Source organism: Diplocloster hominis, assembly GCF_032380655.1.
Lineage (GTDB): Bacteria > Bacillota > Clostridia > Lachnospirales > Lachnospiraceae > Diplocloster > Diplocloster hominis.
The window spans coordinates 1-43,730 of record NZ_JAWDIY010000039.1; the positions used below are offsets into that span (position 1 = coordinate 1).

The 43,730-nt window shown below is 49.5% G+C and carries 31 protein-coding genes and 8 tRNA genes; 30 read left to right on the forward strand and 9 right to left on the reverse strand.

All coding sequences use genetic code 11. The annotated features are described in order from the left end of the window. The first annotated feature begins 181 nt into the window (after positions 1-181). Positions 182-253: transfer RNA gene (locus tag ABC831_RS22645), tRNA-Asn, on the forward strand. A gap of 439 nt (positions 254-692) precedes the next feature. On the opposite strand, the gene ABC831_RS22650 is transcribed toward ABC831_RS22645, so the two are convergent. Beyond that, positions 693-1,853 (reverse strand): DUF3048 domain-containing protein, encoded by a 1,161-nt coding sequence (locus ABC831_RS22650; RefSeq protein ID WP_343250347.1) that lies wholly within the window; start codon positions 1,851-1,853, stop codon positions 693-695. A gap of 286 nt (positions 1,854-2,139) precedes the next feature. On the opposite strand from ABC831_RS22650, the gene ABC831_RS22655 reads away from it, so the two are divergent. The 11 genes from ABC831_RS22655 (at position 2,140) to ABC831_RS22705 (ending at position 10,601) form a co-directional block, all read left to right on the forward strand. Beyond that, a tRNA-Glu gene (locus ABC831_RS22655) sits at positions 2,140-2,211 on the forward strand. Between the two features lie 12 nt (positions 2,212-2,223). Beyond that, positions 2,224-2,296 (forward strand) — tRNA-Thr (locus ABC831_RS22660). Positions 2,297-2,305: 9 nt separating this feature from the next. Further along, positions 2,306-2,379, forward strand: a tRNA-Ile gene (locus tag ABC831_RS22665). Between the two features lie 19 nt (positions 2,380-2,398). Next, a tRNA-Asp gene (locus ABC831_RS22670) sits at positions 2,399-2,472 on the forward strand. 23 nt (positions 2,473-2,495) lie between these two features. Continuing rightward, positions 2,496-2,568: transfer RNA gene (locus ABC831_RS22675), tRNA-Val, on the forward strand. 21 nt (positions 2,569-2,589) lie between these two features. Further along, positions 2,590-2,675 (forward strand) — tRNA-Leu (locus ABC831_RS22680). A gap of 226 nt (positions 2,676-2,901) precedes the next feature. Further along, on the forward strand, positions 2,902-4,614 hold the full coding sequence (locus tag ABC831_RS22685) for a bifunctional diguanylate cyclase/phosphodiesterase (protein WP_343250348.1): 1,713 nt from the start codon (positions 2,902-2,904) through the stop codon (positions 4,612-4,614). 34 nt (positions 4,615-4,648) lie between these two features. Continuing rightward, on the forward strand, positions 4,649-6,157 hold the full coding sequence (locus ABC831_RS22690; RefSeq protein ID WP_343250349.1) for a methyltransferase: 1,509 nt from the start codon (positions 4,649-4,651) through the stop codon (positions 6,155-6,157). 3 nt (positions 6,158-6,160) lie between these two features. Continuing rightward, entirely contained in the window at positions 6,161-7,810 is a 1,650-nt protein-coding gene (locus tag ABC831_RS22695) for a PucR family transcriptional regulator (RefSeq protein WP_343250350.1), read from the forward strand. Positions 7,811-7,957: 147 nt separating this feature from the next. After that, a complete protein-coding gene (locus tag ABC831_RS22700; RefSeq protein WP_343250351.1) occupies positions 7,958-9,058 on the forward strand; it encodes an S-methyl thiohydantoin desulfurase family protein in 1,101 nt (366 codons plus the stop codon). Beyond that, positions 9,051-10,601, forward strand: coding sequence for a hydantoinase/oxoprolinase N-terminal domain-containing protein (locus ABC831_RS22705; RefSeq protein WP_343250352.1), 1,551 nt, complete (start codon positions 9,051-9,053; stop codon positions 10,599-10,601). The genes ABC831_RS22700 and ABC831_RS22705 overlap by 8 nt, the downstream gene beginning before the upstream one ends. A 443-nt stretch (positions 10,602-11,044) precedes the next feature. Here ABC831_RS22705 and ABC831_RS22710 read toward each other — a convergent pair whose 3' ends face one another. The 5 genes from ABC831_RS22710 to ABC831_RS22730 form a co-directional block, all read right to left on the reverse strand. Then, the gene (locus ABC831_RS22710) at positions 11,045-12,199 is read right to left on the reverse strand and encodes a DUF4317 domain-containing protein (protein ID WP_343250353.1); all 1,155 of its coding nucleotides are present in this window, start codon (positions 12,197-12,199) and stop codon (positions 11,045-11,047) included. A gap of 274 nt (positions 12,200-12,473) precedes the next feature. Next, positions 12,474-12,929 carry an 8-oxo-dGTP diphosphatase gene (locus tag ABC831_RS22715; RefSeq protein ID WP_343250354.1) on the reverse strand — a complete coding sequence of 152 codons (456 nt, stop codon included), beginning with the start codon at positions 12,927-12,929 and terminating at the stop codon, positions 12,474-12,476. A gap of 231 nt (positions 12,930-13,160) precedes the next feature. Continuing rightward, a complete protein-coding gene (locus tag ABC831_RS22720; protein WP_343250355.1) occupies positions 13,161-14,948 on the reverse strand; it encodes a sulfatase in 1,788 nt (595 codons plus the stop codon). 17 nt (positions 14,949-14,965) lie between these two features. Beyond that, the gene (locus ABC831_RS22725; RefSeq protein ID WP_343250356.1) at positions 14,966-17,230 is read right to left on the reverse strand and encodes a glycoside hydrolase family 3 protein; all 2,265 of its coding nucleotides are present in this window, start codon (positions 17,228-17,230) and stop codon (positions 14,966-14,968) included. A gap of 50 nt (positions 17,231-17,280) precedes the next feature. Continuing rightward, the gene (locus tag ABC831_RS22730; RefSeq protein ID WP_343250357.1) at positions 17,281-18,648 is read right to left on the reverse strand and encodes an MFS transporter; all 1,368 of its coding nucleotides are present in this window, start codon (positions 18,646-18,648) and stop codon (positions 17,281-17,283) included. Positions 18,649-18,830: 182 nt separating this feature from the next. Between ABC831_RS22730 and ABC831_RS22735 the strand changes: the two genes are divergently transcribed. The 10 genes from ABC831_RS22735 (at position 18,831) to ABC831_RS22780 (ending at position 31,906) form a co-directional block, all read left to right on the forward strand. Further along, the gene (locus tag ABC831_RS22735; protein ID WP_343250358.1) at positions 18,831-19,892 is read left to right on the forward strand and encodes a helix-turn-helix domain-containing protein; all 1,062 of its coding nucleotides are present in this window, start codon (positions 18,831-18,833) and stop codon (positions 19,890-19,892) included. A gap of 105 nt (positions 19,893-19,997) precedes the next feature. Then, positions 19,998-20,071 (forward strand) — tRNA-Arg (locus tag ABC831_RS22740). A gap of 216 nt (positions 20,072-20,287) precedes the next feature. Continuing rightward, entirely contained in the window at positions 20,288-22,054 is a 1,767-nt protein-coding gene (locus ABC831_RS22745; protein WP_343250359.1) for a sensor histidine kinase, read from the forward strand. Next, positions 22,032-23,597 carry a response regulator gene (locus ABC831_RS22750; protein WP_343250360.1) on the forward strand — a complete coding sequence of 522 codons (1,566 nt, stop codon included), beginning with the start codon at positions 22,032-22,034 and terminating at the stop codon, positions 23,595-23,597. Before ABC831_RS22745 ends, ABC831_RS22750 begins: the two co-directional genes overlap by 23 nt. 218 nt (positions 23,598-23,815) lie before the next feature. After that, positions 23,816-25,162, forward strand: coding sequence for an ABC transporter substrate-binding protein (locus ABC831_RS22755; protein ID WP_343250361.1), 1,347 nt, complete (start codon positions 23,816-23,818; stop codon positions 25,160-25,162). A gap of 20 nt (positions 25,163-25,182) precedes the next feature. Then, positions 25,183-26,103 (forward strand): carbohydrate ABC transporter permease, encoded by a 921-nt coding sequence (locus tag ABC831_RS22760; RefSeq protein WP_343250362.1) that lies wholly within the window; start codon positions 25,183-25,185, stop codon positions 26,101-26,103. After that, positions 26,093-26,938 carry a carbohydrate ABC transporter permease gene (locus ABC831_RS22765; RefSeq protein ID WP_343250363.1) on the forward strand — a complete coding sequence of 282 codons (846 nt, stop codon included), beginning with the start codon at positions 26,093-26,095 and terminating at the stop codon, positions 26,936-26,938. The genes ABC831_RS22760 and ABC831_RS22765 overlap by 11 nt, the downstream gene beginning before the upstream one ends. Positions 26,939-26,975: 37 nt before the next feature. Next, complete coding sequence (locus tag ABC831_RS22770; RefSeq protein WP_343250364.1) at positions 26,976-29,501, forward strand: DUF6259 domain-containing protein; 2,526 nt, start codon at positions 26,976-26,978, stop codon at positions 29,499-29,501. 8 nt (positions 29,502-29,509) lie between these two features. Continuing rightward, entirely contained in the window at positions 29,510-30,655 is a 1,146-nt protein-coding gene (locus ABC831_RS22775; protein WP_343250365.1) for a glycoside hydrolase family 172 protein, read from the forward strand. Between the two features lie 261 nt (positions 30,656-30,916). Further along, a complete protein-coding gene (locus ABC831_RS22780) occupies positions 30,917-31,906 on the forward strand; it encodes an MBL fold metallo-hydrolase (protein WP_343250366.1) in 990 nt (329 codons plus the stop codon). On the opposite strand, the gene ABC831_RS22785 is transcribed toward ABC831_RS22780, so the two are convergent. Continuing rightward, the gene (locus ABC831_RS22785) at positions 31,891-32,070 is read right to left on the reverse strand and encodes a hypothetical protein (RefSeq protein ID WP_343250367.1); all 180 of its coding nucleotides are present in this window, start codon (positions 32,068-32,070) and stop codon (positions 31,891-31,893) included. The two genes, ABC831_RS22780 and ABC831_RS22785, sit on opposite strands and share 16 nt — an antisense overlap. 170 nt (positions 32,071-32,240) lie before the next feature. Here ABC831_RS22785 and ABC831_RS22790 point away from each other — a divergent pair, with 170 nt between their 5' ends. The 6 genes from ABC831_RS22790 (at position 32,241) to ABC831_RS22815 (ending at position 39,055) form a co-directional block, all read left to right on the forward strand. After that, the gene (locus ABC831_RS22790) at positions 32,241-33,347 is read left to right on the forward strand and encodes a sugar ABC transporter substrate-binding protein (protein ID WP_343250368.1); all 1,107 of its coding nucleotides are present in this window, start codon (positions 32,241-32,243) and stop codon (positions 33,345-33,347) included. 54 nt (positions 33,348-33,401) lie between these two features. Continuing rightward, positions 33,402-34,880, forward strand: coding sequence for a sugar ABC transporter ATP-binding protein (locus tag ABC831_RS22795; RefSeq protein ID WP_343250369.1), 1,479 nt, complete (start codon positions 33,402-33,404; stop codon positions 34,878-34,880). A gap of 25 nt (positions 34,881-34,905) precedes the next feature. Continuing rightward, a complete protein-coding gene (locus ABC831_RS22800; protein WP_343250370.1) occupies positions 34,906-35,892 on the forward strand; it encodes an ABC transporter permease in 987 nt (328 codons plus the stop codon). A gap of 62 nt (positions 35,893-35,954) precedes the next feature. Beyond that, positions 35,955-36,791 (forward strand): alpha/beta hydrolase, encoded by an 837-nt coding sequence (locus ABC831_RS22805; RefSeq protein ID WP_343250371.1) that lies wholly within the window; start codon positions 35,955-35,957, stop codon positions 36,789-36,791. A 54-nt stretch (positions 36,792-36,845) separates the two neighbouring features. Continuing rightward, the gene (locus tag ABC831_RS22810) at positions 36,846-38,105 is read left to right on the forward strand and encodes an ROK family transcriptional regulator (RefSeq protein ID WP_343250372.1); all 1,260 of its coding nucleotides are present in this window, start codon (positions 36,846-36,848) and stop codon (positions 38,103-38,105) included. A gap of 92 nt (positions 38,106-38,197) precedes the next feature. Then, the gene (locus tag ABC831_RS22815) at positions 38,198-39,055 is read left to right on the forward strand and encodes an MBL fold metallo-hydrolase (protein WP_343250373.1); all 858 of its coding nucleotides are present in this window, start codon (positions 38,198-38,200) and stop codon (positions 39,053-39,055) included. 137 nt (positions 39,056-39,192) lie between these two features. Here ABC831_RS22815 and ABC831_RS22820 read toward each other — a convergent pair whose 3' ends face one another. Then, positions 39,193-41,064, reverse strand: coding sequence for a Na/Pi cotransporter family protein (locus ABC831_RS22820; protein WP_343250374.1), 1,872 nt, complete (start codon positions 41,062-41,064; stop codon positions 39,193-39,195). A gap of 201 nt (positions 41,065-41,265) precedes the next feature. Here ABC831_RS22820 and ABC831_RS22825 point away from each other — a divergent pair, with 201 nt between their 5' ends. After that, positions 41,266-42,108 carry a tyrosine-type recombinase/integrase gene (locus tag ABC831_RS22825; RefSeq protein WP_343250375.1) on the forward strand — a complete coding sequence of 281 codons (843 nt, stop codon included), beginning with the start codon at positions 41,266-41,268 and terminating at the stop codon, positions 42,106-42,108. 351 nt (positions 42,109-42,459) lie between these two features. After that, positions 42,460-42,915: a hypothetical protein gene (locus ABC831_RS22830; protein WP_343250376.1), complete on the forward strand. Its 456-nt coding sequence runs from the start codon at positions 42,460-42,462 to the stop codon at positions 42,913-42,915. 31 nt (positions 42,916-42,946) lie between these two features. Here the strand turns inward: ABC831_RS22830 and ABC831_RS22835 are convergent, their stop codons facing one another. Continuing rightward, positions 42,947-43,519, reverse strand: coding sequence for an HD domain-containing protein (locus tag ABC831_RS22835; protein WP_343250377.1), 573 nt, complete (start codon positions 43,517-43,519; stop codon positions 42,947-42,949). Positions 43,520-43,730 lie beyond the last annotated feature (211 nt).

Consider the following 43,730-nt stretch of genomic DNA (forward strand, 5'->3'; position numbering starts at 1 on the left):
GACAAGGTGGATAGGGCAGAGGTGGAAGTGCAGCAATGTACGGAGCTGACTGCTACTAATAGGTCGAGGGCTTGACCAGAATGGTCTGAAGGTTCAAGATAAGAGGCTTTGAAAAGAGCTGAACGGATGGTAATGATTTTTACAGTGTGTAGTTTTGAAGGTACATGTCAATTGTATATAATCCTCGATAGCTCAATGGTAGAGCATTCGGCTGTTAACCGAAGGGTTGTTGGTTCGAGCCCAACTCGGGGAGTTTATGAAAACCGTAAATATTATTATTTACGGTTTTTTCTGTACATTGTAGAAATATGCAATGGAACCTTCACCAATTTTGACATTAATTTAGACAGAGGAAGGCAAGAAGGCACCCAAAGTGCGAATAACGGCTTACTAAGGGCGATGTGTTATTACAGGGCGTAACGCTTATTAGCTGCCGAATACGCGTCTGGTACTGCCTCTTGGTTGTTCTTTGGGAAGTAACATGCAGTACGGCTGTATGGGACATTTACAGGCTCAGGGAATCACTTATATGGAAAGAATCTGGCAAAGAAAGTCCTACATAGGAAACAAAAAAGGAAGGCTAACTCATTCATGAGCAGCCTTCCTTTCACATATAACGGATCTTATAATCTGCAAACGTATAATCTGAATAATAAATTAGGAATTCGTCTTTTACGATTTAGCCGTTCATCTTATTCGTAAATGATCTGTCTGCCATTCTGCGCTATACCGATAAACGTCTTACCTGTGTTCAGGACAATTTCATTTCCATTATCATCGTAATATTTGGTAGGTTCATTATCGGATGATTTTTTCCAGGTGATGTGAATGCCTTTTCCTTTTGTAAAGTAATATCCATCGCTGGTGGTGTCTTTTACATTGAATCTCAAATACTTATTATCCTGGCGGTAATCCCAATAAGTGCTCTGTACAATTACATTATCGAAGGAGAGCTGTTTGTCGGTGAGCTTATCGATCTGAGGCTGACCATACAGGGATTTGTAGTAAACACCCTCCTCTTCGTTGTATTCCAGTGATGTCTTGGTGGTAGTGAAAATCTTGGAAAAATCAATCTTCTTCGCATCAAAGACACCGGGCGCATCTTCCAGGGTATTGGGCTCGGAGACGGTGGCGAAGGTAAAGTGATCAGGATGATAATATTTTTCCCTGTGTTCAGTCTCATAACCCAGGGCGGATATGGCAGCTGTAAGTTTTTCACCGTTGGTGTAGCCGTTATGAATCGTGGGATTCTTTGGATCGGAACGGTAGAAGGCCTCGCTGCCCAGAGCCGGTGAGCTGTTACCGGGTACCCCGACAGAGGCTGCGCTTAAATTATCCACATCGGAACGGTCAACCATTTCTCTGAGATAAAACGGTCCGCCCCAGTGGATGTAGAAAGCATCCCATTCCTGAGACCAATAGACATAATAATCACGGCCGCTTCGTATATTTCCGATCTGTTTCAGATCCTGCCACTGTTCGATTACACCCATCTGACGGGACATTTCGCCCTCTTCCATACATTCATACAGGACTCCGGCGGAACCAATACCATACTGTGGCTGGGAACCTTTGTCTGTAGGAAACATAACGGCTATGGGCCGGGCAGAAGCAGTTTCCGGGGATATCCATTCGTTGGTCATGACACTGCGCACCATACCTTCTTCCGGAGGTTCGTCAGATTTGACCTGCTCAGTATCTTGCGTGTCGTTCTCTTCCGGTGCAGGAGCCGTGCTTTCCACAGGCGCCGGTGTTTCTTTGCTTTCAGCATCTTTTTCTTTGTCCTTACCGCATCCGGTCAGCGCCAGGGTGACAGTCAGGGACACCAGTAGAAGAATACTATATTTCTTCATCTTTTTACCCTCTCTTTTTAAAATTTCAGTTTTCTATTTGTCCGGCCGAAAAAGATATCGTTCGGAAAATGAACAGAAAACATATATATCTTTTATCTTAACACACTGGTACTGGTGAATACAATGACAAATTGTGATGAAAAAATTTAAAAACCCCCTTGCCAAATTAAAAAAGATATGCTATTATAGTCAAGCGTCAGGTTAGCAGCCAGACAGAAAACTGATAAAAAGACAATGCGAATCTCTCCTTGAGTCTGGTACAGGTACCAACTCAGGAATTAGATCTGGCTCCATGGTCAAGCGGTTAAGACACCGCCCTTTCACGGCGGTAACAGGGGTTCAAATCCCCTTGGAGTCATTTTGAGGTTACGCCGATGTGGCTCAATTGGCAGAGCAGCTGATTTGTAATCAGCAGGTTATCGGTTCGAGTCCGATCATCGGCTTTTGCTTGCGGACCTTTAGCTCAGTTGGTTAGAGCAACCGGCTCATAACCGGTCGGTCCTGGGTTCGAGTCCCCGAAGGTCCATTTTTAACAAAAAGATTTTGGCCCAATGGCTCAGTTGGTTAGAGCGCCGCCCTGTCACGGCGGAGGTCGCGGGTTCGAGTCCCGCTTGGGTCGTTTCTATTCGAATATTCGTGTGTGGGATCTTAGCTCAGCTGGGAGAGCATCTGCCTTACAAGCAGAGGGTCACAGGTTCGAGCCCTGTAGGTCCCATTCGGGGTTTATACTCTGAATGCCGGCGTGGCGGAACTGGCAGACGCACAGGACTTAAAATCCTGCGGGACTAATCTCCCGTACCGGTTCGATTCCGGTCGCCGGCAGTAACGAAAAGCTTCAAGTGTTGATACTACAGCATTTGGAGCTTTTCCTTTTTATTCAGCAGGGATATCCCGTTTAATGGACAGAGCGGTTACGGGAGCGCGTTACCAGAGGACTGCATCGAATTGATATTATGTTACATATTTGCTATAATTATATCAGTTTGTAATTACACAGGATAATACTGTATTTCCCGAACACAGGGAGCTGTGAAATCGGAGGACATTTATGAAAAATCCAGATAATATTATGGAAGGATTTCAACTGGACTCGAAACTGTTTTATGAGGCAATCATCAACAGCACCGACGACTACATTTATATTATTAATATGAAGACGGATGTGGCGCTGGTCACCCCAAACATGCAGCGGGACTTCGAACTGCCGGGGAGGGTAGTGAACGGTTTGGTAGACGTGTGGGCAAAGCTGATTCATGAGAGGGATAAAGAGCGCTATTTTAATTCCATTGACCTTATGCTGCGAGGAGAGACCAACGAGCACAATGTAGAATACCAGGTGAAGAACCGGAAGGGTGAGTACATATGGATTCTGTGCCGGGGAATCCTGCAGCGGGATGAGAATGGGGAACCTTTGATGTTCGCAGGCGTGGTCAGTGAGCTGGGAAAGCAGGGCAAGATTGATTATATCAGCGGGCTGTTCACACACAGGGAATGTGAGAAGAAGATCGGCGGATTATTTGAAAAAGGTCTGGCGGATTCCTGCGGTATTATGCTGTTGGGACTGGACGATTTCATACGGATCAACGATCTGAACAGCCATGCCTTCGGGGACGCGGTTCTGCGGCAGTTTGCCCAGGGGGTTCAGCAGCTTCTGCCGACGGAGGCCAGCATATACCGGTTTGACGGGGATGAATTCGCGATTGTATATCCAGACGCCGCCTCAGAAAAACTGGAATCCCTCTATGACAAAATATATGCGTACTGCAATCATCCGCAGCGGTTGGATGAAGTTACGTATTTTTGTACAGTGTCGGCAGGTGCCGCATTATTGGGGAGGGACAGCGATAATTACCCGGGGATTATCCGATGTGCATCCAGTGCATTGGAAGCTTCCAAAAAACGGGGAAAGAATGTTCTGACACTGTATTCGCCGGAATTGATGCAGGGGAAGATCCGGGCACTGGAAATGACCAATCAGCTGCAGCTCAGTGTGATGGAAGGAATGAAAAACTTCCGTTTGGTTTACCAGCCCTTTGTGTATAGCGACAGTCTGAAGATCGCGGGAGCGGAAGCCTTATTGCGCTGGTCCTGTGAACCTTTTGGCGAGGTGTCTCCTATGGAATTCATTCCGCTACTGGAATCCAGCGGCTTGATATTGCCTGTGGGTAAGTGGGTATTGGATCAGGCTGCCATGACCTGCAGGGCGTGGAGTGAGGTACAGGATGATTTTGTTATGAATATCAATGTTTCCTATTTACAGATGCTGGATGAGGAGTTTATTCCCACGGTGGAACAGACCCTGTGCAAGTATGAGGTTGATCCGAAACATATTGTGTTAGAGCTGACGGAAAGCTATTTCGTCACTAATATGGGGGCGCTAAGAGAGACGTTCCGCAGACTCAGGGATTCCAATATAAAAATCGCCATGGATGATTTTGGCACCGGCTATTCCTCGCTGGGAATGCTGGCACAGTCACCGGCGGATATTGTGAAAATAGACCGGTTGTTTATTACGGATATTGCAGAGATGAAGAATGCGTTTAACCGCAATTTTATCGGTTCCGTGATCAAACTCTGCCACAGTGTGGGAATCGCTGTGTGTGTAGAAGGCGTGGAGCGGACCGAGGAACTGGATGCGGTCTGTAATATGGAGGCGGACTGCATCCAGGGATTTTACATTTCCAGACCGATATCGGAAGAGACATTTCGGGATAAATATCTGACGGAACATGGAACAGTCTGTACACAGACACCCGTGTGATCCCAGATAAGCAAGGGTAAAAGGAAAAACATTCATGGTGATGGAACTTTGGAAGGCGATAACAGAAAATGCGGATGTCCGGCAGAATCTCAGCAAACTCCGTATGGAAATAAAGCAGCAACAGGGAAAAGAAGAGCTGCGGCAGGGTATCAAAGGGAACGAAGAAAGACTGGCGGAGCTTCTCCGGCATGAGGATGCCAAAACGAGAAAAAATGCGGCATTGCTGATGGGGGAACTGGGGGATGATCTTTACCTGGACGCGCTGTATGAGGCTTATGAGGCTGAGCCGCAGCGTTTTGTGAAAAGTTCCTATCTGACTGCGATGAAAAATATGGATTGTAAAAGGTACAGGGATCAGCTGAATAAGCGCCTGGATCTTTTACTTACAGAGGAAATGAACCCGGAAAATCAAAAACATCTGACGGAGGAAATCCGCTGTCTGTCGGATCTGCTGGTTGGCCTCCAAGGCGTAATACAGCATTCGTTCAGGGGAATGGAAGAAACCTACGATATTATTCTGCTGACGAACCGGGATCATCAGGACGTAACACTGCAGGCACTGGAGAAATACGAGCCCCGGGCGCAGGCCAAGATATTTGGGGCCGGAATTACAGCGCGGGTTAAGAATCTGAACTGGGTTAATAAAATCCGTACCTACCAGGAGCTGCTGTTTGTGGTGAATGGATTGCGCACCTGCCCGGCTGGTGCGGAGGATGCGGCCCAAGCGGTTGTACAATCAGGGGTTTTTGATTTCCTTTACAAGGCTCATCGAGGACAGCCTCCTTATTATTTCCGGATCGAAGTAAAGAGTAAGAGGGAGCCAGGGGCCAGAGGGGTGTTTGCCAAACGTCTGGCCGCACGGATAGAACAGTTGTCTGAGCGCAGGCTGATCAATTCCGTATCCAGTTATGAATTTGAGATCAGATTGATCGAGAACCGGGCGGGAGCTTTTAACGTGCTGGTGAAATTATTTACCATCCGGGATGAACGCTTCTCTTACCGGAAGGAAGTCACAGCGGCCAGCATAAAGCCGGTGAACGCCGCGCTTACCGCGTCGCTTGCCATGGATTATCTGAAGGAAGACGCAGCTGTGCTGGATCCCTTCTGCGGCGTGGGAACCATGCTGATCGAGCGGTACAAGGCTCTTAAGGCCAACACTTCTTATGGGATCGACTACCTGGCGGAAGCGGTCCAAAAAGCCCGTCTGAACACAGAGGCAGCCGGACAGATCATTCATTATGTTCACAGAGATTTTTTTGATTTTCAGCATGAGTATCTTTTTGATGAGATCTTTACCGATATGCCGTTTCGCTCCGGTCAGAAGCCGGAGGAAGAGATCCATGAGCTGTACCGGAAGTTTTTCCCGGCTGCGGGGAAGGTTCTGAAAGAAGACGGGACCATGGTGCTATACACCCATAACCGGGATGACGTCAGAAAATATTCCGCGGCAGGTGGTTTTCGGCTGAAGGAAGAATTCGTCATATCAAAAAAAGAGGGAACCTACGTGATGATCCTTCGGAAGGGACAGTTAAAGGGGAGATGATATATGAGCATTACGATCAGAGATCTGCTCCATCTGCCGTCCTTAAGTTCGGCCAGGGTTGTGGCCGGCCACAGCGGTCTTGATAAAATCGTAGCGACCATATCCGTGCTGGAATATGCAGAGCCTACGGCCTTTCAGGACGAGTTGTTTCAGAATAATGAATTTTATGGCAGTGAGATCGTCATCACAGGCCTGATCACGATAAAGGATGATGTGGGCGCCCAGTGCCGGTGTATCCGGCGGCTGCACGAGGCAGGAGAAGTCGGCTTGATCCTGTATTACGTGGGGATCTTTCTGCCGCGCATAAGTCCGGAGCTCATAAGCCTGGCGGATGAACTGGGCTTTACGCTGATCTGTATGCCGGAGAACCGTATGGATCTGCGCTACAGCGAGGTGATCTATGAAGTGACGGAGGCGATCGTGAAGGACCGGATGGGGGATGCCTATCTGGTGGGAGAGATGCTGGAGAGGATCGCATTTTTGCCGGACATACAGAGAAATATGGATTCGGTGCTGCGGATGTTAAGTGACCGGCTGACCAGCTCCCTGTTTTTGACTGACGCACAGTTCCATGCGGTTAATATAGAGACGTGGCCGAGAAATGGAAACATTGGGTTTGAGGAGATCGCGGAGTATTTTGAACGGCAGACGGAACGGCTGCCGGCGGGGCCGCAGATGATCACGGTCCATCGGCGGGATTTTTGTATTTTCCACAGCTGTTTAAAAGACATGAACCAGTCAAAACTTCATCTCATCCTGCTGAAAGAGAAGGCAGCGCTGCCCGAGGCGCTGTGCAGGCAGGCGCTGGAGGTGGTTCGGCTGTTTATCAGCATCTGGAGCCAGGGACACGGGAATGTGGGGCGGGAAGAGCTGGTGCGGGCGATTCTGAAAGATGAGCCGGTTAAAATGAGACGGCTGGCAGAGATTCTGCACGTGGATGTGGAAGCGATTCATCACATGATTTTGATCCGGCTTCCGGAAGGGGAAGACGGTGAGTCGCAAAAATCGGTACGGTATCTTCTGGAGCAATGTGCCCGTTTTCTGAAGGAATCCTATGAAACCAGTCTGTCGGCAGTATATGAACATAATCTGGTCTTGTTTACAGGAAATGAAAGGATCAGAGGCGGATGGATGAACATTCTACGCCTGCTGTTAGAAGAGCTGAAGGAGCAGGTCCCGCAGGCCGCCCTGGCGGCAATCCGGGGGCTGGAAAATACGGCGGAAGTCCGGAAAGCCTTTTTAGACTGCATAGAATATATGGATACAGCCAGAATGATATTTCCAGGCAGAGAGATCATCACGCTGCAGGAAATCCGGTTTGCGCGCAGGTGCCGGGAGATACTGGACACAGGGGAAGCCGCGGTGGAACAACAGCTGGCGATCTTCCGGGGCTTGGACAGACAAAAGGACAAAGAGCTGTACCAGACATTGGAAGTTTATCTGCTGGATGCGGATCAGAGCGTGACGGTCACAGCCGAGCTGCTCTATGTCCACAAGAACACCATCAAATACCGGATCGGCAGACTCAGCGAGATCCTGCAGTGCCGGGTCAGCGAATTGCCGGGAGCCTTTGACCTGTACCAGGCGGCTGCGGTAAAAAGGCTGTTGGAGGGGAACGTATCTTTGTCCGAAAGGACAAAAACCGAACGGTAAATTTTTGCCGGGAGCCTAATTACAAATCCGATTCAATAAATTTATAATAGAACGTATAAGCCGGCGGCGGTTTGCCGCCGGTATTCTATTTCACAGGACGAAGCACCTGCCTGTGAAAATCTAAAGAGTGCCAAAGGAGGGTATCAATTGAGAAAAATAGGATTACAAGAAATAGAGGATATCGCTCTGGGAGCCGCGCTGTTAGGCGCCGGCGGAGGAGGAGATCCCTATATCGGAAAATTGGTGGCCATGGGGGCTGTGAAGGAATGCGGTCCGGTGGATCTGCTGGACCCGGAGGAAGTACCGGACGACGCGCTGATCGTCCCGATCGCCATGATGGGAGCGCCGACGATTCTGGGAGAGAAGGGAATAGGCGGGGAGGAATACAAAACCCTGACCGATATGGTATCCCAGTTTTTTGGACGGGAAATCTATGCGTTTATGCCCATCGAGGCAGGCGGAGTAAACAGTATGCTGCCAATCGCCGCGGCCGCCAGGATGGGGCTGCCGATGGTGGACGCAGACGGAATGGGCCGGGCTTTCCCGGAACTGCAGATGGTGACGTTCACGATCGGCGGGATGAAGGCGACGCCAATGGCGCTGACCGATGAAAAAGGCAACTGCGCCATCTTCCGGACCATAACCAACCAGTGGACGGAGGAGCTGGCCAGGGCGGTGACCATGAGCTGCGGCGGTTCCGTCTCAGTGGCGCTGTACTGCATGGATGGGAAGAATCTGAAAGCCTACGCGGTAAAAAATATAGTAACCAGAAGCCAGAAATTAGGAGAAGCCATACGGAAAGTAAAAGAGATCCCCACTGGCACTCCGGAGGAGAATTTCCTGGCGTACTCCGAAGGATTCCGTCTCTTCCGGGGAAAGATCAGTGATGTGCTCCGGGAGACCAGGGAAGGCTTTAACTTCGGAAAGGTCATTCTGGACGGGATCGGCGAATACAAAGGCCGCCGGGCGGCGGTGGAGTTCCAGAACGAAAACCTGACGGCGGAAGTGGACGGTGAAATCCTGGCAACGGTGCCGGATCTGATCTGTCTGGTGGATGCGGAGACTTTTTATCCGGTAACGACAGATGCGTTAAAATACGGAAAACGGGTTCTGCTGATCGGGCTGAAGTGTTTTGAAATGTGGCGTTCCGAGGAAGGACTTAAGCTGGTGGGGCCGCGGTATTTCGGCTGTGACACGGATTACATACCGGTAGAAGAGAGGGTGAAAGGGGGACGCACAGATGTATAGGCTGGGTATTGACGTAGGAGGAACGAATACGGATGCTGTCCTGATCGATGAGCAGCTCCAGGTGACGGCGGAGGTAAAATATCCGACCTCAGCGGATATTTACGATGGAATCGTGGGCGCGCTGCGGGAGGTCCTGCGGGTATCCGGCGTGGACAAATCGGAGATATCGATGGCAATGCTGGGAACCACACAGTGCACCAATGCGATCGTTGAGCGCAAGCATCTGGCTCCCATCGGAATCCTGCGGATCGGGGCGCCGGCTACCAGAGGAATCCGTCCAATGGTGGACTGGGCGGAAGATATCTGCCGGATCGCAGCAGGCTCTGCCATCGTAGGCGGAGGTTTTGAATATGACGGCAAAGAGCTGGCCCCTTTTGACCGGGAGGCAGCCCGCGCTTTCTTTGAGGAAATGAAGGGACAGGTGGAAGCCATCGCCATCTCCTGTGTATTTTCCACGGTCCGGGACGACCATGAGAAAGAAGCGGCGAAGCTTTGCAGAGAGATCATGGGAGAAAATATCCCCATCTCCATATCCAGTGAGATCGGTTCAATGGGCTTAATCGAGCGGGAGAACGCGACCATATTAAACGCCGCCCTGTGCCAGGTAGCCAAGCGGTTCACAGAAGGATTCGCCAGAAGCCTTCAGGAAGAGGGGGTAAATAACGCCAGAATCTATCTGTCCCAGAACGACGGAACCCTGATGACCATGGAATACGCCCGCAGATACCCGATCCTGACCATCGCCTGCGGGCCGACGAATTCCATCTGCGGTGCCGGTTATCTGAGCAGCCGCAAAGACGCCGTAGTGATCGACGTAGGAGGCACCACAACGGACCTGGGTGTCATCCAGAACGGCTTCCCCAGGGAATCCGGGGTCGCCGTCACCATCGGCGGCGTACGCACCAACTTCCGCATGCCGGATGTGATCTCCATCGGCCTGGGCGGGGGTTCCATCGTCCGGCAGCTGCCGGACGGAAGTGTCACCGTAGGGCCGGACAGTGTCGGCTATGAGATCACGACAAAAGCATTAGTATTCGGCGGAGACACCATGACAGCCACCGATGCAGCGGTACGTCTGGGCATGGCAGATATCGGGGATAAGTCTCTGGCGGCTAACATGGAAGAAGAGACAGCCAAAAAAGCCATGGAAGCCATCCGGGCATTCATCGAAGACGGAATCGACGCCATGAAAACCTCGAATCAGGCGGTAGATGTCATCCTGACCGGCGGTGGTTCAATCATCGTCCCGGAAGATCTGAAAGGGGCCGCCGCAGTGACCAAGCCGGAACACTACGGCACAGCCAACGCCATAGGCTCCGCCATATCCAAAGTAAGCGGAACCCTGGAACAGCTGATCAATTACGACGAAGTCCCCCGCGAAGAAGCCCTGGAGCAAGCCCGCATAGAAGCCACGGAGCTGGCCATATCAGCAGGCGCCCTCCGCGATACCGTAGAGATTATCGACATAGAAGACGTGCCCCTGGCCTATTACCCCGGCAACACCAACAGGGTAAAAATAAAAGCCGCCGGTAAACTGGCATAACCATGTCAAGCTGCCAGCCAACCTTCTCAGCCGGTATACAAAGTACATGCTCTATAAAAATATCGCGTATATAAATGAATTACCAAAAGCTCCCAATACGCCCTATCCCATGCATCTTTGCCATCACCAAAGCAGGAGCGGGCTGGGCCGGGGGCGGAAGCCGGGCGGGGGAGCAAATGTCACGGGCGCCAAATCGCTTGAGGCCGGATCTTAGAACGAGTTACGCAGAAGAGGGCAAAACCCCGCAGAACCCGGGGCACTGTTTGAGCCGGTTTCCGGCGAGTTTGCCCCGGGTTCTGCTAATAGGGGGTTTGGCCCTCTTCGGAGTTACTCGTTCTTAGATCCGGCCGAAGCGATTTGTCGCCCGTGACATTTGCTCCCCCGCCCGGCTTCCGCTCCCGGCCCAGCCCGCTCCGGCCCTTAAGCAGATAAAGATCTACGCCCTATTCAGCATCCCCTGGCTGCGAAGGCATCCTCAGCGTCCTGGCGTTCACTCCGTTCACCTCGATATGGTCATCCACCGCGATGACCAGGCACTGCCGCCCGTCGATCACCCGGGTTTCGATCAGGTCTGTGCGCTCCGGATTCACATTGATTACCACATCCGGGGTCTGGATATTGAATTTACGGACGTTGGCGATGTTCGAGGCCAGCAGCGCCGTTTTTTCACCGGCCACGGTGTCGTAGTCCGTCTCAAAGGTTTCCAGCTTCTCTTCCGGCACACCGCTTTGTTCCAGCAGATGCTTGACATCTGTTTTCGTCAGGGAAAGAGGTTCCGGGGCTTCCTTGAATTCTTCGATCATCTCATTCAAATTCTCATGAATGGTGCGGATTACCTCATAATCACATTCCTCGCCCAGGGTATCGGTAATGATGGCGTTGAACGTCTCCTTCTGGCCCTCCGCAGTCAGAGGCAGGGAACACCCCAGCATCTGGCCGATAAAATCGGGCTGAAGCTCCTCTGCATTTTTGGAATAGTACAGAACACTGTGAAGATCTGTGCTTCGGTCGTTGAAAACAGGGAACAGGAACCCTTTTACCGGATGTTCCACGATCCAGTCCCGGATCCGGTCCTCGATACTGTTCTTTTCGGCGTTATAGCAGAGACCGGGCTTTGATAAATTCACCGGGCAGATACTGCACAGCAGATATTCAAAGACTTCGTCGGAGGCGTCGAACATCTCCGAGCCGTCGGTGGATTTCCCGGGAATATCGTAGGCCGCATGGATCAGCAGAATCAGATAGTTTTCCCCGTAGAAATAGTTTTCAATGACTTTGTCGTAGAATTCTTCCAGAAGCATATCGTCCTGAAGCTTGCTGTCCCGCAGTTTTAGCAGGAATTCCTGTGTGCCTCCCGGCATTTCCTGTTCCAGGGGAAAATCCATATTGATGAGATTTTTTCCGATGGTACCGGACAGGGTTTGTTTGAAAATATCAAAGTATTTGAACATTTCCTCTTCCGGCAGGGAGAGAAAAGCTTCTTTTAATTCCAGTTTTTTTTCTTTTTCCGCGTCCACGTAACAGCCGCAGATCCGGGAAATGGTGCAGTTCTGCGGAGTGTACTGCTTGCGGATTTCCAGTACTTCTTTCTTAATCATAATAGGTACAGCCTTCTTTCTGTTGACATCTGTATGCAAGACATAAGGTTCTCGAAATTTATGTAAGATTTCTAAGGATCCTTTTATAGCGATTTTCGAGGACGATGGATTGGTTTTATCGGGCACCCGATTATCTTAGCATAGTAAAAAGTATTTTACAATGTTGGAAGTTAGGATCCTGTTGGAAGTTAGAAACCGTTGAAGGTTAGGATACCCTAAGAGGAAAATTTGGAGTTATTATGCGTAAATTTAGTCTTTGTCAAGGAAAGCGGGGCTATTTTAAAGAATCCAGCCAAATGCCGTCCTTTACCTGCCAATAGTGCTCCGATAAATCGTCTTCCAGGAAAACCTTCAATGTCTTTGCCATGCCCTTGGCCAGATTCAGCGCGGGCAGTTCGGAGAGTTTCGTCCAGTAGACTTCACCTTCCGGGGAGGATGTCAGAGTACCGGTAAAACGGTTGGTTTTATATAAGAAGATCACATAGCGGATGCCGTCGTCATAGGGCCACTGCTTTATTCCGCAGAGGCAGGGATGGGATATGTAAAGACCCGTTTCCTCATATACCTCCCGGATAACCGCATCGGTAAAGGATTCCGCCGCTTCTACGTGTCCGCCCGGGAAGGCGATGCCTTTCCAGCCGGGGTCTTTCCTGTCCTGAACCAGGACGTGGCCGGCATCGTCATATATCATACACATGTTGGTAAAGATGGTTTTTTCGATTCGATCCATTGTGCGCTCCTGCTTTCTTTTATAATACTTCTATATTGGTGATTATGCTCGTGGATATGCACGATACCTGATTTGAGTGCTTTGCGCAAACCCTATTTTATCATTTTATAATCGTCGGCACAATGGGTATGTTGATAGGTACGTGACAGCCCGGCCGGGAAAAACCGCTGATCCCGGTTCCCTACGCGGAAGAGACAATGCATGGGGTTCAATAGAAACGAAATATTTTTCTCATTGCTGATAGCGCATGAAACCCCGAACAAACTGCAGGATCATCTTTACCATGGCTGCATCTTTGCCGCCGGCGACCGTCAGCATCTGGTCGATGGCTGCCAGCGTCTGTCCCTCGTCCAGCATCTGCTCTCCGGCGATATCGGCCAAGCCTGTCAGAAGACTGTTCCAGTACTGTTGACCATCCGGTATAATAAGCATGATGGAGAGTAGAATACAAACGGCTTTCTTAGCTTCCTGCGTAAGCGGCATATCGTCAAGTTCCTCCGGCGCACAAAACGGTACGCGCCTCCCCGGGCCGGATAACCAATCCCCGTTTACTTTTCCTTCCCTTGGCAGTCCCAGACGCTCATATTGTTCGGCGGGAGCCTTATTTTGCCGCATGAGGGTGCACATTAAGTTTATCAGGCGGAGTTTTAAATCCTCCTTGTCCGTTATTGGGTGTTCCTGGTCAGGGTCTTGTTCCAGATCAAACAAAAGGTCGCCATACCAATAGGCGTTGATATAGGAGTCTGCTTTATATTTCAGCACTGGCACGGGCGCGAACGGCTCCCGTGAAATTTGCGGATTGCGCAGTTCCGGAAGGCTGAACATACTGTCCATATGCATGGGCATCAGAGTGTAGTTGTACAGCGGCCCGTTCGTCTGGCTGACCGGCGCACGCATCAGCACTGCTTTCCCGTCCGTGACATTTACATGAGTGCCGAATGTGCCAAACAATGCGCCTTCCCGGACTGGCGTATCATCCTCAATTACAGGGGTAAGATCCCTTCCGTCCGTGGCATCCGGCGCGTCCACACCGAAAAAACTCAGCAGAGTCAGGGGGATGTCCACCGTCTGCACAAGCGCGCTGCGCCGTTCGTTTGCATGAGCTGTACGTGGATCCCATACAAAAAAGGGGGTGTGCACAATTTCGTTGTAACAGGGCTGTGTATTTTTACCCATCCAGTCTTTTTCGCCCAGCATAAAGCCATGGTCGGTATTTACAATCAGCATGGTATCGTCCCACAGATCAAATTTATCAAAGGCGTCCAGCACGCGGCCAAGGCTTTTATCACAGAAAGCCACGAGAGAGGCATAGAGCTTGTTCAGATGTACCGTTTGCTCGGACGTGTAAGCATTCAGACCATAGTTTGGCCAATCAAGATGCTCGCCGGCGTAACTGTCAGGGTAAAGCCTGACATATTCTTCCGGTACGTAATAGGGCTCATGCGGATCAAAGGTCTCAATCTGTAAAAACCATCTGTCCGCGTTGTGGTTGCGGGCAATGAAGTCTATTCCATTGTTCAGTGTTTGAGTTTGGGGCATTTTCTCCTCGTCAGACAGAAATTTTCTGTTTACCCAGTCCTGACGCCAAAGGGGTCCCGGATGGGGCGACACGGCTTCGGGAATTTCGGGCTCCGCCACCTGGCCCATCCAATGATCCCCCTCCTGACCGCGGCTTTGCTGCCAGCTGTTATAGCGGTTGTGATAGGTGGCCCCGCCATCTTCCCAATAATGGCTGTGGTCACTGACAAGATGAGTGTATACACCTGCTGCTTTCAGACGCTCTATGCAGGAGTCGTCAAAAGGTTCCAGCGGCCCCCAGCTTCGGTGCAGAAAATTGTATTTCCCAGTATGCAGTTCACGCCGTGCGGGCATGCAGGGCAGCCCGCCTGCATAAAAATTATCAAAGGTGAGTACACGTTTTTGTAGCCGCTCAAAATTGGGAAGCTTAGCCCAACTGCATCCGTAGGATGGCAGGGCTTTGCGGTTAAGGGAATCAAACATCAGCATAACGACTTTCATAATGAATTATATCCTCCTTACATTTTTTTACGACTGTATTTCACTGTCCGGCAGTCCTGAATCACGCCTTCCCAGTTCAGGCCAAAAGCAAAATCATATCTGTTGCCTTCACTGTCCACATGGCAGTCCATATCAAAGGGCTTATCTTCATGCTGCATTTCCACCGTCTCCATATTGGCGGGAATCTGCATCGGCAGCAGGCCGGAGGGTTCACTGCAGCCGCTCAGAATTTCCAAAATTGCCTGGGGCATATCCCCAAAAGAAACGAGAATGGCATCAGCGAAGGGTTCAAACTCGGCCATTACCATAGGACCCGGGGTACGAACGCAAACGATGACCGGCTTTTTTCCCATTGCTCTGCGGGCTTCCAATATCATATCGAAATCACTCTCATTGTCGACGGTCACAGTTTTTCCCCTATAGGAACGATTACGGAAACTCTCTTGGGGATCGCCGCCGGCAATGCTCTTTGTCCGGGATACCGCCGCAGTGTAAGGCCGGTATTGCAGGCTGATGGGCACATAACCGTTGCCGCCCGCTTTCACATCCTCCGCGTCATAACCGCGCAGCAGATGGGAAGCGGCGGTGCCTGGCATACGGATAAAGCAAAGGGCTGCATCCGCTTCATCCGGACTGTCCACCACATCAAAATAGCGCGCTGCCAGTTCAGGACTGAAAGGCGGAGCCGATCCCTCGGGAATCTTGTTGCCCAGCCAATCTACAAAGCCGGGCGTGTGTTGGTTGGGAATATACACTTTAGCCTGTTTCGCGAGGGGCAGTACATGAGCCTTATTTTTCAGCAGCACCAGGGATTTTACCTGCGCCTCAAAGCCTTTGGCCATATATGCAGGGCAGCCTACTAGACGGGCTGTGTGCTCAGCGTCCAGATAGGGGTTTTCAAACAACCCGGTGCAAAAGATGTTGCGGAGCAGCCGCTGGGCGGATTTTTGAAACCGGTGTAACATAAAGTCCCCGCCGTGGCGTTCCACACCCAGCTGGTATGCGCCGAGTACCGGCTCTTTTACGTTCAAACCGCCGAATTGGTCCACTCCGGCCATAATGATCTTATAACAGCGCTCCTCCTGAGACAAATGTTCAACGCCCCAACATTTGCCGCCGTACACACTGTCGACCGGGCCCTCATCGGCTGTGATGCCCCAGTCGGTACACACCACCCCTTCATAGTGATACTTTTCCCGCAGAAGAGTTGTGATCAGGTATTTGCTATAGCCGCTGCCAACATTTTCGTTATTCTCGCGGTCTTGCCCGTATACTATCGTATAATAAGGCATCACGGCTGAAGCCTTGCAGGTTTTACCCTCCAGCCGGAACGCCCCCTCCAGAAAAGGCACAAGGTGTTCTTCAAAGTTACCGCCTGGATATACGGAGTATTTTCCGCAGGGGAAGTGGGCGTCACGGCCTGCCTCCACTGCGCCTCCCCCAGGCCAGTGCTTGGCCATGGCGTTTACACTGTCATACCCCCAGCCATCTTGCAGCTCGGCCGCTCCTTTGGAGGTTTGTAAACCGTCGCAATAGGCACGGGCAAGGTCGGCCGCCAATTTCGGACTTTCTCCAAATCCGCCGGAGAACCGTGTCCAGCGGGGTTCGGTACTCAAGTCAATCTGTGGGGACAACGCCGTGGTGATCCCCAGCGCCCGGTATTCTTTGGAAACGACCTCGCCAAAGCTTCTAACTAAAGCTGGGTCAAAGCTGGCGGCCAGGCCCAGGGGCTCGGGCCAGTGGGAGATGTCACCGCCGGCTCCGGCGTCAAACTCAAAAGTGACGGTGGTGCCGTGACGGGGGTCGGAACTGATGTTGACAGGAATGCCTAAGGGCATGGATTCGGCCAGGGCCTGCAGTTCGTTGTTCCAGTTGGCCGCGTCAAATGCTGACTGCACATATACCACCAGCACATGGCGCAGAAAATGGTCTTTGACAAATTCAATCTGCTGGTCGCTCAGTGCATGGACGGGTGCGCCGCTGTCGGCAAATTCCCGGCCCTGATAGGTGTGCCGCCCAAAATAGGGATTGGAGACACTGGGCACAAATTGGTGGGAGCTGTAAAGCATCAATCCGGCGATCTGTTCCACGGTCATGCGGGAAGCCAGGTCTTTGGCCCGGGCATCAAACGGCAGACGCCAATCCTCATAGGGGTGCAGCACGCCGTCTTTGGCCAGGTCCTTGAAATATAAGCCATCCTTTTCGATGATTTTTACGCCGGAGTTTTCATCAAACATCAGCGTCGGGCCGCCGGGGTTCTGAATTTTTTTTAGCTTGGGCATACTATTTTGCATCGGGGAATCTCCTTTTTCTATCCTGTTTTATTATGATTTTATAGTGCGCCGTTGTTCAGATCCCTGAGAATCTTCGGCAGATGTTTGTCCAGAGTGTAGCCGAACAGCAGGATAATGCTGACTACCTGCAAAACGGCGGGGATATAGATATACACGGCCAGAATGGCATTCAAAACGCTATCCGCCTGCACCTTGGCGGAGGCAATATAGCCGCCCCAGGCCAGTACCCAGCCCACCAGGGCGGACCCGATACCGGTTCCCACTTTACTGCCGAAGCTGCTGGAGGAAAAGACCAATCCCTCGGTACGCACCCCGGTCTTCCATTCCCCGTAGTCTATGGTATCAGCCAGCATCACAAAGCCGACTGCGGATACGGGACCCAAACTTAAGCCGCGCAAAGCCTGTCCTGCCAGGGTCAGCGCCATACTTCCGGGATCGATTATCTGGACAACAAATCCTCCCAAGCCTATAAATGAGAAGATCAAACAAACGTTCCGCTTGCCAAATTTCTCTACCAAGGACGTCGAAAAGACCAGAGAAAGCATCATGGGCAGCAAATTAATGATTGTGATAAAACCGCCGAGAGTATCATTACCCAGCCAATAGGCCGCATAAAAGACGTTCACGGCTGCTGTTGCCGAAATGATGGTGATGATAAGATTTGACAGCGTGCGGTTCCACCAATGTTTATTTTTCACCAACGCCAGAAGGGCGGTTTTTACCGGAACAATCTCTCGTTTTTTTTCTGTGTCTGTTAGACGCTCTTTTGTACCGGCAAAGGCACCAAAAAACATAAACGCCGCGATAATGCTTAATATAAGAAAGGTAGTGGTCCAGGCGCCAGGCCCTCCTCCGAAACCGTTGACCATGGGCATGACTATGGCGTTTACTAGAATGGCACAGAGTGTCGCACCTATCATTCGGAACACATTTAGCGACGTTCGGTCCTTTGGATTATCAGTAATAAGGACGGAGAGCAGACAGTATCCCTGGTTTATTGCAGTATAAACTACTGTGGACAGAAGGTTGTAGGTTATGTAGGCATAGACCAGTCTGCCCAGCGGCCCAAGAGAATGTGGTACAGCAAATAGAAGCATGGTCGCTATGGCGAAGGGGATCGCCATCCATAAAAGCCAGGGGCGGGCCTTGCCGAATCGGCTTTTGGTCCTGTCCAGGATCAGCCCCATGATGAGATCAGAGATGCCGTCCAGTACGCGGGACAGTACGAACATGGTACCGATGGCGGCTGCTGCGATGCCAACGGACTCAGTATAATAATAAGTAGAAAAGGCTGTTACGCCGCTCCAGACGATGTTGCTGGCAAAGGCGCCCATACTATAAGCTGTTTTTTCCCGCAGAGAGATTTTTTCCTTTACGCGATAACTTACCGTTAATTCTTTGTCCAATTTTTTTCCTCCTCTGTATCAATAATGTGTATGAGTATTCCATCGTTTCCGACTTTGTGATATAGTAAAACGGATGGAAGTATATTAATTATTATAGTGCAACAGCGGAATATTTCTGTGCGGAATAAACGCTTAAAGGCTGCTTTGTGTATCATTTTGAACACAGTAATAGGGGACGGATTATGGACACGGATAATTATTGGAAGTTATACAACCGAACGAGAACCGGAGGGCAGCCCAGGAAATTTCTCTATTCCACTGTGGTTGAAAACCAATCCTCCCTATGGATGTCCGCGGTGAGTCCTTTGGAAAATCGTAATATCTGCATCAGGCATGCCGATATGGCGCAGAGCTATCAGTTGGAAGCTGTATGGCAGGGCAGCCAGCACCCGGATGATGAGATTGTGCTGCAAAGCCATGACTATTTTGACATGATTCTGGTTGTGCAGGGGGAACTGGAGATTATGATCGAGACAGGCCGCTTCCGTTTTGAAACCGGAGATGCCGTGCTTTTGAACCGCAATACACGGAACTATATCTTTCAGGGGCAGGATGCTGCCTTTATGGCGCTGTGCCTCTCCAAGGAATACCTGTCGGAATGGCCCCAAGGACGGGAAATGCTGGTAAATAAGCACCGAAAAACCGGCGTTTTTTTTGCCCGTAACCTGCAAAGCGATCTGGACGATAACAAGGACTACATGGAATACCGCCTGTACCATGGCGCGGCCGGTGATGAAGCCATTGGCATGATGAATGATATATTTTCCGAGCTGCAGAAGCGCGCGCCCGGATATACCCATGTTCTGCGCGGACTGGTATTTCGCCTGTTCGGCATATTGGAGAATGGACAGGCTTACCAGACCTTGTATGTGAATCTGGGCTGCGCAGCCAGCCGGGACCTTGTGGATGAAATCAAGCGGTATCTCAGTCATGTTAAAAGACGTGTCACGAGGGATGAGCTGTCGAACCAATTCCACTACAGCCGCAACTACATCGCTAAAGTGTTCGCTAAATACACCGGAGAATCCTTGCAGGAATACAACCGGAGGATCTACCTCAACGAAGCAAAACGCCTGCTCACAGAGAGCCGCAGGAACATCAGCGAGATCGCGGAGCAGGTGGGGTTTGTGAACCGAACACAATTTTATACACTATTTCGGGAATATACGGGCATGTCTCCGCAGGAGTACCGGACTTCGGTTAGAAGCCCCGGTCAGGACGAGCGGAAAAATGCTGATCATTAAATGATGGTGACGGAAAAATGAAAAAATTATTCTAACTCTATTGACAAAATTTGAGAATGTTGTATAATATCTACTGTTACGGGTTTTCATTCAAAGAAAATTCGTGTGCGTGTAGCTCAGCTGGATAGAGCACTTGGCTACGGACCAAGGTGTCGGGAGTTCGAATCTTCTCACGCACGTCATAAACCCTTGTAAACTACAGTTTTACAAGGGTTTTTACGTGTTAAAATATAAAGCAGACTTTGCTGAATTTTGGAATAATATAAACGGTAAGGTGGAAGAAGGGTATATCATAATAAAAAAGCGGAACCGTTTCGCCCCCTGTAAGACAGGTGTGAAAGAGGAGGAGCGTTCCATAATTCTTATTCGGGTAAAAATGTACTTGGAGTATGCTTATGAAGAATAGTAACAGGCGTCAACCATTGGGAAAGCGTTTAATACTGAATGTACTCTTTTTTTTAATCCTACCGTTAATTTCGGTCGCAGTGATTATCAATATACTGGTTTCCGCAACTTTGGCGGATCGGATCTGCCGGCAGCAGTCTGCCGCGCTGAAACAATGCGAGTTCGGGTTAGAGGAACTTTTGAAAGATATGGAATATCTGTCTCTCGTTTTATTATCTAATAACAATGTCCAAACCATTGTGGATGACGATGCAGAGATTGTCAGAACCAAGTTCGATCTGTCGAATGACATTCAAACTCTGCTGGAAACACGAGACTACATACAGTCGATCTGTATCAGCAAGGAAGATGACATCGTGTTCCAATTCAAGGATATTGTCGCCAAAGAGAACAGTTCGTATCGGGATGCCGTAGAGTCATTGGACGGCCGAGTATATTGGACGCCGGCCTATGAGCTGACCGACCGCATCCTGGGGAACGGGCCGGTGCGTGTGATATCTCTGATGCGGGAGATCAGGAGCCTTTATAACTGGAAACCCCTGGCGATTGAGCGGCTGAGTATCGCGGAGGAAACGCTTTGCAGCTATTATGATGATCTGTATATAGATGACGGTGGTAAGCTATTTGTGATAAATGAGGACGGCTGCGTGATCTCCTCTCCGGATAAACAATTAATCGGACGGGACATGAGCGGCCAGGCTTATATGGCTCAAATACGATCCGGGGAAGAAGAGTTTTTTAAAACGACTATCGATCAGAAGCGGTACTGGGTGTTTCAGCTCGAAATTCCCTCAACTGGCTGGCATGTGATTCAAATCTTACCCAATAGTATGATCCGTGGCCAGATGGGTGTGATCAATCTGTATATGGCATTCAGTATCCTGATTTGCATCCTGTTTGCGATTACATTCTATTTTTTGCAGAAAAAGACTGTAGTTCAGCCGATTATCAAATTGTCGGACGAGATGAAACAGGTCAGAACCGGTAATTTCAAACTGCATCTGGAAGTACGAAACGGTGACGAGATCGGGGACCTGGGCGAGTCCTTTGTGGAAATGGTAGAAAAGATCGATGAGCTGATCAATCAGATTTATAAAACGGAGCTGGCGGAAAAAGAGGCAAGATTAAAAACACTGGAATCCCAGATCGATCCGCATTTTCTTTTTAATACCCTGGATACCATACGCTGGATCGTCCTGCGCAACGGCGATCGGGAAGCGGCAAAACTTGTAAGCGCCCTTGCTGATATTTTCCGCCAGGTTCTCAATGAGGGCCGGGAGATGACGACCATCGGCGATGAAATCAGCCAGGTACAAAAATATATGATGATCCAATCCTATCGGTTTGGTGACAGAATCCGCATGGAGACGGAAGTGGATCAGACTGTTTTAGATTGCCGGACGATTAAGCTGATTCTGCAGCCCTTAGTGGAAAATGCAATCAAGCACGGCCTGGAATGTAAGCTGGGTACCGGAACGATCCGCTTGAAGGTTCAAAAAGCCTCGGATACGATCTGTATATCCGTGGAAGACGACGGAATTGGCGCGGATGAGGCGGTTATAAGCGAAAAGATGATGGAACAAGAGGATACATTCACGGTATTTGCACTGAAAAACATTGACCGCAGGGTGAAACTTAAATTCGGGCTGGAGTATGGCCTGAGATTTTCAAGTAAAAAAGGCGTCGGTACAAAAGTGGATGTTCTGATTCCTCTTATAAGGGGGGAATACGGTAGTGAAGCTGTTGATCGTGGATGATGAGGCAATCATCCGGGAGGGGTTGCGCTCATCAATTGACTGGCAGGAGATCGGCATTGATGCGGTTTATACCGCAGAAAACGGTCTGGAAGCGCTGGACTCATTTTGCACTCACGGACCAGAGATTGTAATCACCGATATCAAAATGCCCGGTATGGATGGACTGGAATTGAGCGAGAAAATCGTGGAGCTCGGCAAAAACGTACATATCATCATTCTCAGCGGCTATTCTGAATTCGCTTATGCTAAAAGAGCGATGCGGCTCGGCGTAACCGATTATGAACTCAAACCGGTGGACTTAGAATCCCTGAAAAACCTGGTGTCCAATGCTATCGACCGTCAGCGCCAGGAACGATCCAGGGAAAAATTCAACCATCAGGCGGAAAGCGTCTACTGGAATACGGTGGTCCAGAAAGTGCTGCTGGATAACATGGAATTGGATGATTCTCTGCTAGAGGGATTATCAGGATATTCCGGAATAAATCCCACACAGGAAATCATCTGCCTTTTGGCGGAGCCGGATATTGGCATGTGTGGTGTCACAGTTTCTGATCTGCCGGTCGCAATCCGGCACCATCTCCACGCGATCGGACATGTGGAAGGCTTCCTGGTCTGTGATGGAGAGAAGGAGCAGAAGGTCATTGTATTGGCAGTCCCTGCACATTGGACGCGGTTCGTTGTCAAAGAACTCCACGATTCCCTATGCAGTGCAATGGAATCCGACGGTGCCGGTTCCATATCAATCGGCGTCAGTGAAACCGGAAATCTCAGGATGCTCTTCGCCCTTCGGGAACAGGCAGAGTTAGCGCTGCGGCATAAATTCTATCGGACAGCAGAAATCGTTCTGTATTATGAGGACATCAAAGGCATACGTGGGACGGTTCTGCAAAGTGTGGATGTGGATGACCTGCTGGGGGCCTATATGATGCAGAGGGAGCAGAAAGCGGCACAAGAGACGGTAGGGCAGATGTTCGATCGGCTCGTTTCGGCACACTGTATTCAGCCGGAAGCAGTTCGGTCTATGTGTAAAGAACTGGCTGGTACCATGGTTCGTCTGATACATAATATGCACATTCTCTTAAGACCGGAATATGAAGTGTCGTTTAAACGATGGTCAGAGCTGCCGGAGTACGATACCATAGATGGCTATAGGACCTGGGCTTTGCGCACGCTTTCCGATCTGTTCGAAATCATGGATACACACAAACCGGTGCGCAACAAGGCTCTGATGATGCGGTGTGCAGCATATATTCAGGAGCACTTCCGGGAATCGCTGACGGTGGGCGATTTGGCTTCATTTATCCAGCGTTCACCTAATTATCTGAGCCATTTATTTAAAATGGGATTTGGTATATCGTTCAGTGAGTACGTCAATCAGGTGCGAATCCGGGAAGCACAGAGGCTGCTGCGGCATACGGATATGCTTGTATATGAAATCGCCAGGGAAACGGGGTTCAGCGATTACGACTATTTTAAGCAGGTCTTTAAAAGAGTAGCCGGTACGTCGCCGTCAGACTATCGAAATGGAATTATGCATTTATAGAAGAAGGAAAAGAGCCAGACTGTTTACCGAACCAGACAACAGTCTGGCTCTTTTTTTGTTTAAGTGGATATCTCCCGTAAAATAAAATGAAAAACGTAGATAAGCTACTAAATTTGAAGTTTTGTCCCCTACCGCATATGATAAGGCAAGATATACAATAGAAACAGGAGAAATCCGAATTACTTACAGTAAAATGTTCAATAAGAGGAGGAGAAGGCATGAAGAAACTATTAGTGTCACTATTGGTACTGTGTATGTTTACAACAATGTTCGGGTGTGGGGCATCCGGGAATGCAAAAAGCAGTAATTCACCGGCTGACAGCAATACGCCGGCAGGGAACGCTGCACCGGCGGATAGCGAAGCCCCGGATAATGGTAACGGCGAAGCGGCGAAAACAGCGGTAAAGTTCTATGGATTAGTGAAAGAGTTCGCCGATGGCGACCAGATGGTCCAGATGGTCCAGGAACAGCTGCCGCAATACAAAATCGAACCAATCCAGGTCGACTGGGCCAATCTCGCCACGGTTATTTCCACCGGGATTGCGTCAGGGGAACCCTGTGATGTCTACGCATACTGGCCCGCAGCCATGAAACAGTTTGTCAATGCCGGCCAAGCGCTGGATCTAACACCATATCTGGATGCTAACGGCGGGCAGTGGAGAAGCCAGTTCAATCCAGGGGTTCTGGCACTGGGAACCTATGATGGGAAAGTATATAATATTCCGTATGGAACATCGTTCGGCTGTATGTTTGTCAATAAGACAGCCATGGAGAAGGCCGGTCTGGAAGTGAAACGGAACTGGACTTACGACCAGTTTATGACGGATATGCAAGCTCTGCAGGATTCTGCGGGAATGAAGGCTCCATTCGCAGTTGACAAAGATCAGATCATGTCCATGTTCGCGTATATGTTTCGTGGTAAAGCAAATGAGAACGGGAATTTGGACGCTCTGGGCAGCGCGGAATACCAGTTTAACTCGGAAGAAGCAAAAGAGGCGCTTGAGAAGTACAAAGCTTTGTATGATTCCGGCTTGTGGTATGGCGGCCATGATGGTGGGTTGAGTGTTTCCAGAGATGAGGTAACATCAGCCTTTCTGCGGGGTGAGGTTGGCGCTATCGTAGAATCCGCTGCAGTATATGGGACATTGGTGGAACAGTGTGACTTTGAAGTGGGCGTCGTATTTATCCCTAATCTGCTGGACGACCCCAGTAAAGCTACAGTTATGGGATTCGGCGACGGGTTGTTCGTCCCCGCGAACTGTGCGAATCCGGAGGGCGCAGTAGAAGCCATCAAGGCATTTACCAGCGCTGAAGTACAAAAGGTTCATGCCGAATCCGGTTTTTTGATTACCAATGTCAATGTAGAAATTGAAAATCCCGAGGTTTCGGAACTGGTATCCATCACGACCAGTGGTTTTGATTCCCGGGACTATGCTAACATTTCTCCGAAATTCCAGGACTTTGAAGGAAAACGTCTAATCCCTGATGTGTTTCTGAATGGAAAAGCGATTCCGGAAGCACTCAACGAGTACGAGGCGTTGCGCCAGGAAGTCATGGGAAATTAAGAGATAGTGGAGGAAGTGAAATGTCAACCATCGGCTATCGATCAAATCATCATAACAAACAGGATAAACGGATTATTCGTACCGGCTTTCTGTTTTTGCTCCCGGCTTTGCTGGCAGTCTCGTTTTCCACATTATTCCCGTTCCTGTTCAACATCATTCTTTCCTTTTTTCATTGGGACGGGTATAAGAAGATCAATTGGGTCGCAGGTGGTAATTACAGGGAATTATTTACAAGTAATATTTCTTTCCTGCATATACTTGGAAATTCGGTCTATCTGGCAGTTCTGACAACCATTCTTACCGTGGTCAGCGGCGTTGTCATGGCGCTGGTGCTCTATAACCTGAAACAGCGGGCAGGCAAGATCTCTACCTTAATCCTGTTCCTTCCTGCAATGATGCCCTTTACCATTGTAGCGCTCTTGTTTACCTTTCTTCTGAATAACCAGATGGGACCGATCAACAGCTTTCTGCGGGAAATCGGACTTGATTCTCTGGCGTTAGCCTGGCTGTCCAACCGGCGTACGGTTATTCCGGTAATGGCGGCTGTCAGTGCTTGGCGGTATGCGGGTTCCACCATGATCCTTTGTTTTGCAGCCCTTCAGAATATACCAAATGATTTGATGGAGGCTGCGCAACTGGATGGGGCAGGGTATATCAACCGGCTCCGTAAGATTATTTTGCCGCTGATCGCCCCAATGATCAAACTCCAGGTGGTCCTGACACTGATGGGCGCCTTTAAATCCTACGATGTGGTCAGGGTGATGACAAACGGGGGGCCCGGTATAGCCTCCTATACCGTATCCATGCTGATGCTGGATACCGGATTCAATTATCGGGAATATGGGCTGGCGGCATCCATGGGATGCATATTGACGGCCGTGATCTTAATTTCGATCTTTGTGATCAATAAGCTGTTCAGGAGTGAATCGTATGAATTCTAAAAAGAAATGGCACAGAGCACAGCCGCATGTTATCGTAAGCTATATTTTGGTTATAATATTCATTTTGTCAGCCGTTTTGCCGGTAGTATTTACATTTATGACATCTTTGAAGTCAAATAAAGAGTTCTTCAATAACATATACGGTCTGCCTCAGCAGATCACCTGGACCAACTATGCAGTGGCCTGGAAAGAAGGCTCGATAGGTACTTATTTTGGAACCAGCATTACGGTCGTCGGGATAACCGTCGTGATTACTACTATTTTGGGCGCGTTAGCAGGATATGCGCTGGCCAAGATGAGGATTCCCCATGCGGATTTTATTATTCTGGCGTTACTCGGTTTAAATATGCTGCCTTCGGAATCAGTGGTGATGCCGCTCTATATTATGCTGGCCAAGTTGGGCATGACGGGAAAACTCATCTCCTTAATTTTGCCGTACATCAGTTGGGGGCTGCCCATGACCATCTATATTTTCCGTAACTTTTTTGCGACGATTCCCGGTGAGCTGCTGGAGGCTGCCAGAATTGACGGTTGTTCGGAACTGGCAGCCTTCCGGAAGGTTATCATGCCGTTGATGCTTCCGCCTGTGGCGACGACAGCAATACTGAACTTTGTGGGCTGGTGGGGAGAATTATTGTGGGCCAGTATTGTGCTGTCTGCCTCTACAGTCAAAACCATACCGCTCGGCATTCTGTCGTTTCAGGGTCAGTTTTCAACAAACTGGGGCGCGCTTACTGCGGCAACCTGTATTGTCCTGATTCCAATGATTCTCTTTTTTGCTATAGCTCAGAAGTATTTTATCAAAGGCCTGACGGAAGGGGCTGTAAAGGGGTAGATGACAGATGCCCGGCTTGACAAAAGGAGGGACGAATATGAGAAGGAATGGGTGCATATTTTCTGTTTTATTGTTGATGCTGGTCTTTCTCCAGACAATGACAGTCTATGGAAATACAAAAACCGATGTATCTATTCAAGAGAGTGATACTGTGATGATACTGCAAAATTCTGAATTAGAATTACGATTTCAAGCAACCGATGGCTCTCTTGTCGGAATGAAAAATAAATATACGGATACGCAGTTATTAGGGGGGACGGATTATTCCGGATGGACTATGTTCATCAATACGTCCACAGACAATATTTGGGAGGCAAGTCTTGGAGATCGTGCAATCAAGGGAAAGGACTGCAGCCTTTTTGATATTACGTCCAGCACGCTGCCCGATGGCGTCCAGCTGAATCTCACATATAACAAGATCGGAAATATGGACATTACATTGGTCGTACATGTCACATTAAAAAGCGGGTCACCGATCTCTGAATGGACCGCGGAAATTATAAACCAGGAACCGGATACGACCATTACAGCTTTTGTGTTTCCGCAGATTACCGGTATTCAGGTTCAGGCAGGGGAAGAACTTGTATGGCCGTACCGGGAAGGACAGATCATCAGTGACCCGGGATCCAAACTGCGCTACCTGCGCTATCCGATGCCTGCTTCGATGCAGTGGATGTCCTTGTACACGGAGATGGATTGCCTTTATTATGCCGTGCTCGATGATACCGCGGCGTATAAGGAATTTCGGTTTGGATATGATCCTAATCTTTTACCGTCCTTAGATAATGCCCGTATGATGTCAGTGGCTCTCTGGCCTTATTCTGCAACAGGAACATCGTATCGCACTCCGATAGTCGAGGTCGGCGTTTGGAACGAAGGAAACTGGTACTGCGCGGCAGACCGCTACAAAACCTTTATAGAAACCGCGTGGGGTGATGAAAAACACCATTCCTCTACCGTGAACACCATAGGGGCAATCACAAACAAAATAATCCGGATGAATGGGGAAACGCTCAATACATATGCAGAATTGCCTGATGCGATTGCACAGGACCATGAAACTGGGATACACAACGCCTGGGTGTTTGGCTGGAACGATGACGGATTTGATACCGGTTATCCGGATTTTGATTTTATTCAGGAGCTAGGAGGGGCCAGTGCATTCACGGATGCGATTACGCAAATGCACCAACAGGGTGACACAGCTACGGCATATCTGAATGTACTTTGTGCGGATATGCAGAGCGACTGGTATCGGCTGCATCAGAATACTGAAAATATAGTTGGTGTGACGGGAGACAACTATTATTTTGCACTGGGCGAGAACAGAACTGGTGTATATATCTGTCCCTGTTCAAAAGCTTATCAGGAACAACTAGCCAGTCGGATAACTGCGCTGCGTGACACCGGTGCGGACAATGTTTTTTTGGATCAGGCGATGGAGCTGGATGCCCTCCAATGTTTTAATCCCGATCATGGGCATACCACACCTGCGACCGCCTACGCCGAAGGATTAAAAACGCTTATTACAAAGCTGCATGAGGTGTTTGGCTATGGCGGAAGCAGGGATAATTATTACTTTATGGCAGAAGGTATCAATGACTATCTATCCACGTTTGTAGATGTAGGCGTACCGGCCGCATACAGGAGAAGTGAGTATGCTTCCATGACGCCTGCTTTGGTTCAATACACCGTGCCGGCTGTCATCCTGGCCGGACCTGCAGGTGAGCCGCGCACTGCTGATGAGTTTGCAGCAGGATTCTTGATGGGGCAGCCCTTATACAATGACACCGGGATTTCCAATCCGATGCCGGATATTTTCAACCGGATTCAAAAGATCTATCTAAAAGAACCGGAAATATATAACTACGGGACCTATCAGGCACAAAAGGGAATGGAACTGGATGATGCAGGCTTAAAAGCTTCTGGGATTGTCAGCCGGGCCGGAGATACAATCGGGGTTCAATTCAGCAATCCCACTGCTTTACCTGTCACGGCAACACTGACTTTGGACTATGGTGCTTTGCACCTTTCGGGAGAGATAGAGAGCGTCAGAAATCTGGAAGTACCCGATGAAACAGTGGTGTACAATGCCGGGACATCAGGATGTAACCGAATTGCTTTTACGGTTACCATTCCAGCTTATGACATAAGAGCATATAAAATAGCCCTGCAAAGCAGTACCGGGTGTGTTTTAGAAGCAGAGTCGGCGAATATCCTCGGAAGCGGGACTGTATTGATGGATCCGGCGGCCTCGAATGGAAGGAAAGTGGGCTGTCTGGACACCGCCGGAAACGGATTGGCCTTTCCTGGAATTCCTAAGGCTGCGAACGGCATTACAATCCGGTATTCCCGCGGTTGGCAGGAGAGTTGCAGCTATAAGCTTTATATCAATGACAAATATCAATGCGACGTAACTTTTTTAGAGACCGGAGCATGGAATGAATATTTACTGTGCTCTATACCGGTGGATATGTCTGCTGGGGATACCGTCAGTTTAGTCAATGAAAATGGTGGAAATACAGCTGTCGATGTGGACTGCGTCTTCCTTTGGGACAGCTGAAGTATAAAATGAAAGGAAGTGAAAAGTCGAGAAAAAGTGTACTCGACGATGTTATGTGTGATATGGAGCAGATGGGATTTGGACTCTATAGTCTGAGCAGGTTGTCAAAAGCAAAGAGCCGGGCTATCAATGCGGAAAATCCCACAGGGGCGAATGGCTGCTGCGCGATGGCAGAGGAAGGAACGGGAAAGCAATGTGCGGCGGATCTGGGCCGGGGATGGAAGATTTCGCCCAGTGTTAACGTCGAACCTGGCCAGACAGTCACACTGGCAGAGATCGAAGGCCCTGGCGTAATACAAAGCTTATGGTTCGGCGGTTATGTAGGAAGAGACTTTATCCTGCGCATCTATTGGGAAGATCAGGAAAATCCCTCTGTTGAATGTCCTTATCCGGATTTTTTTGCATGCGGTTTTACGGATAACAGTCGTATCCCAACCGGGGGACCTCTGGTACAGATTAATTCCGTCCCGCTGATTGTAAACCCTAATCGTGCATTAAATAGTTTCTGGAGAATGCCTTTTCGTAAAAACTGCCGGATTACTATGGAAAACAGGGGAAAAGAGGACAGGTGCTGTTATTACCAGGTCAATTATTCTCTGGAGGAAATTAGAGGAGACGAGGCTTATTTCCATGCACAATTCCGCATGAGCGCACCATTAAAACCAATGGAGGAACATGTTATTCTCGATGGGGTGAACGGCACAGGCCATTATGTAGGGACGTCGCTGTCCGTAGGGTTAAATGGGACGGGAAAATGGTGGGGAGAAGGGGAAGTGAAATTTTATCTGGATGGGGATCTGGAATTTCCCTCTATCTGCAGTACCGGGACGGAAGATTATTTCGGGGGTGCCTATAATTGGGAGGTGGATGGCGCTTATAGAACCTATACGTCGCTGTATATGGGGATGCATCACGTCATGTGTCCGGATGGACTGTATCAGTCTCAGCAAAGATTCTCAATGTACCGATGGCATATCCCTGACCCGATCCGTTTTTCTGAGCATATACGTGTTACGATTCAGGATTTAGGATGGATGGATAGGGAGAAATATCTGGCCAGAAGGGACGATTTCTATTCCGTTGCCTATTGGTATCAGTCGCTGCCGACTAGTCCGTTTGAGCAGCTTCCTCATCCGCATGCACTTATTTTATAGGGTATTAAATATTTTCCCTGCCAGTAGCTAACCCTACTGGCAGTTTTATGCCGCCAGTAAATAGCTCTCATTTTTCTCCATAACTTTTTCATTTTATTTTAAAATGCTTTGTGTCTGGGAGGCAATCTGGTATATAATAACGTTATACCCGGCAATACTGATAAAATCAGGATAGCCCGGACAAATTGTTCGAATCGCCGCGCCGCGAAGAGGGCGTTGCGAACAAAGACGGCAGGGAAGCCGGAAAAAGGAGCGCTTGCTATGGTAGATCTTGTTTGGAAAAACCCAAAGGTTTATAGAATTCGGATTGAACTTCCCCGGAATCCTCTTAAGAATCTGAATATCTACGTTCTGCAGACCCCGGAGCGGTCGCTGGTGATCGATACAGGATTTAATAATCCTGAGTGCCATGAGGCTTTGTGGGCGGGGATATCGGAACTGAATCTGGATCTGTCCGCAACGGCTTTGTTTTTGACCCATTTCCATGCGGACCATATCGGACTGGTTTGGGACTTTGTGGAGCGCGGTGTTCCTGTCTATATGGGAAAAAGAGAATATGAGTATTCCAGGAAAATATACGCAGAGAACATTGTAAACGGGATGAACGCGGCTTTTACTAAGGAAGGTTTTCCAGGCGGCCTCCAGATGCGCCACGTGGGTGAGAGCAAAGGGAGGCTGGAAATACCCAAGCCCGGATTTCCGGTTAACGTGATCCAGGATGGGGATGAGCTTCCGATGGGGGATCTGAAGGTGCAGACGATCTGTACACCAGGGCATACGCCCGGACACACCGTGCTTTATCTGCCAAAGCAGCAGCTTTTATTTACCGGAGATCATATCCTGTTTGATATAACGCCGAATATCAGTATTTGGCCAGGTGTGCCCCATTCCCTTGCCGATTACCTGACGAGCCTTAAAATGGTTCGGAACATCCCGGTACAGGCGTCTTTCCCGGCTCACAGGGAAGCGGGCGGGGATATTTACCAGAGGATCGATGAACTCCTGGAACACCACCGGTGCAGGCTGGACGAGATCCAGCAGACGGTTATTGATCATCCGGGTACTACCGCCTACGAGACGGCCGGGATGATTCACTGGTCGCTTCGGGGACTGTCATGGGAGATGTTCCCGTATAATCAGCGCTGGTTTGCCATGGCGGAAACGCTGGCCCATCTGTATCACCTGGTGGATGAGGGGCGGATCGTACGGGATGAGTCGGGGGAGTTTGTGAGATACTACTGCTGGCAGTAGAACGAAGCCTGTGCGATGGCTGCTATATCTAAAAGGCTGCAAGGGATAACGTGGCAAGTGAATCCCTCGCGGCCTTTCGTTTTCAAATTTTCAATTCTGATCTCAATCCCACTGATCGGCACCGTGGAATCTATCATGGTTTTCCCCATTCTTGTATCCAGCATTCCGATTGCTCACAGTTAATTTGCATAATGCACAAATAGGAACCATAAAAATTGAGCAGAATCCCAATTCGGAAAGAAATCCTATTTTTCATTTGACAATAGGGGACATAAGAAATATAATTTAGTTACGTAATTAAATTACATAACTAAATTACAAATGGAGGTAGGATATGAAAAAAAGTATTTGGGGGTTCGTCGTATTAGCAGGATTAGCAGGAGCGTTACTGTCAGGCTGCGGGGCACTTAGCCTGTCACAGAATCCGCCATCCGAAAAGGTGGAGGAGAACAGGGAGGAGGAAAAAGATCATGCTGCCAAACCGTCACCGGATGCAGAGGCAGACAGTACCGGTGAAAATGCGGCTGCGGCTGCCAAAGATGAGGATCTCTATCTCGGTTTCAGCGCTGTGTCTTTTGACGACGCTTATATGGTGGAGGCTGGCGAGACTTTGAGCAGGCTGTGTGAAGAGCAGGGGATACGGTATACACAGATCGGAGCCGATGGTCAATCCGCAAAACAGGCGGAACAGATCGAGAACCTGGCATCCATGGGTGTGAACAAAATCCTGGTTACCCCCATCGACATTGGAGCCTTGACGGATGTATTCCGCAGAGTCCGTTCCCAGGGATGTGAAGTCATCTTTATAGGAGATCCGCTGGATGAAAAAGACTGTTTTGACGTAGCAATGAATGTGGACCAGTATCAGTTCGGATACGAGGCAGCGAAAACGGCAGCAGCCTGGATTGATCAGACGTTTCCGGATGCAAAGGATGGCAGTATCGAGGTGGCGGTGTTCGTGAACACATCCGTTGAGCCTTTTGAGAACAGGGCAAACGGATTAAAAGAGATAGAAAATCTGACACCGAAGGCGAAGGTGGTAGAGGTCTATGATACCGTCGGACAGACGAATGCGAATGCCAAATGCCAGGAATACGCGGATATGATGTTCGTCAGCCATCCGGATGTGAAAGTAGTATTGAGCCATTCCTCAGATTATGCCACGGCCATTGATGAGGTGGTACTGCGGACGAGCGGAGTGGATGTGACGAAATTCGGCATCTTCAGCTGTGACTGGCTGACCGCGGCGGCAGACAGTATCAAAAACAGCGTGGACAATAAGAGCAGTTTGCGCGGCCTGATCGATTCCGGTGATATGGGAGCGGCTATGTTTGATGTGGCCGTGGGTGAAGGCGGCACCGATGAGAACGGATATTTCCAGATTCCGCTGTCCACCATCACCGCTGAAAATGTAGACGAAGCTCTGGCAAGCCATCAATAGAAACAGTCGGGTGAGGGCACTTCCTTTCCTGAAACGGGAGGTTATAGAGGTCAAATGAGTAAAATACTGTCATTGGAACATATCAGTAAACAATATCCCGGAGTGAAAGCGCTAAGCGATGTTTCCCTATCTTTTGAAACCGGGGAGATCCATGCGATCATGGGGGAAAACGGGGCAGGAAAATCGACCCTGATCAAAATTATAGCAGGAGCTGTAAAGTCCGATGGAGGAACGGTGACTGTGGGAGACAGGCAGATCACGAATATGACCCCGTCTCTGGCTAGAGAGTGCGGGATTGGAGTGATCTATCAGGAATTTAATCTGGTCCCATCCCTGTCGGTGGCAAGAAATATCTGCCTGGGTGACCGGGTGGGGGGAAAGTTTCTGCCGGATTTCAAACAAATGAGAGAGAAGGCAGCGGCCATATTCCAAGAACTGGGAGTGGATATCGATCCGGACACCCAGGTGGCCGAGCTTTCCACAGCGAAGCAGCAGCTGGTGGAGATCGCCAAAGCTATGGCTAAGGACGTGAAAATCCTGATTATGGATGAGCCAAGCGCGGCTCTGGCTATGGCGGAAGTAGAAAATATGCTGAAAATCGTCATGCATTTGAAGGAGAGAGGAGTGACCATTCTCTATATTTCCCACCGCATGGATGAGGTGTTCCGCATCGCTGACCGGGTGAGCGTACTTCGGGATGGGTGTTATGTGGATACCAGAACCAGGGAGAAGTCCTCCCGCCGGGAACTGATCAACATGATGGTTGGCAGGGAATTCAGCGAGGAATTCCCGCCGCGGGAGGTGAAACCGGGCCCTGAGGTACTAAAGGTGGAAAATCTTAGCGGAAATGGAGACCGGGACATTAACTTTACCCTCCATAAAGGGGAGATTCTCGGGCTGGCCGGCCTGGTGGGAGCCGGCCGTACGGAGCTGGCCCAGGTGATCTACGGATGCGCCAGAAAGACCGGCGGCAGAATCCTGATTAACGGGGAAGAAGTGGATATCCGGAATCCGGGGCAGGCGGTGGCACACGGCATCGGGCTGATCCCGGAAGACCGGAAGCGGGAAGGCGTATTCCTGGAATACTCGGTCCGCTGGAACATCCCCATCATGAGCATGAAGCGGCTGTCCCGCTTTACAGTGGTCAACCAAAATCAGGTGGATGAGGTGGTGGAGCACTATACCTCGCTGCTAAAGATCAAGACCCCGGATATGGACCAGCTGGTGAGAAACCTGTCCGGGGGCAACCAGCAGAAAGTGGTGCTGGCGAAAACACTGGCGGCACAGACAGAGATCCTGATATTCGACGAGCCTACCAGAGGCATCGATGTGGGGGCAAAACAGGAGATCTATCACCTGATGAACGATCTGGTAAGCCAGGGGATATCCATCATCATGATTTCATCGGAGATGAAGGAGCTGATCGGGATGAGCGACCGGATCCTGGTCTTGTACGAGGGAAGGATGACCGGGGAAATCCGTAAAGAGGAATTCAGCCAGAAGCGCATCATGGAATTGGCTTCCGGTCTGTAATAAGGGATAGTGGAGGAAAAGCAAAATGAAGAAAAATTATTTCTCAGAATTTGTACGTAAAAATATGGCATGGGTTATCCTGCTGGTCATCGTTATCATTTTTACCTGTTTGTCACCAAACTTTCTGTCATTGACCAATATCTTGAATATTCTGGCGCAAAATGCCTATGTGGTGGTGGCGGCTATCGGCATATCCATACTCATGATGTCCGGCTCCATGGATATCGCGGTGGGTTATCTTATGAGCCTGTGCGGCGTCTGCGCGGGGCTGCTGCTGGTAAAAGCGGGCATGCCGACATTTCCCGCCATCCTGCTGACGCTGCTTTTGGGTGTGGGCTTAAGTATGCTGACTACATTAATCGCAAAGCTGCTCAGAATATCCCGGTTTATGGTTTCCGTAGGAACGATGACTATCTTTCAGGGACTTTCCTTTGTAGTATCGGGTTCCGTGTCTATCAAGGGATTTCCGGACTCCTTCAAGCTGTTGGGACAGGGGTATTTTTTCGGGATTCCGTTTCCCATCATCCTGATGTTCATTCTACTGATCATCATGAGCTTCCTGATGAATAAGACCTATTTTGGAAGCTATGTGTATGCGCTGGGCGGGAACGAAGAGGCGGCCAGGCTTGCGGGGATTCATGTTCATTTGATGGAGATGATCATCTCGGCACTGGCGGGAGGATTCGTCGCGCTGGCGGCTCTGATGCTGGTATCCCGGCTGGGATCTGCCCATTCCCTCACCGGTCCCGGAACAGAGTTCACTGTGATTACAGGCATTCTTCTGGGCGGTGTCAGCATCCGTGGCGGGGAGGGAAAATTATCCGGTGTCTTCGCAGGTATTCTCATTGTGGCGATCCTGGCCAACGGGATGCAGCTGGCCGGTCTGGATACCTACTACCAGTTCATCGCGAAAGGTGTGATCATGTTAGCCGCTATCGGTTTTGATGTCTATCAGCTGAGCCGCAGACAGCGGGTGAAGTTAAATCCGGATTCTCCAAAAACCAACGGCTAATCTACAGCGCACAGATTCAGTAATACAGATTCATTAATAGAAAGAGAATGGGAGAATTCAATATGGCTTATTTTCAATGTAATTTTTTCAGCAGCTCACTACTGCAGAATACGGATATCCGTGTCATCATTCCGTCTCCTGATTCCGACGAGCTTATGAATGGCAGAGATCATCGTTATTTTGTAGACGGTAGCAGATTCCAGGTATTATATCTGCTTCACGGAGCGTATGGGGACTGCACAGACTGGCAGCGGTATACCAATATAGAGAAATTTGCGCAGGAATACCAGCTGGCGGTGGTTATGCCGTCGGCAGACAACAGCTTTTACCAGGACATGGCTCATGGGAAAAATGTCAAAACCTATATAACAGAGGAATTGCCCCGGTTCATCGAGTACATGTTCCCTGTATCAGGGAAGAGGGAAGACAAATTCCTTGCGGGGCTGTCCATGGGCGGATACGGCGCGTACTATCTGGCCCTGTCCTGCCCGGAACAGTACAGCAGAGCGGCCAGCCTGTCCGGCGGACTGGATCTTTGCGGTATCCGGGATGGTGTAGCCGGGGGGAGTATTCCCGGACCATTTTGCTTTCACGATATATTCGAGAGGCCGGATCAGATTATGGGCAGTGACGCGGATCTGCTGGAACTATACCGTGGCTGCCGGAAACGCGGCTGTGAGCCCTCGCTGTTTCAGGCGTGCGGGACCGGGGATTTCCTGTATGAGTCAAATATCAGAATCCGGGACCAGCTTCTTAAATTGGGGGCGGAATTAACATATCTGGAAGGGCCTGGCGGTCACGACTGGGAATTCTGGGGCGGACATATCAGAGATATTATGGAGTGGCTCCCGCTAAAAGGAGGCGCGGTAACGGGTGAATCATCTGGCTTGACAGGGTAATATCCAATCGATAATATAGAAGATAAATAAAACGAACGAAACGGGGAACAGATCATGAGTGAAGCAGTTGACATTTCCAATATCAGGAATACTGCGGCCATGCCGTCAGATTTGAAATATAAAAACCGGGTCAGGGTTCTGCAGATGTTCCGTTATGGAGAGGAACTGTCGGTAAATGATGTAGCCACGAATACCGGAATCAGCCGACAGACGGTGACAAAAGCCGTCCTCAGTTTTATGGAGAAAGGTCTGTTGAGATCAGCCGGTAAGGGAACCTCCACAGATATCGGCGGCAAAAGGCCGGAGCTGTTCTATTTTCAATACAAAAAGTATTTGCTGTGTATCGGTATGGAGGCATCAGGTATCAATATCTCACTGATGGACCTAAAAATCCGCACGATCTTAGCAAAAAACTACCCATGCCATTTAAATCTGTCGCTGGAGGAGTTTAAGGAGATATTAAAACGGGGGACCCGGGAACTGCTGGAAGGAAAGGGAATCCAACGGGATGATATCTACGGGATCAGTCTCTCGACACCGGGAATTGTAGATTACAACACCGGCATTCTAAAGTTTTGTTCGACCTGTACGGACTGGGGGCGTGACATTCCTATGTCACAGATTCTTTACGAGATGTTTCCCGGTAAAGCGATTATCATTGAAAATGTGGCTAAAATGGCCGGAAGAGCAGTACTGCTGGGGCACGAAGAGTATGAAGAGATGCGCCTGGTGGTCATATATTCCGACGAAGGGATCTCTGCCTGCTATATTGATAAGGGACATATTCTGAACGGCCGTAATTCACTCATAGGTGAGATCGGTCATATGACAGTCGATCTGACAGACGAGGAACTATGCGGCTGCGGCAGCCGGGGCTGTCTGGAACGTCTGGTAAGCCCGGCCAGGATACGCAAGATGATACAGGATCAGCCGGACAAACGCAGGCAGTCAAAAATCATGCAGTTATCCGAGGAGACGGACATCCCCCAGTTGAGCGGGCTTGCGGATCAGGGAGATGCGTTCGCCAGGGAAATAGTAAGCTATACGGCCAAAATTGTTTCCTGCGGGCTACGGAATATTTCCCTGAATTTTGATCCCCAGATCGTAATATTCCAGGGGCGGCTTGCGTACGCGGGCGAATGGTTTAACCGGGAGCTTAAGCGTTATCTGAATGAATTCCAGTATTATCCCCAGGCGACAGATGCGTTTGAGCTGCTCTACGACCGCAGGCCCCCGGCGGATCTGCAGGCATGGGGTTCTTCGCTGGCTCTGGCTAATCTATTTTTTAAGAATCCGGAATTGTATGCGGATTGAGCGGCGGGGAATAATCGGATGAACCGGGAACGCGGCGCATGGGGCTGAGTGCGGAAGTCTCTGCCGGGATAGGAGAAAAGGAGAGGATATTGATGATAAGCAGAGGACTGTCTTATTATGAAATAGCTGACGGTTTGTTTGAAATAGATGAGTTTGACTGTGCGTCCATATTTGTAATCATAGGTGAGGAGAGAGCGCTTGTTCTCGACACCGGGACAGGGATCGGGGATCTTAAATGGGTCATTGAAAACAGGATCACCTGCAAGCCCTACGAGGTGGCTTTGACTCATGCCCATCCCGATCACATCGGCGGAGCGGGCTGGTTTGATAAAATCTGGATTCACCCGGCTGACGACGACAGAAAGAAAATAGACTTGTGCAGAACGGTATCCAACAGAAGAAAATATGCGGAACTAATCCGAGAGCGGGAGGGTAAATCCTATGAGTATTCCCCGGACACGGATATCCGCAGCTGGCCGGGGGTTCCGTCCTTTGAATACCTGCACGACGCCTCGGTTTTTGAACTGGGAAACCGGCGTGTCATCGCTTATGAGTGCCCGGGGCATACCCCTGGCTCCATGGTATATCTGGATGAGAAGTCCAGAACGTTATTGGTTGGGGATGCCTGCAACGGATACTACATATTGGATCCGGGAGCCTTTGAGAGCCAAAAAGAAGCGGCGTCGGCAGCTTACCTGGCGCTTCGCAGGATCTATGACATGAGAGACCGTTACGATAAAATATATAATTTCCATCACGACTTCAGGAAATTTGGCTCTGCCCTTGACCTGCAGGTGATGAAAGACACGATGACCGGCCTGAAAAAGATCGCGGAGGACAGCGATGAGGTGATCGTTATAGAGAATGATTTTGGCGGCGAGGTCAAAACAGTGCAAAAATACGGAGCGTGTGTAATTGATTATGCGGGAGTGGAGGAGATGCTTTCATAAACAGCAGGGCCTTCCAGTCCGTTATTCCTCAAAAGGGAAGTGACATCTTCCCTTCTGCTTTATGCGGCTTCCGGATGGGATTTTATTCAATAGGGACGCGTTTGCCTCTTGAATAAGAAAATAGACTCTGGAACACATCATGCGCTGGGAGCATGTACAGCCGTTTCTTCATAACCTGAGTCAAAATCGGAAGAACCGGAGGACCCGGCTGCCCCCGCAGGAGCCTCCTCAAGGCCCGGCTCCTCCTGATACGGCAGCCGGATATAGTACTTTTTCTTGTATTCCTCCACAAGCTCCGTGTAGTTCTCCGCCTGGGAAGATTTTAAGGAACGGAAATACCCATGGGATTCGAAGGAAAGGTCATTCATCTCGATCACACTCAAGGCAACATTGGAACAGTGGTCGGCCACCCGTTCAAAATTGTTGAGCAGATCGTTGAACACAAATCCCAGCTCCAACGTACATTTACCGGCCTGGACCCGGCTGATATGGCTTGATTTCAAAGCGTCTGCCATATCCCCGATTACCTCCTTAAGCGGCTCCACCCGGTGTGCCATGTCCAGATCATTTGAGGTGAAAGCGAGGAAGGCGGTATCCAGAATCTCCCTGACGGCGTCAATGCAGATACGCAGTTCTGCGTCCGCTGCGGCAGAGAATGTCAGCTTCTTTTCGTGGAGCTCCGCGGCCAGCTCCATCACATTGACGGCGTGGTCGGAGATACGTTCCAGATCGGTGATGCTGTGGAGGCATTTGGAGGACTGGCGGGCTTCGCTGTGGGACAGCTCTTTGCCGCTTAACTTAACCAGGTAGGTACCTAACTTGTCCTCATACTTGTCCACCACGTTTTCCCGGTTAACGATTTTCTCCGCTGATTCCGGACGGTAATCAGCCAGCAGGTCAATCGACTGCAGTATATTTTTCTTAGCAGCTTCCGCCATCTTATTGATGGTGTGATTACTCTGTTCAATGGCCAGGGGCGGATAATTCAGGAAGCGTTCGTCCAAGAGGTTTTCTTCATACTCCTCATCCTCGGGTGAGGATTTGAAGGTGAGATAAACCAGCTTCTCCAACTGGCCCATGAAGGGAAGCAGTACAATGGTCGCAAACAGTTTGGCCACCGTATTGACAATGGCGATGCCTATGGCGGTGGCGGCCATGGAGGTGAAGGACAGGCCAAGCAGCCGCGTACCGGCATAATAGACCACCATGAATGCCAGGGAGCCGAATAGATTATAATACAAATAGATAAATGCGGCCCGCCGGCCGTTTTTATTTGCGCCGATACTGGATACCAACACCGGTGCACAGGCGCCGATACTCATGCCCAGGATCAGCGGGACCGCCATATCATACGATATACTGCCGGTGACGGCCAGAGCCTGAAGGATACCTACCGAAGCAGAAGAACTCTGGATCACGGCGGTGAACAGGGTTCCGGCCAGAATTCCGATGAAGGGGTTCGAGAATACGGTCAGCACGCGGATGAATTCGGCGCTGTCCTTCAGAGGTTCCACAGCGCTGCTCATAATCTGCATACCGTACATTAATATGGAGAATGCCAGCAGGATAACGCCCACATTTTTCTTCTTCGTACTGTGGGCTGTCATATACAGAATAATGCCTATGAGTGCGATGAGTGCGAAAATAGTGGACACCGAAAACAACTGTGCCGCCGTGCCGCCGTCCTGCAGTTCGGTCAGGCTTAAGATCCAGCCGGTGGCCGTGGTCCCGATATTTGCGCCCATGATGATGCCGATCGCCTGGGACAGTTTCATAACACCTGAGTTCACAAAGCCCACGACCATAACGGTGGTGGCGGAGGAACTCTGAATCACGGCCGTCACGAAGGTCCCAAGCAGAATCCCCCGAATGTGGGTGGAGGTCAGTTTTCCAAGAAATACCTCCAGCCGGCTACCGGCTACTTTTTTAAGAGAATCTCCAAGAAGCGACATGCCAAACAAAAAAAATGCGAGACCTCCCAGCAACGTAATGACTGATACGATATCCATTGTCGATAACCGACCTTTCCTTTTGTAAAAATTTGTTTAATTTTATGTTAATTCATTTTGAAGTTCCTGTCAATTTATGGTTTAATATTCTTTAATCATATTTTATATCGGTATCCTTGAAAATGACATTGTGTTGGGGAAGGATTATGTATGATCTGCTGCGAAAAGGTCATGCTAATGATTACATAGGAGGTTTTAATTATGATGCATGATATGTATTTGCCGGATCTTACAAGGTACCTGCTGGATTTGCGCCGTCAGGAGCGCAGCGCCGCCACCATTGAAAAATATGGGCGGGCATTGACGAGATTCCATGATTGGCTGCCGGAAAACAAGCAGCTGGATAAAGACAGGGTGATGGACTATAAAAACGAATTGACACATAATTTTGCGCCTGCAGGAGTCAACACCTCGTTAGCGGCTCTCAATGGGTTTTTCCGTTTTATGAGCTGGGAGGAATGTACCGTGAAACCGCTTCGCCTGCAGCGCAGGACTTTCGCGTCGAAAGAAAAGGAATTAACACGCCGGGAATATGAACGGCTGGTGGCTGCCGCCGAACGGCAGAAGAACGACAGGCTGTCCCTTCTCCTGCAAACTCTTGCCTCTACCGGCATCCGGGTTTCCGAAGTTCGTTATATCACGGTGGAGGCGGCCAGGGCAAGAAAGGCTGTGATTATTTTAAAAGGAAAAACCCGGACCATCCTGCTTCCGGAAAAGCTCTGCCGTAAATTGCTGAAATATGCCAAGGACCAAAAAATCAACTCCGGGGAGGTGTTTCTGACCAGCCGGGGCCGTCCTTTGGACCGAAAAGAGATATGGGCACAGATGAAACATCTGTGCTGTGCAGCCGGAGTAGATCCGGAAAAAGTATTCCCTCATAATTTCCGTCATCTGTTTGCAAGAATTTTTTATGCTTCTCAAAAAGATATTGCGAAATTAGCAGATTTGCTGGGACACTCCAGTGTGGAAACCACCCGTATTTATCTGCTGTCCTCCGGTGAGGAGCACATGCGGGCGTTAGACAGGCTTCACTTGATTTGCTAGAAGGATTTAAGAAAGACAGAAGATTTATTCTGTCTTGCTCATAAACAATATTGCTGATGAAACGATTCATTTCTTGCCATTTGTTTTTTTAACGCCGTCAAAAAGGTGCAGGGAACAGACCGGATTATGCCCGGTCTGTTTCCTGCACCTTTTTCTGCTCTCTGTTCATTTTGCAGACATGTTATGCATCTAAAATTTGTTGTAAAATATAAGAAATTATAGTAAAATTAAGAAAAATTATGTATTTGGCAATAGCCATCTGAAATAAACCAAGACAGAATAAATCTTCTGTCCTTTTATGAAACTCCAGTGTGACTGGACACCTGATTCGATCTGAAGGAGGAGGCTTTTATGGAAGAAGTCCTTACATATAACGACGGTTGTGTTCCGGAGTGTGCCCGCACAATGTATGTGCAGTTCCAATCTTATAAGGATAAGGTCGCCTGCGGCAAGCTCTATTCCATGTACTACAAACAGGAATTTGATTTTTATGGTTTGGATCAATTGCTGCTGATTATGGATGACATTATGGATTCCGTGAATTATCCCCAGTCCAGCGTAGGCCACAGACATTTCAAAGGCAGCAGCCCATACTTCCTGGATTTATCCGGATGGACTCTGCGAAAAGATCTGAATTCCCCAGGGGAAGAACGATTCAATGCAGCAAAAACAGGGGTCGAAATAAGGGTTTATTACCGGCAGCAAGCCAGTATGCAGGGAGAAATCAGGGTAAAAGGGCGTAAGGTCTATTTCCGCAGCGGAATGGAGCTTATGAGATTGCTGCATCAGTATTTACAAAAAAGTTAGCTGAAGGAAAGGCGCCGGATCGATTGCGGAATTATTCCGCCGAAGATTCCGCTGCGCGGTTTTTTGTTTTTTCATCCAACAGTTCCCGAAGCCTCATTAACCCTGAACCGCTGTCGAAATATTCCTTTCCGTAACTCAGATTAAACGCGTAATCAAAGTCAGCAGGATTCTGGCCCTGGCTGTGCTGCAGAATCGTCTCGGCTTTGTCCAGGGCTTTCACCAGCCTGGCTTCTTTGGTAGTACCGTCCGTATATTCCATCCATAGGTTACGGAACGTCATTCCCAGTTCCTCCGGCAGCAGAGAGGCCAGATGTTCGATCGCCCGGAGCTCCTGGGTATATTTTGCTGATTCATCCGGGTTTGTGGCGGCGGAGATGTCTCCGTCGTATAACTCTCCCATATCGTGAATCAGGCTCATCCAGACGGCTTTTTTCCAGTCGATGGAAGGGTCCTCTGCCGCAGCCAGTGCGGTAAAAAGGGTCATACACCAGCTGTGTTCCGCAGTGCTCTCCCGGCGTCCATCCTTTGTCCAGGCATAACGGGTAACCGATTTCAGTCCTTCGGCTTCCTCTATAAATTGTAAGATTTTTTCTGTTTTTTCCATGGTCTTTTCCTTTTTATTTTTTGTTTTGGCTTCTTTGTATTATACCAGCAGGAAGTGGATAGTACAATCAATACCGCATGGGATTTTGTACAGGCTCGAATGAAATTCTAAATTCCACCCTCATGCTGAATTTAGTCTTACACTCCTCCCTGTCTCTGTTTTATGATTCTTAGTGTCTCCTATCCGCAGTAGAAAGAGGTACTTATGTCTA

Excerpts from the sequence above, each read along its gene's own strand:
- ABC831_RS22650 (WP_343250347.1), bottom strand. The coding sequence starts at position 1,853 with ATGAAGAAATATAGTATTCTTCTACTGGTGTCCCTGACTGTCACCCTG.
- ABC831_RS22685 (WP_343250348.1), top strand. The coding sequence starts at position 2,902 with ATGAAAAATCCAGATAATATTATGGAAGGATTTCAACTGGACTCGAAA.
- ABC831_RS22690 (WP_343250349.1), top strand. The coding sequence starts at position 4,649 with ATGGTGATGGAACTTTGGAAGGCGATAACAGAAAATGCGGATGTCCGG.
- ABC831_RS22695 (WP_343250350.1), top strand. The coding sequence starts at position 6,161 with ATGAGCATTACGATCAGAGATCTGCTCCATCTGCCGTCCTTAAGTTCG.
- ABC831_RS22705 (WP_343250352.1), top strand. The coding sequence starts at position 9,051 with ATGTATAGGCTGGGTATTGACGTAGGAGGAACGAATACGGATGCTGTC.
- ABC831_RS22710 (WP_343250353.1), bottom strand. The coding sequence starts at position 12,199 with ATGATTAAGAAAGAAGTACTGGAAATCCGCAAGCAGTACACTCCGCAG.
- ABC831_RS22715 (WP_343250354.1), bottom strand. The coding sequence starts at position 12,929 with ATGGATCGAATCGAAAAAACCATCTTTACCAACATGTGTATGATATAT.
- ABC831_RS22720 (WP_343250355.1), bottom strand. The coding sequence starts at position 14,948 with ATGAAAGTCGTTATGCTGATGTTTGATTCCCTTAACCGCAAAGCCCTG.
- ABC831_RS22725 (WP_343250356.1), bottom strand. The coding sequence starts at position 17,230 with ATGCCCAAGCTAAAAAAAATTCAGAACCCCGGCGGCCCGACGCTGATG.
- ABC831_RS22735 (WP_343250358.1), top strand. The coding sequence starts at position 18,831 with ATGGACACGGATAATTATTGGAAGTTATACAACCGAACGAGAACCGGA.
- ABC831_RS22745 (WP_343250359.1), top strand. The coding sequence starts at position 20,288 with ATGAAGAATAGTAACAGGCGTCAACCATTGGGAAAGCGTTTAATACTG.
- ABC831_RS22755 (WP_343250361.1), top strand. The coding sequence starts at position 23,816 with ATGAAGAAACTATTAGTGTCACTATTGGTACTGTGTATGTTTACAACA.
- ABC831_RS22760 (WP_343250362.1), top strand. The coding sequence starts at position 25,183 with ATGTCAACCATCGGCTATCGATCAAATCATCATAACAAACAGGATAAA.
- ABC831_RS22765 (WP_343250363.1), top strand. The coding sequence starts at position 26,093 with ATGAATTCTAAAAAGAAATGGCACAGAGCACAGCCGCATGTTATCGTA.
- ABC831_RS22770 (WP_343250364.1), top strand. The coding sequence starts at position 26,976 with ATGAGAAGGAATGGGTGCATATTTTCTGTTTTATTGTTGATGCTGGTC.
- ABC831_RS22775 (WP_343250365.1), top strand. The coding sequence starts at position 29,510 with ATGAAAGGAAGTGAAAAGTCGAGAAAAAGTGTACTCGACGATGTTATG.
- ABC831_RS22780 (WP_343250366.1), top strand. The coding sequence starts at position 30,917 with ATGGTAGATCTTGTTTGGAAAAACCCAAAGGTTTATAGAATTCGGATT.
- ABC831_RS22785 (WP_343250367.1), bottom strand. The coding sequence starts at position 32,070 with ATGCTGGATACAAGAATGGGGAAAACCATGATAGATTCCACGGTGCCG.
- ABC831_RS22790 (WP_343250368.1), top strand. The coding sequence starts at position 32,241 with ATGAAAAAAAGTATTTGGGGGTTCGTCGTATTAGCAGGATTAGCAGGA.
- ABC831_RS22795 (WP_343250369.1), top strand. The coding sequence starts at position 33,402 with ATGAGTAAAATACTGTCATTGGAACATATCAGTAAACAATATCCCGGA.
- ABC831_RS22800 (WP_343250370.1), top strand. The coding sequence starts at position 34,906 with ATGAAGAAAAATTATTTCTCAGAATTTGTACGTAAAAATATGGCATGG.
- ABC831_RS22805 (WP_343250371.1), top strand. The coding sequence starts at position 35,955 with ATGGCTTATTTTCAATGTAATTTTTTCAGCAGCTCACTACTGCAGAAT.
- ABC831_RS22810 (WP_343250372.1), top strand. The coding sequence starts at position 36,846 with ATGAGTGAAGCAGTTGACATTTCCAATATCAGGAATACTGCGGCCATG.
- ABC831_RS22815 (WP_343250373.1), top strand. The coding sequence starts at position 38,198 with ATGATAAGCAGAGGACTGTCTTATTATGAAATAGCTGACGGTTTGTTT.
- ABC831_RS22820 (WP_343250374.1), bottom strand. The coding sequence starts at position 41,064 with ATGGATATCGTATCAGTCATTACGTTGCTGGGAGGTCTCGCATTTTTT.
- ABC831_RS22825 (WP_343250375.1), top strand. The coding sequence starts at position 41,266 with ATGATGCATGATATGTATTTGCCGGATCTTACAAGGTACCTGCTGGAT.
- ABC831_RS22830 (WP_343250376.1), top strand. The coding sequence starts at position 42,460 with ATGGAAGAAGTCCTTACATATAACGACGGTTGTGTTCCGGAGTGTGCC.
- ABC831_RS22835 (WP_343250377.1), bottom strand. The coding sequence starts at position 43,519 with ATGGAAAAAACAGAAAAAATCTTACAATTTATAGAGGAAGCCGAAGGA.